53 protein-coding genes (1 of these 53 only partly in view) are annotated in these 55916 nt (G+C 53.1%); 27 read left to right on the top strand and 26 right to left on the bottom strand.

Features of this window, described 5'->3' with window-relative positions:
• Positions 1–185 precede the first annotated feature (185 nt).
• A complete protein-coding gene (locus CK500_RS15345) occupies positions 186–1538 on the bottom strand; it encodes an IS4 family transposase (RefSeq protein ID WP_095638070.1) in 1353 nt (450 codons plus the stop codon).
• 173 nt (positions 1539–1711) lie between these two features.
• Between CK500_RS15345 and tnpA the strand changes: the two genes are divergently transcribed.
• Positions 1712–2101: an IS200/IS605 family transposase gene (tnpA, locus tag CK500_RS15340; protein ID WP_094533748.1), complete on the top strand. Its 390-nt coding sequence runs from the start codon at positions 1712–1714 to the stop codon at positions 2099–2101.
• Positions 2098–3336 carry an RNA-guided endonuclease InsQ/TnpB family protein gene (locus CK500_RS15335; RefSeq protein ID WP_094533746.1) on the top strand — a complete coding sequence of 413 codons (1239 nt, stop codon included), beginning with the start codon at positions 2098–2100 and terminating at the stop codon, positions 3334–3336. Before tnpA ends, CK500_RS15335 begins: the two co-directional genes overlap by 4 nt.
• Before the next feature lie 87 nt (positions 3337–3423).
• Here the strand turns inward: CK500_RS15335 and CK500_RS15330 are convergent, their stop codons facing one another.
• From CK500_RS15330 to CK500_RS15315, 4 genes are all read right to left on the bottom strand, one after another.
• Complete coding sequence (locus CK500_RS15330; protein ID WP_095638069.1) at positions 3424–4335, bottom strand: ADP-ribosylglycohydrolase family protein; 912 nt, start codon at positions 4333–4335, stop codon at positions 3424–3426.
• 107 nt (positions 4336–4442) lie between these two features.
• Positions 4443–4799 carry a hypothetical protein gene (locus CK500_RS15325; RefSeq protein ID WP_095638068.1) on the bottom strand — a complete coding sequence of 119 codons (357 nt, stop codon included), beginning with the start codon at positions 4797–4799 and terminating at the stop codon, positions 4443–4445.
• A 160-nt stretch (positions 4800–4959) separates the two neighbouring features.
• Positions 4960–5757: an alpha/beta fold hydrolase gene (locus tag CK500_RS15320; RefSeq protein WP_095638067.1), complete on the bottom strand. Its 798-nt coding sequence runs from the start codon at positions 5755–5757 to the stop codon at positions 4960–4962.
• Between the two features lie 48 nt (positions 5758–5805).
• On the bottom strand, positions 5806–6231 hold the full coding sequence (locus CK500_RS15315) for a DUF6884 domain-containing protein (RefSeq protein ID WP_095638066.1): 426 nt from the start codon (positions 6229–6231) through the stop codon (positions 5806–5808).
• Positions 6232–6351: 120 nt separating this feature from the next.
• Here CK500_RS15315 and CK500_RS15310 point away from each other — a divergent pair, with 120 nt between their 5' ends.
• On the top strand, positions 6352–7590 hold the full coding sequence (locus CK500_RS15310) for a hypothetical protein (protein ID WP_050033738.1): 1239 nt from the start codon (positions 6352–6354) through the stop codon (positions 7588–7590).
• 126 nt (positions 7591–7716) lie between these two features.
• A complete protein-coding gene (locus CK500_RS15305; protein ID WP_050033737.1) occupies positions 7717–8184 on the top strand; it encodes a hypothetical protein in 468 nt (155 codons plus the stop codon).
• A 112-nt stretch (positions 8185–8296) separates the two neighbouring features.
• On the opposite strand, the gene CK500_RS15300 is transcribed toward CK500_RS15305, so the two are convergent.
• Positions 8297–8455: a hypothetical protein gene (locus CK500_RS15300; RefSeq protein ID WP_233139232.1), complete on the bottom strand. Its 159-nt coding sequence runs from the start codon at positions 8453–8455 to the stop codon at positions 8297–8299.
• Between the two features lie 136 nt (positions 8456–8591).
• Between CK500_RS15300 and CK500_RS15295 the strand changes: the two genes are divergently transcribed.
• The 3 genes from CK500_RS15295 (at position 8592) to CK500_RS15275 (ending at position 12534) form a co-directional block, all read left to right on the top strand.
• Positions 8592–8954 carry an HVO_A0114 family putative DNA-binding protein gene (locus CK500_RS15295; protein WP_050033736.1) on the top strand — a complete coding sequence of 121 codons (363 nt, stop codon included), beginning with the start codon at positions 8592–8594 and terminating at the stop codon, positions 8952–8954.
• 986 nt (positions 8955–9940) lie between these two features.
• On the top strand, positions 9941–11215 hold the full coding sequence (locus CK500_RS15285; protein ID WP_095638075.1) for a Cdc6/Cdc18 family protein: 1275 nt from the start codon (positions 9941–9943) through the stop codon (positions 11213–11215).
• Between the two features lie 548 nt (positions 11216–11763).
• Positions 11764–12534, top strand: a complete 771-nt coding sequence (locus tag CK500_RS15275; protein ID WP_095638065.1) for an MvaI/BcnI family restriction endonuclease — start codon at positions 11764–11766, stop codon at positions 12532–12534.
• On the opposite strand, the gene CK500_RS15270 is transcribed toward CK500_RS15275, so the two are convergent.
• The 3 genes from CK500_RS15270 to CK500_RS15255 all read right to left on the bottom strand — a co-directional run bounded on the left by CK500_RS15270 (position 12531) and on the right by CK500_RS15255 (position 16055).
• A complete protein-coding gene (locus tag CK500_RS15270) occupies positions 12531–13874 on the bottom strand; it encodes a DNA methyltransferase (protein WP_095638064.1) in 1344 nt (447 codons plus the stop codon). The genes CK500_RS15275 and CK500_RS15270 overlap by 4 nt on opposite strands.
• Positions 13875–14493: 619 nt before the next feature.
• Entirely contained in the window at positions 14494–15582 is a 1089-nt protein-coding gene (locus CK500_RS15260) for a hypothetical protein (protein WP_144049578.1), read from the bottom strand.
• Positions 15579–16055, bottom strand: a complete 477-nt coding sequence (locus CK500_RS15255; RefSeq protein ID WP_095638062.1) for a hypothetical protein — start codon at positions 16053–16055, stop codon at positions 15579–15581. The genes CK500_RS15260 and CK500_RS15255 overlap by 4 nt, the downstream gene beginning before the upstream one ends.
• A gap of 150 nt (positions 16056–16205) precedes the next feature.
• On the opposite strand from CK500_RS15255, the gene CK500_RS17640 reads away from it, so the two are divergent.
• Genes CK500_RS17640 through CK500_RS15245 form a run of 3 tightly spaced genes read left to right on the top strand, consistent with a single transcriptional unit; the run spans position 16206 to position 23774 of the window.
• The gene (locus tag CK500_RS17640; protein ID WP_233139230.1) at positions 16206–18539 is read left to right on the top strand and encodes a DrmE family protein; all 2334 of its coding nucleotides are present in this window, start codon (positions 16206–16208) and stop codon (positions 18537–18539) included.
• Positions 18529–21933 (top strand): DEAD/DEAH box helicase family protein, encoded by a 3405-nt coding sequence (locus CK500_RS15250; protein ID WP_233139223.1) that lies wholly within the window; start codon positions 18529–18531, stop codon positions 21931–21933. The genes CK500_RS17640 and CK500_RS15250 overlap by 11 nt, the downstream gene beginning before the upstream one ends.
• Positions 21933–23774 (top strand): hypothetical protein, encoded by a 1842-nt coding sequence (locus tag CK500_RS15245; protein ID WP_095638061.1) that lies wholly within the window; start codon positions 21933–21935, stop codon positions 23772–23774. Before CK500_RS15250 ends, CK500_RS15245 begins: the two co-directional genes overlap by 1 nt.
• 64 nt (positions 23775–23838) lie before the next feature.
• Here the strand turns inward: CK500_RS15245 and CK500_RS15240 are convergent, their stop codons facing one another.
• From CK500_RS15240 to CK500_RS15230, 3 genes are read right to left on the bottom strand one after another with little or no spacing between them, the layout of a single operon-like run.
• Positions 23839–27300, bottom strand: a complete 3462-nt coding sequence (locus tag CK500_RS15240) for an ATP-dependent helicase (RefSeq protein WP_095638060.1) — start codon at positions 27298–27300, stop codon at positions 23839–23841.
• Positions 27300–28199, bottom strand: a complete 900-nt coding sequence (locus CK500_RS15235; protein WP_095638059.1) for a PD-(D/E)XK nuclease family protein — start codon at positions 28197–28199, stop codon at positions 27300–27302. The genes CK500_RS15240 and CK500_RS15235 overlap by 1 nt, the downstream gene beginning before the upstream one ends.
• Positions 28196–30385 carry a PD-(D/E)XK nuclease family protein gene (locus CK500_RS15230; RefSeq protein ID WP_144049577.1) on the bottom strand — a complete coding sequence of 730 codons (2190 nt, stop codon included), beginning with the start codon at positions 30383–30385 and terminating at the stop codon, positions 28196–28198. The genes CK500_RS15235 and CK500_RS15230 overlap by 4 nt, the downstream gene beginning before the upstream one ends.
• Positions 30386–30487: 102 nt before the next feature.
• Here CK500_RS15230 and CK500_RS16985 point away from each other — a divergent pair, with 102 nt between their 5' ends.
• Positions 30488–30721 (top strand): hypothetical protein, encoded by a 234-nt coding sequence (locus CK500_RS16985; RefSeq protein WP_144049576.1) that lies wholly within the window; start codon positions 30488–30490, stop codon positions 30719–30721.
• A 131-nt stretch (positions 30722–30852) separates the two neighbouring features.
• Here the strand turns inward: CK500_RS16985 and CK500_RS15225 are convergent, their stop codons facing one another.
• Positions 30853–31833, bottom strand: coding sequence for a metallophosphoesterase family protein (locus CK500_RS15225; RefSeq protein ID WP_095638057.1), 981 nt, complete (start codon positions 31831–31833; stop codon positions 30853–30855).
• 316 nt (positions 31834–32149) lie between these two features.
• Between CK500_RS15225 and CK500_RS15220 the strand changes: the two genes are divergently transcribed.
• Entirely contained in the window at positions 32150–32971 is an 822-nt protein-coding gene (locus tag CK500_RS15220) for a recombinase family protein (RefSeq protein WP_198951591.1), read from the top strand.
• Between the two features lie 340 nt (positions 32972–33311).
• Here CK500_RS15220 and CK500_RS15210 read toward each other — a convergent pair whose 3' ends face one another.
• A complete protein-coding gene (locus tag CK500_RS15210; protein WP_095638056.1) occupies positions 33312–33614 on the bottom strand; it encodes a hypothetical protein in 303 nt (100 codons plus the stop codon).
• 108 nt (positions 33615–33722) lie between these two features.
• Between CK500_RS15210 and CK500_RS15205 the strand changes: the two genes are divergently transcribed.
• A complete protein-coding gene (locus CK500_RS15205; protein ID WP_050033692.1) occupies positions 33723–34067 on the top strand; it encodes a winged helix-turn-helix domain-containing protein in 345 nt (114 codons plus the stop codon).
• A gap of 331 nt (positions 34068–34398) precedes the next feature.
• Positions 34399–34845, top strand: coding sequence for a hypothetical protein (locus CK500_RS16980; RefSeq protein WP_144049575.1), 447 nt, complete (start codon positions 34399–34401; stop codon positions 34843–34845).
• Between the two features lie 236 nt (positions 34846–35081).
• Here CK500_RS16980 and CK500_RS16975 read toward each other — a convergent pair whose 3' ends face one another.
• On the bottom strand, positions 35082–36287 hold the full coding sequence (locus tag CK500_RS16975; RefSeq protein WP_144049574.1) for a hypothetical protein: 1206 nt from the start codon (positions 36285–36287) through the stop codon (positions 35082–35084).
• A 294-nt stretch (positions 36288–36581) separates the two neighbouring features.
• Here CK500_RS16975 and CK500_RS16970 point away from each other — a divergent pair, with 294 nt between their 5' ends.
• Positions 36582–37298 (top strand): hypothetical protein, encoded by a 717-nt coding sequence (locus CK500_RS16970; protein WP_144049573.1) that lies wholly within the window; start codon positions 36582–36584, stop codon positions 37296–37298.
• A gap of 72 nt (positions 37299–37370) precedes the next feature.
• On the opposite strand, the gene CK500_RS15200 is transcribed toward CK500_RS16970, so the two are convergent.
• The 5 genes from CK500_RS15200 to CK500_RS15180 all read right to left on the bottom strand — a co-directional run bounded on the left by CK500_RS15200 (position 37371) and on the right by CK500_RS15180 (position 41126).
• Entirely contained in the window at positions 37371–37622 is a 252-nt protein-coding gene (locus tag CK500_RS15200) for a hypothetical protein (RefSeq protein WP_095638055.1), read from the bottom strand.
• Positions 37615–38073 carry a hypothetical protein gene (locus CK500_RS15195; RefSeq protein WP_095638054.1) on the bottom strand — a complete coding sequence of 153 codons (459 nt, stop codon included), beginning with the start codon at positions 38071–38073 and terminating at the stop codon, positions 37615–37617. The genes CK500_RS15200 and CK500_RS15195 overlap by 8 nt, the downstream gene beginning before the upstream one ends.
• Before the next feature lie 130 nt (positions 38074–38203).
• Entirely contained in the window at positions 38204–38524 is a 321-nt protein-coding gene (locus CK500_RS15190) for a hypothetical protein (protein ID WP_095638053.1), read from the bottom strand.
• Positions 38525–38693: 169 nt separating this feature from the next.
• On the bottom strand, positions 38694–39176 hold the full coding sequence (locus CK500_RS15185; RefSeq protein ID WP_144049572.1) for a hypothetical protein: 483 nt from the start codon (positions 39174–39176) through the stop codon (positions 38694–38696).
• Positions 39177–39449: 273 nt separating this feature from the next.
• On the bottom strand, positions 39450–41126 hold the full coding sequence (locus tag CK500_RS15180; protein ID WP_095638051.1) for a transposase: 1677 nt from the start codon (positions 41124–41126) through the stop codon (positions 39450–39452).
• Positions 41127–41237: 111 nt separating this feature from the next.
• Here CK500_RS15180 and CK500_RS15175 point away from each other — a divergent pair, with 111 nt between their 5' ends.
• From CK500_RS15175 to CK500_RS15155, 5 genes are all read left to right on the top strand, one after another.
• Positions 41238–41720 carry a GNAT family N-acetyltransferase gene (locus CK500_RS15175; protein ID WP_094553536.1) on the top strand — a complete coding sequence of 161 codons (483 nt, stop codon included), beginning with the start codon at positions 41238–41240 and terminating at the stop codon, positions 41718–41720.
• A gap of 181 nt (positions 41721–41901) precedes the next feature.
• Positions 41902–43074 carry a Fic family protein gene (locus tag CK500_RS15170; RefSeq protein ID WP_095638050.1) on the top strand — a complete coding sequence of 391 codons (1173 nt, stop codon included), beginning with the start codon at positions 41902–41904 and terminating at the stop codon, positions 43072–43074.
• Positions 43075–43226: 152 nt separating this feature from the next.
• Positions 43227–43508: a helix-turn-helix transcriptional regulator gene (locus CK500_RS15165; protein WP_095638049.1), complete on the top strand. Its 282-nt coding sequence runs from the start codon at positions 43227–43229 to the stop codon at positions 43506–43508.
• Between the two features lie 114 nt (positions 43509–43622).
• Entirely contained in the window at positions 43623–44246 is a 624-nt protein-coding gene (locus CK500_RS15160; protein WP_233139220.1) for a helix-turn-helix domain-containing protein, read from the top strand.
• Between the two features lie 143 nt (positions 44247–44389).
• Entirely contained in the window at positions 44390–44698 is a 309-nt protein-coding gene (locus tag CK500_RS15155) for a hypothetical protein (RefSeq protein ID WP_095638047.1), read from the top strand.
• Positions 44699–44708: 10 nt separating this feature from the next.
• Here the strand turns inward: CK500_RS15155 and CK500_RS15150 are convergent, their stop codons facing one another.
• The 3 genes from CK500_RS15150 to CK500_RS15140 all read right to left on the bottom strand — a co-directional run bounded on the left by CK500_RS15150 (position 44709) and on the right by CK500_RS15140 (position 46610).
• A complete protein-coding gene (locus CK500_RS15150) occupies positions 44709–45230 on the bottom strand; it encodes an HNH endonuclease (RefSeq protein WP_095638046.1) in 522 nt (173 codons plus the stop codon).
• The gene (locus CK500_RS15145; protein ID WP_233139218.1) at positions 45223–46092 is read right to left on the bottom strand and encodes a ParA family protein; all 870 of its coding nucleotides are present in this window, start codon (positions 46090–46092) and stop codon (positions 45223–45225) included. Before CK500_RS15145 ends, CK500_RS15150 begins: the two co-directional genes overlap by 8 nt.
• A 266-nt stretch (positions 46093–46358) precedes the next feature.
• Positions 46359–46610: a winged-helix domain-containing protein gene (locus CK500_RS15140; protein WP_394338258.1), complete on the bottom strand. Its 252-nt coding sequence runs from the start codon at positions 46608–46610 to the stop codon at positions 46359–46361.
• Positions 46611–47129: 519 nt separating this feature from the next.
• Between CK500_RS15140 and CK500_RS15130 the strand changes: the two genes are divergently transcribed.
• Both CK500_RS15130 and CK500_RS15125 read left to right on the top strand, forming a co-directional pair.
• On the top strand, positions 47130–47375 hold the full coding sequence (locus CK500_RS15130; RefSeq protein WP_095638042.1) for a hypothetical protein: 246 nt from the start codon (positions 47130–47132) through the stop codon (positions 47373–47375).
• Positions 47368–48024 carry a hypothetical protein gene (locus CK500_RS15125; RefSeq protein ID WP_095638041.1) on the top strand — a complete coding sequence of 219 codons (657 nt, stop codon included), beginning with the start codon at positions 47368–47370 and terminating at the stop codon, positions 48022–48024. Before CK500_RS15130 ends, CK500_RS15125 begins: the two co-directional genes overlap by 8 nt.
• Before the next feature lie 199 nt (positions 48025–48223).
• Here the strand turns inward: CK500_RS15125 and CK500_RS15120 are convergent, their stop codons facing one another.
• The gene (locus CK500_RS15120; RefSeq protein WP_095638040.1) at positions 48224–48886 is read right to left on the bottom strand and encodes a hypothetical protein; all 663 of its coding nucleotides are present in this window, start codon (positions 48884–48886) and stop codon (positions 48224–48226) included.
• A gap of 389 nt (positions 48887–49275) precedes the next feature.
• Between CK500_RS15120 and CK500_RS15115 the strand changes: the two genes are divergently transcribed.
• A complete protein-coding gene (locus CK500_RS15115; protein ID WP_095638039.1) occupies positions 49276–49638 on the top strand; it encodes a hypothetical protein in 363 nt (120 codons plus the stop codon).
• Complete coding sequence (locus CK500_RS15110; protein WP_158224051.1) at positions 49631–50830, top strand: tyrosine-type recombinase/integrase; 1200 nt, start codon at positions 49631–49633, stop codon at positions 50828–50830. The genes CK500_RS15115 and CK500_RS15110 overlap by 8 nt, the downstream gene beginning before the upstream one ends.
• A gap of 306 nt (positions 50831–51136) precedes the next feature.
• On the opposite strand, the gene CK500_RS15105 is transcribed toward CK500_RS15110, so the two are convergent.
• The gene (locus tag CK500_RS15105; RefSeq protein WP_095638037.1) at positions 51137–53500 is read right to left on the bottom strand and encodes a DEAD/DEAH box helicase; all 2364 of its coding nucleotides are present in this window, start codon (positions 53498–53500) and stop codon (positions 51137–51139) included.
• A gap of 131 nt (positions 53501–53631) precedes the next feature.
• Between CK500_RS15105 and CK500_RS15100 the strand changes: the two genes are divergently transcribed.
• The 3 genes from CK500_RS15100 to CK500_RS17235 all read left to right on the top strand — a co-directional run bounded on the left by CK500_RS15100 (position 53632) and on the right by CK500_RS17235 (position 54697).
• A complete protein-coding gene (locus CK500_RS15100; RefSeq protein ID WP_198951590.1) occupies positions 53632–54075 on the top strand; it encodes a hypothetical protein in 444 nt (147 codons plus the stop codon).
• Positions 54076–54387, top strand: a complete 312-nt coding sequence (locus CK500_RS17490) for a hypothetical protein (protein ID WP_198951589.1) — start codon at positions 54076–54078, stop codon at positions 54385–54387.
• A gap of 148 nt (positions 54388–54535) precedes the next feature.
• On the top strand, positions 54536–54697 hold the full coding sequence (locus CK500_RS17235; RefSeq protein ID WP_158224050.1) for a hypothetical protein: 162 nt from the start codon (positions 54536–54538) through the stop codon (positions 54695–54697).
• Positions 54698–55290: 593 nt separating this feature from the next.
• Here CK500_RS17235 and CK500_RS15090 read toward each other — a convergent pair.
• Positions 55291–55916: the 3' end of a type B DNA-directed DNA polymerase gene (locus tag CK500_RS15090; protein ID WP_095638035.1), read on the bottom strand. It continues 1567 nt past the right edge of the window; 626 of the gene's 2193 nt are visible here — the last part of the coding sequence; its start codon lies off the right edge, out of view; it ends in the stop codon at positions 55291–55293.

Raw genomic sequence — 55916 nt, 5'->3', positions numbered from 1 at the left:
CTGTCTCTTACCCATAACTCAAGCTCACCGAGAAAAATTAACCAAATTAAGACTAGGATAATCGGATTAGTCAGGAAAACAGCACTTCTGAGGTAAGCTCACAGGATTCGAGTTGGGAGACAGGCTGGAAGACTTGAGGAAGGTCTGAATCCACGGTGAGTTTGGCTGAATGAGCGGCCCGGCGCTCATTCAGCACCGAGTTCGTAGCCTTCTGCCCACATGCGGAGCTTTTGAAGCCCTTTCCACATCGTCTCCCAGCCTGGAGGAGGATCCGAACCGCGGTCTAGATACCCGCCTAGCTTTGCCACATGTACCGCGTAGGCTTTCCCGCTTTGGCCGCGCAGTTCTGGAAATTTCGTTTCCAGAACTGCGCGCTCGGCCTCGCTTAACAACACCTCTGGACCAACCGAATCTTCTCCGCGGGCTAGCTCTCGTAACTCCAAAACCTTCCACGCAATCACTGAGTACACGCTCAGCAATACCTCCATCCGCTCCCACGTCTGGAGTTGTCGATCTTCGATCTCACAGCCACTCTTCAGTACTTTGTGCCACTCTTCGATCCGCCATCGAAGGCTGTAATACTCGATTACGGTCAGGATATCTTCAAACGTGTCGACCGATTCAGTGGTGAGTAACACCCACTGAATCGGCTCGTCAGCCTCGCTCACTTCATCCACTCTCACCACATTCACTTCGGTGGATCCTTGCTGATTCGGATTATTTCGCGGTGCGCGCAACTCACAACTTCCTGCGGTGATTGAGACTTCGGCTGTTCTAGCTTCTCGTCCACCTCCCTGTTGAATCTCGATGGAGTGGCGACCTCGCTCGGCGAGGTCGCTACTCCAGTCGAAGAGTTTCCCAGCCTCGCCGCTCTCTGTCAAGATGCGTCGATTCTGGTTGGCTCGAACGACGAAACCAGCGGTGGCGCTCTCTTTGCTTAGCTCCTCGTACAACGAGAATGCATCCCCACCTCGGTCATGGACAAAGATCGGATGCACGTCTTCAGGAAGCCATTCGGCGGCTTCCCTATCACCACGCAGCCACTTCTCGTGCTCATTCTCAAGCGGAATCGGGTCGTCTCTGCCGTTTGTGCTGTAGGTGGCACCTGCCTGTTGGTCCTCGACCAGCACCTGCTGGTCGATGACCCCCGTCATCTGCTGAGTGTCCGGACGGATACCAACTGAAGTGTGTAATTTGACGCCTTCTACGTCAATATCTGCGGAACTAATATCGCCAAGACCGTCCTTGGCTGGGTGGCGGGGAAAGGTGAGATACGTCGTGTCGGAGACGACCAACAGCTCGTCTCCGCCACTCACCCGTGATCGCTGTGCCTGCTTGTGAGCCTCGCAGGCTGCAGGGATGGACTCGGCAGGTGAACTGCCGAGTTCATCCCCAAGTTGAACCAGTCGATCAGTCAGACGCTTATCTCCAAACTCTGCTGAACGGAACTCTGAACGAATCCATCCCGAGACATCCATGTCACACAGCTGTCCATCCCCATCGAGATCTGGTCTCCAACTCCGTGAACAACCCCCCATCTTCCAGTCTCAGTTCGTTAACTCCGCCGTTAGAACTTGTGGGTAAGAGACAGGTCTTTAGGCGGGGGTTAAGCGGACAATAGCCTACACCACCATCGACGACGCCACGGCCGGATTTCCAACAGTTTCATGGGCAGTATTAACTCCCTGTTTGACTACAGTGTGTAACACGGATGAAGACCACACGGCACGCGAGCTACAACCTCAACTACCACATAGTGTGGTTGCCGAAGTACCGTCAATCGGTACTCGTCAACGAGGTCGCCAGCCGTGTGAAAACCATCCTCCACGAAATAGCCGACAGCAAAGGCGTCGAAATTCTTGACCTCATTGTTCAGCCCGATCACGTTCACCTGTTCGTCAGTAGTCCACCCAAGAACGAACCGGCGCTCCTCGCCAACTGGTTCAAGGGCATCTCCTCGCGCAAGTACAACCACCAATACGCCGACCACGACGGCGAGAAAATCGGATGGGTGCGAGGCTACTACGCAGCGACCGCCGGGCACGTTTCGAGCGAGACTGTCGAGAACTACGTCCAGCAACACCAGGAGGGCGGTTCGTGACCAAACTCACGAAGACGCTCGAACTCAAGCTTGTGGATCCGAACGCCCACAAGCGGCGGAAACTCCGAGAAACGCGAGATGCCTACCAGCACGCCCTCCAAGACGCCTTCGACGCCCGATGTACCACGCAGACCGAGGCGAACGATGTGGTGGTCAACTACGACCTGAGCGGGTACGCGAAGAACGCGCTCAAAAAGTACGTCCCACAACTCACGACGACGTACAACGCGGGCGAACTTCACGACGACCACCCTGTCCGCTTCACGAACGAGGGGCTCCGGCTCGACCACAAGCCCGAGAACGCAATCGAGTGGTACGTCAAAATCCCGCACCACGAGGACTACCACCTCTGGATGCCAGCCCAGCCGAACCCCGAACAGCGGGACTGGCTCGAAGCGTTGAATGCTGGCGACGCAAAGATGGGCGAGAGTCGGCTGTTCGAGCGGGGCGGGACGTGGTATCTCCACGTCACCGCCACTCGCGACGTAGAGGAACCTTCCGAGGTATCCGCCGAAGAACGGACGCCCATCGGAGTAGACATCGGGGAAGCGTCACTCGTCACGGTGTGTCACCGCGACGATCACGATTCTCCGACCGCGCCCGAACTGTGGGCCGACGAGGGCAAAACGGTCCGCCGGCTCCGTAAGACCTACTTCACCGCCAAGCGCCGACTCCAGACGCGCGGAAGCGAACGTATCGCGGAGTCGTTCGGTGACGACCTGTGGAACCAGATCGACGACGTGTTCCACCGGGTCACCCGCGAAGTCGTGGAGTACGCTGAGTCCGTCGAGAATCCTGTTCTCGTTCTCGAAGACCTGACTTACATCCGGGAGTCGATGGACTACGGCGAGTACATGAATCGGCGTCTCCACGGATGGGGATTCGCCAAACTCCACGCACAGATACGCTACAAGGCCGTCGAGAAGAGCATCCCCATCGAGACGGTGAACCCGCGTAACACGTCGAAGGAGTGTCACGTTTGCGGTGAGGTAGGATACCGCCCGCGACAGGCGACGTTCAAGTGTACGAACGACGCTTGCTGGATGGGCGAGTACCAAGCGGACGTGAACGGCGCGATAAACATTACAGACCGCTACCTCAGCGGAGAGAGCCATTCAAGAGAACACACGAATGGCGATGACTCGGCTGAGGATGGGGGGCGTTTGACCGCCCCACAAGACAGCCACGCCGATGCTGAGACCCAGCAAGAGACGCGTGGAACGTATGCGTCTTGAAACCTTAAGGCCGTGCTCGGCCTGAAATCCCATGGTGGGATTCCCGCGACTTTAGGCGCGGGAGGAGGTCAAGTCGGGTGGTTTAGTTTATTCCTCTGGTCCTTCGAGCTCCATCGCTAGTGCTTCGAGTTCGTCTACTTCATCAATCACTGCTAACCACTGGTCCGGGAGCTGAGACGCGCCAAATCGGGCACCTGCGATGGCACCTGTGATTGCGCCGATCGTATCGGTGTCTCCACCTCGGTTGACGGCTGTCACAATTGCTTCCTCGGCGTCTGTGGTATGTAGCCCATCGTGGAGTGCTGTCTGGAGTGAGTGGATCACGTAACCCGATGTCTCCAGCAGATCGGGTTGATCGCCACGTGCCAGTGGCCTAAGCGCGGCAGTCAGTTCATCCGGGGCGCTTGCGTCGACGTAATCAAGAGCGTTCCGTAACGGGTTGTCGACATCGTTAAGAAGGCCAGCAAGTGTGAGATTCAAAACGGCGCAACCGTAGGTACACCGTGGATCTGCGTGCGTGATCTGTGAAGATTGTCGACTCACTGTGACAAGTCGCTCCCAGTCGGTTGCGTATGGTATCGCGAGCGGTGGACACCGCATCACACTCCCATTGCCTGCGTTTTGGCCTTCAGGACTAGTCTCCCAGACGTGCTGGCCAGCCTCGTTCCAGTCATCGCCGTGTTTGAGTCGACTCAACGACTTCATGGTCATCCGGCCGATATCGAATGGGTCACTGTCGTACCAATCGACAAATCGAGACGCGATATCTTCTGGATCGAACGCTTGCTGCTCAACAAGACTGCGGGCAATACAGAGCGCCTGCTCAGTGTCGTCGGTGATTGTTCCCGCCGGCTGGTTCCACGTCCCATGGCCAATCATCTCGTCGAGTTGACCGTGCTCGGTCGCAATTGAGGATGCCGACGAGAACTCAACCGGTCGGCCAAGCGCATCCCCACACGCCAACCCCAAGAGGATCCCACGGGTTCGATCTGAATCCATGCGTAACTCAACTCTGGCTCTTATGGAAAAGTGTGGGTTGGTAGATCCGTTTCATAGCAGCCATTTTTAGGCTGCTTGGGGCACCTTGTGTGTCGCCACGTCCACGGTCAGGCGTCGACGAATTCGCCGAGTGAGTGGTTCGGGCTATTACTGTTCCATTTGCCGATTTGGATGAGCTTGAACGCCTCTAGCGAGGCGTCGATCGTGTCGGCGATTTGCGTCTGGATCGCGGGTGGAAGACTTTCGACGGGAATCGCAGTGAGCGCATGCTGAGTGAGGTGGTAACTGGACGCGAGGTTCGTCGGAGCGATGATAATCACGCTTGCCCCGTCGACGTCGGCAAGTGCGAGCTGAGCATCCCGATACTGGTGGACGGTCGCATCCAGTTCTTCAACGGGAAAGAGGTCGTCAGCAGCACCGTATTCAATACTTGTCCCTGCTGAATTGTAATGTCCTTTGAGCATAATCAAGTCTTAATATATGTTCTACAAACATTAGTTTTGTGGTCGATGAGGCGCTGTTCTCCTTCACTACGCGCCATGCTCTTCGCATGATCCCGAACTCTAGATTCGAAGTCGTCTGTGTCCGAGCGATGAGACGCTGACTCGTGTGCTGGACACAGTATTAGTAGCGTGCTGTAATGAACGACGAAAGGACGTGGTTGAACTGCTCAGGCTCTTCAAGGAACGGACAGTGACCACTATTGGCGAAGCGTTCAAGCTGAGCGTCAGGTGTATTGTCGGCAACGTATTCGACACCACCATTTTCTAGCATCGTTTCGTCTTCACCAAGACACACGAGGGTAGGAACATCCACATCGGGGACCGCCTCCCGATAGTCGCGTACTGATTGGTCGAAGAGAATTGCGCTCGTGATTGAGGGAGGAACTCGTGTGATCTCATCGAAGAGCATCTGTTCAACAGAATCTGGTTCATCCACGAGCATCTCGTCAATAAGGGACCACGCCAACTCGTGTGGGTTGGTTTGTGCGAGCTCCATGAGTCCACGAAGTTCGTCAAAGCCGAATACACCGTGCTCGTAATCTTCCTGTTCAAGGTCGAGTGGCTGTTGTTCGACGCTCACGAAGCCCCGGAACCGGTCTGTCCCAAACTGGCGGACGTACTCCCACGCCACAAGCGATCCCATTGACCACCCGACAAGGACAACGTCAGAAAGATCCTGTGCGTCAAGGAACGCTTCCAGGTCACGGGCATACTGTGGGAGTGTATGGCCCGTTTCGGTCTTTTCCGAGCGACCGTGTCCTCGAAAATCGAGCGTGATCAGCTGATGGTCATCGCTGAGCGACTGCTGTTCGCTGAAGAATCGGCTACTCATTAACACGCCGTGGAGGAAGACAACTGGTACTCCGTCTCCATCTGATTCGTAGTACAACTTCGCCCCGTTGACCGATTCCGTTGGCATATTGGCAGATATGTCTAATAGCTGTTAGCTGTTATGGGGGTGACGTATTCAGATACGATCGTTGTACCACGCGAGCGTTTCACCGAACTGTAACCCATCCGTCGGCACCGAGAATTCAACACTCGTCTCGGAGAGTAGCGGTGTGAGTTCTTCATGGTAATCTCGTCCGGCATGGAAGACGAGCCGATTCCCGTCGCCAAGCAGGCCTTCTTCGCGTAACTGTTCAAACACAGTTTCTGCCCACTCCCGTTTTGTATCCACAGACGCACCGCTCAGCGTCTCATCGTACGGCTCGATTGGCTCCCCGTCGGGATCGAGTAAATGGTGTTTCGCAGAGAGGATATACCACGCATCGTGATTCGCTTCAACGTACTGGCGAGCCTTTCTGAAAAACGCCGACTCGAGATACAGATCCCTCGGTTTCGCTGCCTCCTCGCGCTTACTCTTTGTACAGCTGACGAGCCCGACTTCCATACAGGGCTGTTGTGTTGTCGATCCTATAATCGTATTCGATGAGCTGCCTGCCAACACGCTCTACGTACCGAGTGTCCCGATCCCCCCAACTATATCATCTGACCGTCAGTAAACAGGATAATGGCAGTCACGCTCGCTGAGCCAACGGTGCTTGCTGCCGCGAAAGACACACTGTATCCCGATATTGACACGAGCCCGGATCAGTACGCGGTCACGGAGACGCAGTTCACTCAATCCACGTGGGGCGGCTGGACCATTCCTGATTCGCTTCGTAACCGGCTTGCGCCGTATAACACGATCCGGCTCGCTGCCGGCGAACCCGACTTACTCGGCGTCGGGATGCCAGCCACTGATGTTCTGAACGGTGATGCGGCGACGAAACCAGTCACGGTGATCGAAGCGAAAGGTCACAATGCTGACCCGGCCGCCGCAGACGTCGCTCGCGGTATTACCCAGGCACACGCTCACCTTCCTGAAGTTAACCTCGGCTACGTCGCGGCACCGGCCACCAGCATCACCGACGCAGCACGCGCACAAGCGCGGAATCTTAACGTCGGTGTTATCGCTGTCGACGATACGGAATCGGCCCGTGTCGTCGAGCCCGCTCGGGTTACTGGGGCCGGTGAGTTCTCAACCACGATCGACGCGGTGCGACTACAAGCATCCACGCACCAGCTCACCGAGGGGAGCTTTCCGGTAAACCACCCGAAAAACTATCTGGGGTACGCGCTCGCGCTTGCTGCCGACGGCGACACTGACGCTGTCTACGCTGAAAATGTCATCAACGCCATTTCTGGTGGGCGACGCGGAGCGATTCTGTTGAACCTCGTCGACGATCAACCCAACGGGGACTCACTCACACACCTTGGCGCAGAAGTTGTGCGATTCGCCCGCAATCAACACGGTAGTGTCACGGCTGCGCTGGCCGAGTTCGACACGTGGACTGGTAGTCGAACACGGTTCACTGAGCTCGCTCCGCGATGGGCACAGCTCGCACGCTCTGTCGCTATCCAGTACGAGCCGACGCGACTCATCATCACCGCACTCGAACGGCTTCACGAAAACGGGGTCTCTGAGCCGACGCTTGCCGATGTCGCTCTGGAAGCTACGCGTATTAATCAGCCACTCGCCGTTGAGGTGTTCTTCACACAACATCGTCGTGATGCTGTCCTCACCGCTGACGGAGAGATTGCTGAATCAGAGCTTGCTGACCCTACCGTGTATAAATCTGGCATCCACTTCCAATTCAAGTATCAGCTCTACCACCTTGGCATCCTCACTACTGGTGGCACAGACGACAAGCAAGCCGTATTGAACAATCCGTGGCGTTTGGAGCATGCTATCGGTCTCTCTCGGTAACTGCCACCCAGTAAGTGTCTTCAGGCGTTGATCTTGGCACCTTCGGCAACTGGACTCCAGCAACGCTGGGACGTTCTCACCCCGCTACGATAGCTATAAGATAGATTCGCGTCCTCTGGGATTCAGATGACATTCTGCGCCGATTGTGGTGTGTTACTCGCACCAGGTAATGCCGAGGAATGCTGTGATAACTGCGCTCCGGATGGTGCTCCAACCGTTTCTCGTGAGAAGGGAGATCTAGTATCGTCGCTTGAGGGGCTTCAGTCAACAAAAAGCGGTCATATACTCAAGAAAGATGCGGTGAAGTGGCTCAACTCTCTCGACAAGCCCAATCAAGTGGAACTGAAAAGATCAGTTCTTGCGAAGCCGGCGGGGTTCGAAGGCAGCACTCACGAGACCGATATCTCGAACATTCGAATCTCCGGCGATGCGAGATTCGTGGAAACGTTCGCGGGCCTATTGACGTGTCTCCTTGATTTTGAGGATGACGAGACGCGTGTCGAGCTTAACCTGAGCCGGACGAAAGTTCGAGATACCAAGCAGTATACCGGGAACTATGCTCTCTATCTGTCGGTTGCTGAGCGGGGGAGTTGACCAGTTAATACATTCGCCTCACGGCAGGCTGTTGTTGTAAAGAGAATCGTAGCTACGATTCGCCCCCTCGTCGTCGACGTGATAATTGGTGACTCTACTTAAGACAACAATATCACTTGTCAACGACAGTCGCTTCCTCGGGGGGAGCGATCCCAATCTCGGCGGCACCGCGCTCGATCTCCTCAGGGGTCCTCCCCTCGGCCTCGGCGAGCAGCGCGGTGAGCTCCTCGTCGGAAATGATGTCGGTGTCGGCAGGGGTTTCGCGGCTCATGTCTTCTTCTACTTATTGCGAAGGAATAAACCGGGGTGATGGTTCACCACCGTCCGACCGCGACGGCGGCCGTCTTGGTGACCCGAGCACGCTGATCGACGCATAATCGAAATCCCAGCCCCACACTACAACAATCATGACCCGAACACTCCACGTCGGGATCAAGTCCGCGGATCGTAGCGGCCTCGAGGAACGGCTCGAAGCAATTGATGCCGGCGACGATGTCGAACCCAGCGAGCCAACGCTGTCGATCGAAGACCTCGAGACGTTCGGCCGCGTCTTCCGGTCGACCAACCTCGAACTCCTCGAAGCAATTGTTGAGCACGATCCAGAGAGCATCCGAGAACTCGCTCGCCTTATCGACCGGAATCCACTGGAGGTCCTCGACAACGTGAATGAGTTGGCGGACTACGGGCTCCTGGAGTTCGAAGAGAACGGCAGCGCGAAGCGCCCCGTCGTGTGGTACGACGAGATCGACGCGGACCTCCCGCTCATATAGGCGTCGGGACGCGAGCGCAAGGCGAACGCCTGAGCGCTGAGATACCGATGACTGACGATGTCTATCCAGAGAATTCCCGACCTGACTGATACTACCATGTAGACCGAGATGCCGACTGGTTCTACGTCGACGCCGAACTGACGTCAACGATCTCCCTTGGGCCTGCCACCGACGGGGAGCCAAGTGATGTCTGGTGTGACTGGTTCGTGTGTAACAACTATGTGGACTATTATCGAGAGATATTAGTTGGGTTATACAGCGGATTAGTTCTGTGAAATGAAGAGAATATATAATGTGAAAACAAACGGCGTATCGACTATGAGCGGACAACGAGAGATAATATCGGTAGCTCTCACACCCCATATTCGATATGAAATCGAAGATTGACGTAGTAGTAAGATGACTCTCACACACCGTCTTCGATATGAAATTGGTTCTTCCACAGCGAAAATTGCTCTAAATCTAATTTGTACGGTCTAATACGGCAGTATTAGTGTTTTGTTCGAGCATTTCATCTCGAAGAACCTGCTACCATTCCTCACGATGAAATCTCGTGGACGGTTTCGGATACAGTGTTTTTGTATTTCATTTCGATGACGGGGTGTGTGGATGGGGCCGATTTCTGGGTTAGATGGCTTCATATCGGCGGAGGGGTGCTCACTTCGAAGAAGATCTACTGCGGACAGGGCTCTGAGGTGGGATTTCATTTCGAAGAAGGGGTGTCTGTCTTGCTGTCTGAGATTTCATATCGATGGCGGGGTCTTCACTTCGAAGTTGGTGTGTGATGATATGAAAGAGGCAGGAAATTCATTTCGACGGAGGGGTGTTCATATCGACAACACCTCCTTCATTTCGACTCTACCCCCTTCATTTCGACAAAGGTTATTAGCGGTTAGATCACAATGACCACTATGGAAGGCGACGAAACCGACTCGGGGCAGCCAGATACCGAGTCTGGTGGGTCACAAGAGTCCGGATCATCTGTCGTGGATAGCATCCTCGATGGCGACGTACAGACTGTTTTTGAAAACAAGGACCTCGTAGACTCGAGTACGATTGTCGATCAGGATCGGATCTACGGTCGGGACGAGCAACTCGCTGCCGAAGCTCGGGCGTTTCGGGACACTCTCGATGGTGAGCGACCGCCGGATCTGCTTTTGTATGGTCCCAGTGGAACAGGCAAGACCCTGACCGTGAAAGCCGTCGCGAACAAAGTCAAAGAACGAGCTCAGGAGAGCGGTATTGAGTTCGACTTTGTGGCAGTCAATTTCAAAACGATGGAGTCTCACACGCTCGACCGCGCTGTGTGGAAGCTAGGCCACCAGACGGCACGGAAAGCGGGCGTGGTTTGGGATGTCCCTCGGTCGGGTGTCTCGACCGATATGAAATACACTCGGCTCTACGAGATCGTCGACGATCACTTCGACTCACTCGTGTTCATCCTCGACGAGATCGACGCGCTGACCGGCAGTACGGGCGCAGACGAACCGGCGTACTCTCGACTACTCTATAGTTTGAGCCGAGTCATGTCTGAACAGCATGTTGATACGCAGCTGTCAACGGTGGTTGTCACTAACTACCCGAAGTTCCGCGAGAACCTGGACAGCCGGACTGACAGCTCCTACAATCCGAACGGGATTCACTTCTCGGATTACGACGCCAACGAACTCATCGAAATTCTCGAACGACGTCGAGATGCGTTTAAAGACGACGCCCTCGAAGACGGAGTAATCGAGATCGTGGCTGCGTACGGTGCTCAAAACGAAGGTGACGCGCGTCGCGCGATCGATCTGCTCCGGGATGCTGGAGAGATCGCGAACCGGGCGGGCGACCCGGTGGTGACGCAGGATCACGTCAGATCGGCAAACGACTCTGTGGTGAAGAACCGGGTCCTTGAGATCGTTGGTGGGATGTCTGTCCAAAAGAAACTATCTCTGTACGCTGCCGCACTTGTCGCGAAAGAGAATGAAGGAGCGGCTCCGAGCCCTGTGGTGTACGACATCTACAAAATTCTCTGTGAGGGAAGCGACATGGAAATCTACACACAAGAAACAGTCAACAGCCACATCAATAAAGCCGGAACGTACGGTGTTCTGGAAAGCGAACGGGTTAGTGGTGGATTCAAATCGGGTGTTCACTTGGTTTTCAAGTTCACCGAGCCCGTTGGGGCTGTTCTAGATACATTGAGCGCGGACGAGCGACTCCAAGAGATTCCTGCGAAAGAACTTGGGGAGGTTGTGAAGAGACGGTTGCGGGATTAGTAGTCCGGTCCGCACAGCCAGTTCGTACTCTTTATCAACCGGCTGTTTCAGATGTCGTCCGAAATAGTTCGAGGTCCTAGTTATTGAGATTGGACTCAATATCCTCAATTGGGTGCCCATCTCGGCTGAACTGTTTGTAGTCCTCAAACGCGTCGTCGCGACCAGCGGGGAGGATCACGATTCCGGTCATGCTTGAGTGGAAATCATTAGTGGGAAGCAATTAGCTGGCTACAACTTTCTCTATTGAAACCCTCAGGAAATGGTGTATTCTGCCCTGCTGAATCCGCAAAAGCAACGCTATCCCGCCGGTTTCTGCGGATTCAACAGAGCAGAGCGTTCCAACTCAGACGCGAACTCGACGCAAACCCGGACGAAAAGCGCTCAAACACGCCATCAAAGTGACTCTCTGAAATCAACAATGTGCTACACAAGAGCGACGGTACAATCTCTCTTGTGTATGTATGCTTATAACAGACACTATAAATTCATATTATAAATTTATATCATGTAGCATACATATATCGGTGAACCTTGTTTAGACGTTTTTAATGCCAGACTACGACGATTTTGAGGAGTTTGTAGAACGGCTTCAAGAAATTGAGTCGATGGGGTACATCAAAACCCATAGAGCAGGAAATACGGGAATCGGGAAGACACTTGAAGATCTTCTCAGGATTGAAGAGAACAATATCCCCGGTCCCGATGCAGCTGGTGTTGAGCTGAAATCAGCTCGTCGGAACTCGGGGAGTATGATGACGTTGTTCACTAAAGAGCCGCCCCGAGGCAGCCGAGAACTGTGGGCGTCATCACTGGTGGAGAAGTACGGCTATGAAGACGATGATGGACGACCGGCCCTGAAGATCACACTTCACGTGGATCAATTCAATAATCAAGGATTCCGTACCATCACTGATGAAGACGGCGTCCACATCGAACACGAAGACGACGGAATTGTCGCTACATATCCTCTCGACTACCTTCGAGATGCATACGAGGAGAAATTCCCGGAGATGGTTCTTGTGGAAGCAGACACACAAACCATCGATGGCGACGAGTATTTCTGGTATAACGAAGGGTACTATCTGGAAGGCTTCAACGGCGAGGAGTTCCTGAACCTAATTCGAGAGTCAATCATCAATATCGACCTGCGGATGCACCTACGGGACTCGGGTGGCGCACGCAATCACGGAACAGCATTCAGAATCAAGGACACAAGCAAACTCGATAGAGCATTTGAAACCCGTTCCCAGCTTATCGATGGGGTCAGTCGAGACCCAACTGTTACCGAGGATCCGCAAAAAGGACTCTCTGATTTCTAGGGCGCTCGAAGGATGACGATATTTTCGTTTGCCATCAGATTGCCCTTAGTCCCTTCCACATTCTCTGGCGCGTTTTCCCATGGAAGGGTCTTGGTCGGAATCTCTCTTGGGAGATTAACATCAAATTCGTATTCGAGAGATTCGCAGAGTTCTCTGGTAATGAGGTGCGTCGGAATGTTCACTCGACTCATCGTCCGATTAGCAACGACCCACGCCACAGGCTGGTCTGTCTTCGTGATCTTCGCTACTTGCTCCATCACCGCATAGTAATCTCGGAAGAAGTCTAAGGCGTCATCTGATCGCCCATCTTTCTCTCTGAGAGTATCAAGGGTTGTTTTGAGAGTAGGAGAGTATTCTTCTAAGTTCGAGACAGGTTCAAGAACATCATATCGTCCCCCAAGCCCCGTTTTGTCTACATCCTTCATCTCATCATAAGTGACCTTCCCCGTGAGAAGCGCAGGATCTTGAGAGAATTGACCGTAGGCGACTGTAGTTTGATGATCTCCGTACGGCGGCGACGTGATAACAATATCGGCCTGATTCTCTCCAACATCCTCCACGGCAGTTCGTGAATCAGAATAGTGGATAGTCGTATCGAGATCGTGATCTACTCGATTAGAGTAGTCCTGCATCTTCTTCATGTTCTGCTTCAGCTTTTTCGTGAAGATGGGTTCTACATCCGGGTTGTGTTCGACCCGATCTTCTTCAGACAGCCTGTACCGCTTATACTCTCCGTTCCTCTGGTAGGATACTTTACGGGTCGTATGCGAGAGAACGATGCGAAAGAAGCGTGCATACGCCTCTCCAAACGCATCTTCAACTGAATCGATACGGTCTCGGATCGCAGTCAGCTCGTGAATTTGTGGTTCAGGAAACCATCCATCTCGAACCTCAGGCATCTCTAGCCAATCAACTTCACCCAGCTGATCGTACTCCTCTCTAACATCCCGCAAGTCCTGAGATAGACCGTTAATCAAAGCATCTCTGGCTTCACTCAGACTCCCACGTTCTAGAGGAATCGCCTTCGCTTTAGAGAGCATCACTGCAAACGGATTGATATCGTTTCCTTCAGCGTTCAATCCGTGAAGTCGTCCCTCCACAGCAGTTGTTCCACTCCCACTAAATGGATCATATACGAGATCTCCCTCTTCGATCACACCCTGATTTTTGTAGTATCCAAGAAGTGTATCAGGGATTTCGGGAACCATCCGAGCAGGATAGTTGTGAAGCCCGTGGGTGAGATACTGGGTGTCAGTACCCTCGAACGTCCAGTTGATATCTTGTAGATCATCCACACCGTCAGATGTAGATAGGGTGGTCTGTCGGTGATCTCGCTTCATTACTTGTACCCTACTTCTGAACACGCATAGTTGATTCTGTTCATGTTTACTTTATAGTGTAAATCAATATCGTAAATGAAGAATATTAATACCCAGTGGAATCGCCTCAACTAATAGTGGTACGCTTCAACGAGTGTGACGAAGCGATTCTCTCTCATCTCCAAGAGGGTCGTGTAACATCAGCGTACCTCGAAACTGAAATCGAGTGGTCAAGATCCTATATCACTCAACGTCTTAAACGGCTTGAAGAACACAGGCTAGTTCAAAATCTGGGAGACACAGGGTTGTATGAATTAGATACTAATGAGTCTGACATAGGCTCATAGGAAGAGCCATCTCGTTTTACCTATTCCTGTAGTAGAACGTGTCATAGAATCAATCTCATGGCTTGAGCCTCTCGCGGGCAGGGTTGTTACCCCGCTCAAAGTTGGTGATGGCAACGACGAATCGGAGACACTTCACCGTTAATTAAACATGACCGAATTACAGGACGAACATATAATCCTCTGAGGATTTCGCTTATAGAGACGCTGCTACCCGGGTGAATCACGTCTAACGACAAAATTCTGCGCCTTGTGAGATATGGGACGATTCCACAGCTCGTTGATCCATATGGATCTCAGCTATCGACATTGCCAAAATTATCGCCTGACTGGACCGCGGCATCATATTGATCGGCAATCCGTCGATGGCGTGCCAGAATGGTCTGTATATTCGAGTTCGAGCCCCGGCAGTCAATGTTCACCTCCTCAGCCTGCCAATTATTATCCTGCTTGCCCTCCCACACACCATAGAGCGTTACTTTCGGCAGTTTGAGTACACCGAAGAGGATTGTAAGGTAGTATAGAGTTTCGACTAACTCAAACCAACTTACCGTGGTTCTGGGGGGAACCTCCTGCTTGAATGCCAGACGCTGCGCAAGAAGGGAGTGGTCGTGGGCTTCGTCAACGAAGCCGTGGTCGTTACTGAGGAGCAAGGGTTCCTTTCGACTCGACGCTGTATATTCAGCATACCCCTCAATGATGTTCGAGTCACCCGGTTCACTATCAATCAGGTCGACGTTTCGTGAACCAATTAGCTGTTGATAAACTTGAATTCCCAGCCGTCCCTCTCGCTTTGCGCCGGCAGGTTGATCAGCGAGTGTTTCGAACTCCGACCCAAAGGCGTCTACCAATTCGTCAGTGTCGAAGTGGGTGTACTGCCAATGAAGTTCGTCAACAACCCCATTCGACAGCACGTAGCCGTTAGTAGGCTGCCGGCCTGCACTATTTTTTGATCCAGTGACGTGGTCTAGTCCCATCTGGTGGGGAAACTCCCAGGGGAACAGATTGGTGTCAATCCCGACCATAATGGGGTCTTCACCGGCTTCGACAGCTGGGTAGCAATGTCGGTCGATGTACTGCTCAACTGTCTGCTGATTCGCAAACTCGAGGACTCCCGCGCTCGTGAGCGCGCGGATTACCGTTTGTGTGTCTGGAAGATCGTCCGCGGGGCGGTCCCCATACTGAATTTGTATTTCGGATTTTCGCTCGTTAAGCGCTTCGATGGTGTCAGTAAAGCTCACCGTCGCTACTGGGTTTTCCCGGTCGAGTTGAACACGAAACAGCGTGCCAACGTCGTCACCTGGGTGTTGAACAGCAAATGAATGCTCACCAAGATCATACAGCCCGTTGATTACCGTCATCAGATGCTGTCTTGAGATATTCATGAGTCCAGGAGCTCCGCAAAGTCGATGAGAGTCGTTGCAGTCCGAGGAATCACGGAGTATATCTTTCCGAAGTACTCGTCTGAATCGAGGTGATTATAGTAGACGTGATCAGCGCCATGGCTCATTCCGGTCTGGAACGCGATCGCAGACATAAACTTCCGACCAGGGGTAATATCGACGGCGACGGTGTCGTTCCTGCCGGCCTCCTCGATTGGATCGAGGAAGTGCGCCACAATTTCGGCAAATTCTAATTCACTGCTCAGTTGGCGAACAGCCACGTCGCCGTTGTGGTTGCCATAGGCAGTCATCACATCTTCCATTAGCGACGAAATCATGGATTCATACTCTGAAACACTCGGGTTGGACAACAACTCAACGGAATTTGGAACGAACCCGTCTTCACAGGCTCCGATTAACGGGTTGAGTACCGACTCAGGGTGGGTGCTCATTGACGTAATCCAGATATTGGTCATTGTCCAACTATTTTATCCACGGCGTAAATAGATAGCGTAAAGTTCATAATAATAACTCGACTGTAGAGGGTGAGCCGGCGCCCTGATTAGATATCAGATATCGTGAAATGATAAATGCTTATCAATGGTACGACTGTACGTAGCACGTTGATGCAGACATTGGCAGAGACTGCCACGCGATGCGAGGACCGGCCGGAACTCGCTCGCTGGTTCCAGGACGGTCTGCGAACAAAAGATGGTCCCCTCAACATGGGTGATGTCGAGCTAGCCGTTATTGAGGAAGCCCTTACTTCGATCAGCCGCGGCAAGAACGTCACGATTGTCAATCCACTACCGGGTAATGAGGTACTACTCGGTGTCTGCCTAGGATATCTTCGAGTACAAAATCCAAGCTTTCCAAGGAACGGGATCGTCGGGCAAGGGAAGTCTCTCTGTCTGCTACCATCCTTGTCGCGAGGGTATGTGACGTTATTTGACGAAGTCCGCCGCAATGGAATCGGCAAGACTCCACCACTCCTCGACCGCACGTCGATCGATAAAGTGAGCAGCGTTTCTGGCTCGGCAAGCCTGTTTACCGCGAAACACGGGATTGAATTGGATAACTGCCCGAGCGATCTTGGTGTCCTAGTCGTCGACCTTCGGAAAAAAGAGTGGCGTGACCCTCGTCGACGGCTTGAGGAACTCAAGTCGTATGTGAAGGGACTCTCTATTCCCGTGGTCTATTATGTGAATGAGACCCAACCAGCGTTTGAGTCGATACTCTCGAACACGTGGCACATCGAGTTAGACAACACTTTGCTCTCGACCGCACGTGTAAACGAGAATACGGACGCATCCGTCGCCTCGAAATACGCACAAATCCTCTCCTCGGGTGAGCGTCGTGTCGCTCTCCAGCGAGTCCACTACCCGAAAATGCGATCTGTCGTGACTGACTTAGCGAACATGAAACAAGATCTCCGTCACGTGCCCGGACTCGCAGTTGAGGTTGGCTGGCTGTTCAACCTCCTGACTGAGCTACCGGTACGCCCCCAACATTGGGAAGACGCGGTCAAAGACAACTACCACCACCAATCGGTGGGTGATCTCATTGCAAACCTCCGGGGGAAGGCTCAAAACCTGGATGGGATGACCGCTGATTTGCTTATCAACTACTGTCAAGCAGCTAGCTATCTTCAACAGCTACTCAATACGAAGCACCCGCTGCAAGAGGCATTGTTCGAACGAATTAGCGACGCAGAGGAGGCCGGCACTTTAGCGCGATTCGTTGTCCGGAACGAATATGAGACGAAAGCGATCATCAACGCCCTTGCGGCAGAGGGGGGAACGATGCCCGATACTACTGAGATTATGCCGATCGCAGATCTCGTCCCAGACCCTGACAAACCGACGGTGATAACACGCCCATTGGGGCAGTCATCTCACACCTATTCGTTCCCAGCTTCACGGTCGATGGAGTTTCTCCAGTTCGAGATGTGGGCTGATCATGTCGAACGTCGGCTTGAACGCGAACTCGCAGAGACCGATACAACGATTGAGGTAACAGATTATAACGAGCCCAAAGAACCGCCAGAGCAGAACACTGCGCGGGCAGGGGCAGGAAGCCCCACGCCCGGTAGCCCACAGGCAGCTCAGAGGAGTCCACAAGACGCCGACGAGGAACTACAGGAAGTCGTTGAGGAGGCTTCCCCAAGGGACGCATCAGCGGTTGCCAGTATCGGCGAAAAAAACTACGAAGCCCCCGATTACAAGAACGCAAACGAACTTCTGGATGAGGTACTTGAGGCGGAGTTCAGTGGGGAGAGTGCCAGCACTCAGTCGGGGACAACTGGGGAGGCATCAGGCGAAACTGGGCAAGTCCACACAGACAATACACTGAAGATAGTGTTTACCGATGGAACATCGAGGACCCAATCTTCGCTTAGCCGCGTCACGGTTACTTCTGAAGGGGGGATCGTTCGGGTTCCAGTCGCCGAGCTAGAGCCAGGTGACGAGGTGTTGCTGATGGACGACTCCAGTGGCGACCTCTATGACGTCTTTATTGAATCTGCCCATGATCGAGAGCGCGTCCGTGGGTGTGAATCAACCATTGACCGATGGCGGACTGTTCTCAAGGAGGGACTCGACGACGAGTACACCGTAGAAGGGCTCCTCCGCGAGATGCAGTCAAAAGGGTCGGATATCAGTACTCCAGACACGATTGCAAGCTGGCGATCCGGCCGGACACTTGGTCCCCGAGACCCTGAAAATGTTCGACTTGTACTGGAAATCTTGGATCCGAGCGCAACCTCGCTTGCTGACCCGACGATTTCAGCGCTTAGAGAAATCCGCACCCTCCATCGACAAATCGGGAAGGAAGCCAAGCGGTCTGTCGAAGCTGGAATTGCAACGGATAGTTCGTTACCAGATGAGGTTGCCGACAGTGATGCAGATATCGAAGCAGACACCATGGAAAAAATCGTAGAGGACGTAATCGATGTCGAGTAAAGCACAACAACTCGGACAATTCCTGCTGACGCAGACGCTCGACCGTGCGAGCGGACGAAATACTGCGTACTGTGTCGGCGAACGCCCTGAGGACAAGTTCTACGTCTCGAATATTGCCCCAGAATATGGACGAGACTCTGAGGAGGATTTCGAGGCAAAGACCAAGCCGGTCTCTCACGGATTAGATTGCAAACCAACACCCGGAACGACGGGGACACTCAGGATCACGTTCGACCTTTACTATCCAAGCTTCCCTACCTACGAGGAGTTCAAGTCGCTCCGTGAGCAGGGACTCAGAGCAGCAAAACTCGAAGTCGCTGAGCGCGAAGATGTCGAAATCGAGTCAGTAGACCGTGATGCTGTCTCGGCTGACTCGCTCTATTCAATCGCCGAGGAATTCTACCGGAAGTTCTCTGTATCATTCGAGTATACGGGTGAGTTGCTTTCCCTCCCCAGCGAGATTGAGGATGTTGAAGTACGCCTGCGTGATGCTGTTCGCGAGGCGTTCGCTGATCAGACACAATCCTACCTCGTAACTCCAACCCCGGAAGTTGGTGAGCAACTCGGTCTCTCCCCACCTGAACTTCTCGATATCGGGCCCGAGGAGTTCTCAGAGCTTACCGAGGATGTTCCGACCGTCGATACCGATCACTACCAATGGAACATTGGTCTCGTCTCGAGAGAATCCGATGGCCAGCTTACTGTCGAAATCATTAATCGGCCAATCGCAGGCAACGAAACGACCGACGATCCGTTCGTCTTTAATCCACAGATCGAGGTCGAAGGTGAACTCGAACCCTATACGTTCGATCTCGTTCCGGAAGACTACAGATACGATCAGCAGGTATGGGGCAAAGGACGGAACTGTTCGATCGAAACGGGTGTCGGATCACCACCGACAACAGTGTCGACAACGGCTGTGCCGACCGAGCCAGTCTACGAATTTGAATTCAACGACAGCTACGAGACGGACTTCGACGATCTAACGGGGAGTGCAGCGATCCCGACGCTCGAAGCAATTGCGGAGGGGATGGAGGCGTACTACGAGGACTGGACGACAACGAGACGGTCTGAGATTATTGATGATCTGGATCTGACACCTGAAGAAGCTGAGGAGCTTGATGCTGCGGCCGAGACATTCCATGCTGAAATTGATCGGTTTAAGCATGGGATCGAGATTCTCAGTCGGGATGAACGGTCTCTCAAGGCCTTCCAGGCGATGAATCAGGTGAATTCAAATCAGCATGAGTTCCCTGGTTGGCGGCTCTTCCAGCTCGTGTTCGTCACCTGCAATCTCTCAGGAGTCGTTCAACGTGAGCACGACTGGGCAGAGACAGAATATGACGAGATGGCAGATGTCTTGTGGTTCCCAACAGGTGGGGGAAAGACCGAAGCCTACCTCGGGCTCATCTTATTCAATCTGTTCTATGACCGGCTTCGTGGGAAAAACGAGGGTGTCACCGCCTGGATTCGATTCCCGCTCCGGCTGCTGAGCCGTCAACAGAAAGATCGCTTCATCGAAAGTCTGCTCTACGCTGAACAAATTCGCCGAGATCCGGCCTGGTTTGATGGGACCGGTGCTGAATTCTCGCTCGGATTCTATGTCGGTGGACAGGATACACCGAACGCCATCGGGACAGCCAGGGATACCCTCAGAGAAGCGTTCCAGCAGAGTCAGGAGAAACTCGAACGAGAATGCAAGGTACTCGATGAGTGCCCGCTCTGTGATAGCGAGATCACTGTCGAATATGATGTAGAGAAAAACAGTGTCTTCCACCACTGTTCCGGGGACGACTGTATCGGGCAAATCCCACTCTACGTCGTCGACCGAGACATCTACCGATACATTCCCTCGATACTGCTTGGGTCCCTAGACAAGATCTCCGTTATGGGAATGCAGCCCCGATTTGCAAATCTCCTCGGCAACACCACCACATATTGTCCCGTACACGGTTACGGCTATTCAGGAACCTGTTCGGAGAAGGATCTATTCGACTGTGAAGATCGGATTGAAGATACATCTACAGAGTTCTACGATCCAGTCCCGACACTACATCTGATCGACGAGGTACACTTGCTAAACGAGGAGCTGGGGACCTTCGCATCCCACTATGAAACGACGTATCTGTCTCTCTGTGAGCAGATCCATGGAAAGACACCGAAAATCGTGACATCGACAGCGACCATCTCCGAGTATGAACGCCAAATTCGCAATCTATTCCAACGGGATGCAGTTCGGTTTCCGAACGATGGGCCAGTGCAGGGAGAAACCTTCTATGGGCACCTGACAGAGACGGTCGAGCGGGAGTATCTCGGGCTCATGCCGTCGAACCGGTCGCATCTCTACGCCGTCCTCGATATCGTTGCAGACATGCATGAGGTGATTCGCGATCTTCGCGCTATGCCGCCAGCTGAGTTAACAGAGGCAATCGGCGTCACCACCCTCACTCCGACTGAGAAAGCAGACCTTCTGGATCTCTATGAAACATCGCTCGTCTACTTCAATAACAAAACCCGAAAAGACCGCTACCGGGAGAATATCGCGAAATACGTCAATCCAAAGCTCAAGCGAGACGGATATGAAGATCCCCTTATCGAGCGACAGTTGACTGCTGACACGGAAGATCCAGAATTCCTCGAACAGCTCGAGGACCCCGGTGACATTCCTTTCGAGGAGCGTATCGATACCGTGCCCTCGACGAGTTTTATCGGCCACGGTATTGACGTCGACCGATTCAACCTCATGCTATTCTTCGGGTATCCACGAAAGACGTTCCAGTACATCCAATCCAGTAGCCGTGTCGGCCGGCAAGCTGACACACCTGGATTCGTTTTGGACGTCTTCGACCCGATCAAGGAGCGAGACAAACACCGGTTCCGGTACTTCGAAAAGATGCACCAGTATCTGGATCGAACTGTCGAGCCAGTGCCGATCGATCGATGGGCGAAGTTCGGAATTGACCGGACATTTACTGGAATTTTCAGCAGCATTCTCTTACAGAGATACCGGCCAGAAATGTACCGCAAGTATGAGATCAGCGAGGATGGCGACACGGAGCGCGCCAACGTCCAGAAAGCATCACACCTCTACAAGCTTATGACAGAAGACCAGTATCCCGAGATCACCGAGGAAACATTCATCGCGGATCTCAAAGCAGCGTATGGGTTAGACCGCGGTGAGGACGTGAATCGGTATTTCGAGGACCAAGTTGAAGCTCGTGTTCGGGACGTCTGGCGATATTGGAAAAACAAACTCGGCGAAATGCACTACCCAGAATTCCCACAAGGGAACGAGCCAATGCAGAACCTCCGAGATATCGGTGAACAAGGCGAAATCACACCGCAGTACAACAATCAAGAGTTCATCCAGCGTCTCACGGAGGGTGAGCAATAATGACGATGGAGCGCAAGAAGTCGAAGTTCCTGTATGACTTTCTCCCAGGGGCGACGTTCAATCACTCTGAAACGAATCTCAGTGGGCTCATCGGATACGTCAATCAGGACTATGACGACCGCGGGCAGCCAATCACGCCCAATCTTCCCAGCCAGTATATCTTCCGCCGGGTCAAGCGCCACGCCAGCAAATGGGACAACTGGGAACAGATGGATTTCAACGAAACGGCGATTGACATCATTCAACCAGGGAGTGCGAACTTCGAGGTGTTCCCGAGAGTATTCGCCTGTGGAAACTGCGGAACTGCAAATCAGTTCCACTATAATGATGTTAAAGATTTTACTGGCACTGGAAATACGATCAACTGCGAGCGCTGTGGCGACGCCCTCCACGATCATCATCAAATGCGGTTCGCCGCCGTCTGTTCCTGTGGCCAGATTCAGGACATCCTTGTCCCGGATCACTGTGGTACAGGCATGGAATTCCGAGAGAGCGGCGTCAAGCTCTCGGATTCGTACTGGCGCTGCACGAATCCCGGGTGTGACTACACGAAGGATTTCCACGGCGGAAAATGCCTCAACGCTACCTGTGATCGGAACGATCTCCGGACACTCCCCCATTCAGCGTCGACGACCTTCTACCCTCAGACCCAAACGCTGGTGAACGTTCGGCAGGATCTCGACACACTCCATACTAACGACCGGTTTCAGGTTGAGATCGTGAGCGATTACCTGCTCGATGATTCTGAACTGGGTGAACCCGACCCCGACACAGTGATGGATCTTGCGATGGATCTGCTCCAACAAGGAGAAGCAGAATCAAACGAAGAAGCTCGTAAAATGGCAAAGGAGCGTCTTGAAGTCGATATCACCGAACATCGCGACGAGACAGCTGCCTTCTTACGGGACGTCTTCGACGAACAGGAACAGGTTAAACTGAGCGAGGAGCTCTTTGAGTACCTCTCGATCACGAATGATTCGTACGACGAAGCAGACTATATCTACTCCTACACGTTTGAGGAGCTCCAGTCAGGGGCTATCGACACGCACCTCGAAAGTGATCAGATTGATGAGTACATCACCGAACGTGATCGGCGCAATCTCTCGCAAGTCAGATTGGTGAAGAATTTCCCAATCACCACCGTGACGTATGGATATACGCGGTTATCGCCGGAGCCCACCGGCGGATTCGGCGGCGATGAAACGCCGGACGATGATGCGGTTCCGCCGGCCCTGAATCTGTTCCGTAGTGGTGAGTGGGCTGAGGGGCAGATCTTCGCTCGAACAAATGATGCCGAAGCCGTCGTGTTGTCACTCGATAAGACAGCAGTGCGTGAGTGGGTCAGCGAGAACTTCACCGGCGAGTTGGCGATTGATGATCTCGATAGATGGTTCCTCTCGCAAGTAACGGATCCTGGTCGGTTCGGCACCATCGATCCAGAAACTGATCCCGTATCACGTGCGGTGTACACGCTGTTGCATACCTACTCGCATGCAGTTATTGACGCGATTGGGGCACTCTCGGGATACGGACGTGAGAGTTTGGTCGAGCATCTGCTCCCAAGGACACTCTCGACAGTGATCTATAAACGAGCAGATACGGACTACAGTCTTGGATCTATTTTTACTCTGTTTGAAGAGCGATTTCTGGATGTCATGGCACAGATCGAAGAGGCGGAGTTCTGTACCTATGACACCATCTGCCGAACTGATCATAACTGTGCATGTGAGGACTGCCTCTTCCTCTCGAACATCACCTGTGCCAATTCAAACAACAATCTAAGCCGCTCCGTCTTGTTCGGCGGGCCGTTTGATAACGAAGAAATCAACGGATTCCTCTAACAGATGGTAGCGATACAATTTCGGTAGTCAAATAGCGATTTATGAGATTGTGTGTTGTGGGCTTCTACTGATTCGCTTCGGGCCGTCGGTCCCATCCTGGGTCGGCACACCCAAGCGAGTGATGCAGACACTCCGCACAAATGAGGCCACTGTCCGGGTCTCCATAGGAGCTGACATCTGCCGCACGAAGGTCAGCGTGGAGGTCATCACGGAACTCAAGCAGCTCCTCATAATCGTATAGGTCAACTTCCGGACCAGCCTCCCCGACGTACACATAGCCGGCCTGTGTGGCTTCCTCATCGGAAAGCCGCTCGTTGAGTGCCTCTAAGTAGAGCAACAACTGGTAGCTTTCTGTAACGTCTTTTCTTTCTTTGGTGTTCTTGTAATCTAGGACCACCAACTCACCAGCCGGATTCCGATAGATCCCGTCAATATACCCCTTCACAACACCGCCGATATCCTCGAGATACCCTTCAAGAACAAACGGCCACTCTGCTGCATGTTGTGTCCACCCGGGCACAGGAGTAGTGAAGAATCGGTTGACCCCGTCTTTGGCACGGGCCCGTTCGCGATCCGAGAGCCCCCGGCGGGTTCCGAGTCTGTCAACGGCGCTGATCCACTCATCTTTCGCGGTATAGTTGTGCCAATATGCCTCTTCAGCGACGTCGTGGAACAGTGTCCCAACCGCTGCATAATCGATCTGCGGATCCGATGACTCCGCGTCACCTGAAGTATCTACTAGCCCTGAATCATCGAACGCATACACAACATGGTCAAGATAATGGCGGCGAGGACAGGATTTGAACGTCTCGAGCGAGGAGTGGCTGTGCTCACGCGCGATTTTCTGCTCTATGTCGACACTGCCTGGGTTCGCTCGAAGGTCGAAGTCCGTCGGATCCACTGGATCAAGTTCGCCAGCACGGAGCTGCCCGGCAAAATCCAGCAGTTGGGATTCTGCTTCCCCGGGATCGACCACGTTCCCCCAGTACGTGATATTCTCTTTCGTCTCAATAGTGCGGTCGTTGACGACGTCTGTTAGGTCGATCGCGGACTGTGGGTGCTCATCTTTGAGTTGCTCGAAACTGCTCGTCAGCGCACTCCAGAGGTTCATTTTTGCGCCGCTAACGCTCCATTCAATCCCGTTTCCGAGGTACTGATCGATCTCACCAGCCGCCACTTGATTGTCATCGGGTTCACCACTGTTTCCGTAGAAGAACAGGTGTTCTTTCGCTCGGGTGATCGCAACGTGGAGCGTCCGCCATTCTTCATGGAGGTCCGCGAGATCTGTAGTCAGCCAGTCTTCATTATTGCCGTCCATCTTCTTTTGAAGGACATCGTAACAGAAGTTTATCTCAGCGTGATTCCCTGGAACGCTCGGCCACTCATCATCCGAGAGGTAAGGAATCAACACAACCTCGAAATCGAGCCCCTTGGCCCCGTGGACCGTCATCAGATTTACTTTGTCATCGACTTTTTCGGCTGATTCGATACGACCCTCAATCGTCTCACGAGAGATCGTCTCCTGTAGGTCGAGGTGGTCAACGAAGTCACTCGTCAGCATCGACTGAATCCCCTTGTCGTCGTAACCTTCGATTTTGTTCTCAAGTTGGGCTAGATCTTGCCGCTCATCTTCTGTGAGATACCACTGGATCTTGGTTCGGTCAAGGAACTTCTCATAAAACCCACTCAGCGAACTGGTTTTCCGAGCTTTCTGCAGATAGGTAATGTCTGAAATTGCCCGCTCTACCCGCTCTGATGCAGCAAAATCGCTCGGATCAGCATCAACCAGTGAGTCATAGAGCCCCTCGTCCTCCTGACTCAGCAGCCGGAGATCGGACTCTGGCAGGCCATAGAGATGTAGGAGCACTCGATAGAGATTCGTGTCGTCGTGGTGATCAACTAAGAGTCGGAAGTAGGAGAGGACAGTCTCCACACCAGGGGACTGCTCACCATCTGAATTTGTGGAGACCGAGAATGGGATACTCTCAGCGTCGAGCTGTTCGGCGACAGTCCGAGCATGGCTGTTCTTCCGGACAATGACTGCGATTTCATCTTTCTCGTACTGGTCGATCTCATCGAACCGGCCTTGTAATAGATGGGAGACGGTCGAGGCGACTTGTTCAGCTTGAGCCTCCCGATCAGGGTAGCCATCGACCTTCACAACTTCATTCTCACCTCGCCCACGATGGGCCGTCAGTTCATCAGTGTGACCGAGATTCGCTGTGAAGTCCAGAATACCCTGATACGAGCGGAAATTAAGATTCAGATCTATCGACGTGATGTCTGGGAAGATATCGGTTAGATCTTCCAGATTCCCCGGGCTCGTCCCTCGCCACTCATAGATCGCCTGATCAGTGTCTCCGATCACGAGCACATCCGAATCTTGCCCAAGGGCGTCAACAACGTCGAGCTCTGCATGGTGGGTGTCCTGAAACTCGTCACAGTAGACGTAGTCCCATTCGGCTCGGATCTCATCGCCGACGGTATCGTCGTTGAGGAGCTCTGCAGCGCTCTGGATCAGCCCATCATAATCGAGTGCGTTCCGCTCTTCGAGGGACTGTTCATAGATGCGGTAGGCTTCAGTGAAGTCGTGGGCCTTCCGGTACAGATCGACGTATTCCTGGAGTCGAATGAACGGGTTCTGATCGATTACCTGGAACCGATTCGAATTCGGATGACCAGTAAAAAGTGACGCAGCGAGCGTTGCGTTTGACCCAGACAGACCGTCTCGGCGGAGATGCTCCTGAACATACTCGACTGTCTCCTCGAACTCCCAGAGATAGTCTGCAATCTCAGTCAAAAATTCGGATTCTCCATCGAATTCATCTATAATCGCCCGTAGCTCTTTACGAAGATCGATCAACCATTGTTTCATCCGGGGGCCTGCACTACCACCATCGGCAAAGAGTGTATCCAGATCCCAGAGTGTCTCACTAGTGTGTTGGATCTCTTGGACAGCCCGGTGTGCTCGCATCACGTCAGACTGGGCTGGAAGCACCGATTCGACATCATCAGGAGAATGGCCCGAGCGTTTGATCTCGCCGATAAAATCGAGTGTATCTTCGAGGATGTTATCTCGAGTGCCGTCACTTCCTGGCGTCATCGGTTCGATAAGGTCGAAGTCGATCTTTTGTACTATCTCCTGTATGAGCGTCGCACTTGTGCTCTCAGTAATCAGCTCGAAATCCGGTGGGTGGTCTGTGTAGTATGCGTACTCGTTGAGAAGCTGATGACAAAACGAGTGATAGGTGTATGAAGAGATATTGTAGCCAAGCGTTGAGTCCAGCTCTTCAGCCACTCGTGTTTCGACGTTCGTTGCCGCCTTGTTCGCAAACGTCAGTGCGAGGATCCGTTCTGGGTTCGCCCCTTGCTCTTTGATCTGGCGTTCGATCTTCCAGACCATGGTGGAGGTTTTACCGGTCCCAGCCCCGGCATTTACGCGGATTTGGGATTCGTTCGACTCGATAACCGCTGGCTGATTCCCCTTTGGATCGATATCGTCTGTATCCGACTCTGGCTCCGACATTAGAACTCGACCCCCCAATTGAAGCGTGGTTTACACATGTCTTTGTATTCACAGTACCGACAGGTTGATTGGAGTAGGCCAGACCTCCATGACTCCGGGATCGTCGTATCCGCTTGGGTAATGTTACTCACAGTTGCTTCCAGTAATTCGTGATTCGACTCACTGTATTCAGAATGCCACTCTGTAAGATCTCGCAGTTCTGGCTCCACAGCGACGCCATCGATACCACTGCCGTCAGTCGTCGTCACTGACTCATGAAGCCCAACAACGACATAGCTCACATCATTAGTATCGACGTCTTGGTCCTCACTTACCCCCCTAATCGCCAACTCAGCCCGAAGTATCGATGAGATATATCCACCGCTATACTCCTCTTGCGTAAGGTATTGGTCTGCTTTGTTCTCTTGTGGGTGAGAGAACGTAATGCCACGAAGCGTTGGAACATAATCATAGACAACGAAGTGACCGTTATTCTGCCTACTAAGCAAGTCAACCCCCGTTTTTACTGTTCTCCCGGCCACCTGGATCCCAGTTGCTGTGCCATGTTCGACGGCCGATGACAGGTGATCGTCCCAATAGTTCTCAAGGTATGTCTGCAGAGCTCGCTTTGTGACTGACTTATCGAATTCTTCCTGCCGGTCAGACAGGTAGAGCCCGTCGTCGGTAAACCGATCCCACTGTCGGTCGACAAAGTTTATCGCCATCTGTGCTGCCGCCTCACTGCTTCCCTCAACCGAATTGAATGTGGTCAGTAACGCTATTCGCAGAAGCTTTCCACGCCGATTGAAACTTTGTGTATTCTCTTCGGGTCGGATTTCGAGCGCATGTGTATACTCCCACTTCTGTGGACACGCAAGGTATGTCTCAATCTGATCGAAATCCAGCATTTCAGCACTCATTGGTCACCAACCTCCCCACGAGCCATCTCTACCTGGCGATAAACCGCATCAGAAAACCGCGGGTCGATCTCAGCTGATTCGATAAGGCTCTGTATTGCGCCAAAGAGCTGCTCTGCATCTTCAAGCGCAACATCTTGATCACCAATTGATGCAGCAGCGCGGACAGCTTCGAGTTGCTCCCATGGCTGTTCGAGGATAATTCGCGACACGTTTCCAGTCGTGTAGACGTCACGTTCGTATTCACCCTCGCCAATCTGCGGGATCTGTAGGGTGTCAGTGATCTGCCGAAGATACCGAGACGGCTGGTATGTACGGTCAAGGGTATCGCTGTCCGCTTCATAGGTGCAGAAATAGAGGTGGTCCTGTGCAGATCGGGCCCCGATTGCAAGTTTCCGTCTGTCCAATTGCCGGTAGTATTCGTTGAGTGGCGACACTGCTTCCATCTCTGCTGGTCGGAACGTGTCTGTAACCGTCTCCGGAGAGACATCCGTCACATTCGGGAAGCCAGTCATCTTTCGCAGCCAGGCGGTCGGGAACAGTGGGGTCAGTGCGAGCCCTTCTGGGTATTCTCCTTCAACGACGTTGAGGAGGAAGACGGCCTTCCGCTGATCGTTTTTCAATACGTTGACTGTGTCCACCAACACGCCTCCCTCTTCGACATCAAGATCATCCGAGTGACTCGAGGTCTGGTAATCCGTCACCGTCCGTTCAAGAATCGAGTTGAACCGGGGCCAAGTCGCATCCAAATAATCAGCGTCATCGACGAACTCGGCCACCTCGAGTAACATCTCCACATGCGAAAACTGATTTTTCGCCTTCGCCTCTTCTTCGGTCTTCGCGATTCGGTCTTTGAGTTGGGTAAGCCGGATCCACGCTTCGAGTTGCCCGACTAAGCTCTGGTTTGAGCGGACGTCTTCGACAATAGCATCCAGTGTATCGGGTTCGATGTCGAGTCGAGTCGTCAGTAGCGTCTGTGCCGTGTCCGACTGCTCATGAATATATGTCGCAAGCCCGTGTAGCTCTCGAACGGAGGGGTCCTGATCAAGGCCAAGCACTGTCGCGGATGCAACAGGGATCCCAGAATGTTGTAGAGCATGGCGCGCTTCCGGTATCGGTCCATTTGCATCCTTTAGCAAGACGCCGATTTCGTCGTACCGGAGATCATGCTTATGCCGGAGATACTCGATTTCATTTGCGACCGTCTGGAGCTGTTCCTCGAACGTTAGCTCCTGAATCAAATACGTATCGTCGGCGAGAGACTCATCGTCGGTAGCTATCTCTTTTCCAGTGGCAAGGTGCTCAGCGATTTTTGAATGTGCCTGGTTTAGATCCCTCTCTGTTGTAAGGGGTTCTGTAGGACTCTCGAGACCGCTACTCTCAGCTGTGCTTTCACCGGGTTCGCTCCACACGCGCTCGATACTCGAATCCGATTCTGCGAGACACACGAGCTCTGCAGATTCAGCTAGGTAGCTCAAGTAGGTGCGTTCAATCGAATTGAATTCCTCGAATTCAGCTACAATGATGGCGTCATACTCGCGTTGCGCCTCTGCCAAGACATCTGGATCCTCAATCGTCTCCAACGCGTTCTGGAGCACTCTCGCCCGCTCGGTTTGCCCGCGCTCGTCGAGCCGATCATGGAAGCGTTCGTTGATAGACGCTAACTCGGTCAGGAAATCATCGTATTCCCCCGTTCCGTCAATGTCGAAACCACCTTGCCAGGTGGCATCCATTAGGATTTGCCCCACATCTCGACCGAAAGAATCCAACTCGGATGGTCCCTCGAAATACTCATGATCCCAGTCGTGCTGGTCAATGACCAGCGCGAGAAACTCGATACGCTCTTCATATGAAATAATGTCCAGCGATGTCTCGCGGGCGAGCAAGTTTCGAGCATGAAATGCGACCGACTGGACGTTTGGGACACCGATCAGATCCAACTCATCACCGAGTGACTGGGTGAGATCTGCGATACCAGTCGGAAGCCGTTTGAGGACGAGAATATCCTTCGTATCATAGTCCTCCTGCAATCGCTCATACAGGTCAACGAGATACGGCACAAGCGACCCGCCTTGAAACGGAATTTCATGAATCGTCCCAGACAGACTCCTCCTACTCATCGATGCCCCTTCTGCTACGGAGCCTGCTGTTAGTTTTCTCTCGCTTCTGACTTGTATATCCGGAATCATCTGAACTCATAAAACTATCTCTGTTGCGATCTACTCTTCCGAAGCGGAATAAGGGTATTCCAGTCAAGTGAACAAGCTATCTGTCTTGTTGAAGAGCGTGAGATGGAGACGTGCGAGGCTACGAAGAAATTGAACGCTTCCGACTGTCCCGACTCCGTGAAGCCTCACTCGTTCCGTCGCGGCGCTATTACCGCGTGGCTCAACAAGGGTCACTCGAAGGAACTGGTGTCCGACCGGATCGACGTATCTACCGATGTTATCGAAGAACACTACGACCAGCATACAGAGGGAGAGAAACGGCAATTGAGAAGAGGATTTTTTGAAATGGACGACTGAGTAGTGATCTATATCCGTAGAAAACTGATAGATATCGGACGCATAGGATAACAAGTAGATAGCACAAATCACTACAAGTGACTGTCGCAAGTAAGCCCGATCTGGTTATCAGCCCGATTTTATAATACGAATTAGTATAATTTGTTCCACTTACCGAGCCGGTGACGGACGATTCTACAGTGCCCATTTCCTCCTCTCATTCTCCATACAGAACCTGTATCATCTAGTTTACTTGGAAATCCAGTAAAAATTATTTTTAGATTTTTCTCATCAATTTCTCCTTCTTCGTGATGATGTCCAAGAAAAATAAACCATTCCTCATTAGTATCTTTTATTAGCTGATCAAATGTCGATAGCTCCATATCTATGCTCTTTGGGTGTGCGATGAGCACGTTCGGTCCTTTATACTTTTGTTCGAACTTTGTCCAATCAAAATCGGATATATTATTGAAGGAACTGGAATTCAGTCCTAGAATATTGAACCCACCCATAGACCCCCAGTTAGCAGTCTGATCAAGTCTGTTTATATTGGGAAGAGAAGAAATTGATGAAATTCTACTCTCTACTTTATTATCATGATTTCCAGTTACAAACAATACCTCAACATCCATATCACCAAGTTGATCAAATTTCTCTTTAACATTACTGTATCCGTATTTATCCACTCTGTGGTCGAACAAGTCTCCAGTGTGTAATATGCCATCAATATTCCACTTATCAGATAGTTCAACTAATAGATCTAAAACATTAAATTCATATCCATTTATATACCGAGAATCAACATTGGTTGTTCGATTTCTATATCCAAAATGGGTATCACCTACTACCAAGAAGTCAAAGGCATCGTTTGAGACTCTTCTAACCGATGTATTGTCAGTCTCAGCTAAAAAATGCCCTCCATCCGATCTAGACCGCAGCTCGACATCTTTTAATTCATATTCTTCACCGACTGCCCAACATATGTTCAGTGGTTCGTTATCTGATAACCGAAATTGATGAGTAGTACCATTTGACCGCCGCACTCTCAAACTTGCTACTTTCGGCTCATTTACGTCAATCCGGGTCAGGATGACGATTTCATTTTCAATATATTTTTCAAATTCACCAACCATGATAATTGGAAACTAATATTATTTAGATAAAAAGGCCGTGTGATTATAACAGCTGTGTTAAATGTAAGGTTTTATATATTATTCATGCGACATATATTTCCTCCTTCTGCTACTTCCTCCAACGACTGAACTCTTCATGGAAACCTCTTCTTGCTCTGCTATGTGAGAGTATTCCAATCATTCTGATTGTGATCGTGTTATTCAGACAAGTTGTTATGAGGTAACAACTCTACTGCCAATAGAGTCAAAAGGTAGTGGTATTCGTGGAACCGCAGAAACCCCCACTTGTTTAAATTAGTGGTGTGTCCTCGAAAACATGAGCGAGAACGGACCCACGACCGCGGCGATCTACGCCCGAGTCTCGACGTCGGACCAGGACGTGTCTCGACAGCTCGACGAGGCGCGCGAACACCTGGAGCGTCTCGGTGTGGAAGACGTCGAGGAGTACCCCGAGGTCGTCTCGGGCGCCGCCGACACCGACACCCGCGAGGTCTATAACCAGCTCCTCGACGACGTCGAAACCGAGCGGTTCGACCTCGTCGTCGTTCACGAGATCAGCCGACTCTCTCGCCTCGGACCGACTGAGATTCACGAATTCATTCAACACTGCTTGGAGCACGACACCGGCGTCGAGGCCCTCGACGTCGGCTTGAAGATTCACGTCGACGACGGCGATCTCCAGCAAACGATATACAGCATGGTCGCCCGGCTGATGGGAGACCTCGCACAGATAGAACACCAGCAAAAGCTCCAGCGAATCCGATCGGGCGTCCGTGCCGCACAGTCCGCCGGAAAGTGGACGGGGAGGCCGCCGGCAGGGTTCGTCGTCGAGGACGGCTACCTGCGCGTTGATCCCGCCGAGTTCCTACACGTCCGCGAGGCCGTCGCCCGTGTGGACCGCGGGGAAGCCTTCGCGAAGGTCGCCAACGACACCGGTCTCGCTGAGTCGACGCTCCGGAGCCTTCACCAAGACCGGCGCGACCTCTACCTCGGTGGCGAGGCGGACGACGAACGCGTCAACGAGGCACTCGGCGACGTCCGACCGCTGGAGGACGCACGGACCGAGGCCCCCGACCTCGAAGCGTTGCGAGAGCGAGTGGAGCGGCTGGAGGATGCTACCAACGTCGACGACCGCTAACCCCTCCCTCCCCCTTCGGCTCCGATCCGAATCGTTCGTGCGCGTAGAACAGCCATTCGGAAACTCAAGATTCTCACCGATCTCCCGACGGGGACGAGCCTCCACCAAGATCGGCGCGGCTTCTACCTTGGCGGCGAGGCCGAGACGAGCGCGTCGACGAAGCACTCACCGACGTCCGCCCCCTGGAAGACGCCCGAGCCGAGGATCCCGACCTCGAAAAGCTGCGTGAACGCGTCGAGAGATTAGAGGAGGCGGCCGGCGTCGACGAACGCTAACAAACCCTCCTCTTCATTCGATTTGGAGGCATGATCCGGCGACGATACCCCCACCCCTCGGCCCGTCAGTCTTCGATGTATTTCTGCTTCAACTTCCACGGTACGTCTCCGCTGTTCCTGTAGACGTATCGGGTAGCCTCCTCGATGTCGGCCAGTTGGACGTTCTCCCGAGCCCCGCCACCCACCTGCTGGATGGACCCCTCTGATTTCGGTAACATCTCGCCTTTTAACAGTCGGCGGGCCTGTCCCTGCTCACTATCCCGCACCGCGTAGTTGAGAAGGGTATCGATAGATACCTTGTTAGAGCCGGTCACTCGGTCGTTGAGAAGAGTCTCGACAATTCGGTTCTTGATATCCTGCTCGCTCATTCTATAGTATGTACTTATAGGCCTGCGCACTAAAAACTGTCGGTTATTATGATAGTAGTGTTCAACCTATTCCACAGATTTATACCCACAGATGGGATACAGTAGGATATGTCATCCGCGACGACGCGACTCGACCATGACCTAGCCGGGAGAGGATCGCTGCCGACCCTGTTCAAATCGCAGGAACGCGCACGCATCATCGAAGCCTTCGTCACCAACAAGAGCCGAGAACTCAACGTCAGCGACATCGCGCGCCTCAGCGACACGTCGCGAAGCACGGTGTACGAGCAGCTCGAACAGCTCACCGAATTGGGGATCGTCGAAGAGGTTGACCGCGGGGCCAGCAGCTTCTACACCCTGAACGAGGACGACGAGCTGGGAGAGATGCTCTACAAGCTCCAGGGGCTCACGCTCCACCGGCTCTACGAGATCGACGACGACGTCGAGCTGTAATCACCGACTCGGTTCCTTTTGACCCCGCAACCAGCTTCTCTTCATAGCGACGGGTATAGTGTCAACACTCAAATAAACTGTACTACCATCTGACTTTTCGGGGGATAAATCGCTAGACGACAGCGGGGACGCCGGCTATCGCTGGGATTACCGTCAGAAAATACAGGGGGCCGTCGGCACGTCGCCAGTTCCTACAGGCATCTGTGGCTCTGTTGAAATCCTCAGTAAGTGATATATTCTGCCCCGGTTGCGGTCCGTTCAAGGAACTCACAAATTACTCAGAACAATATTTGGAGAAAGCATATACCGTCTCATATTCACGGTTTTTTGTATGAACCGCAGACGGCTTCTGATATACTGCGGAGTTACCGCTGGTATCAGTGGATGTCTGGGACAAGAGACAGAGCCGGCCCGAAACGGTGACAATGATTCTACGGACGACAGTAGTGAAGCAGACGACTCGGTCGGAAACGATGAAAATGATACTACGGGAAACAATAGCGAAGCGGACGATGATTCCACGTCACACGTAATCTCCGTATCAGAACCGACAGACGATATCGACGAAAGCAGTGTTCGATGCCAGTTTGCGGATCTTCCCGCCGGAGCACAGGAGGAGGTAGAGAGTGCGATAGACGATCTGCGGTCCAACTCCGAAGAAATGGGACGGTACGCCACCTCTGAGCGACCGGAGCTGTTGGACACGGATTGCTATGCCGCGTATATCCACTACGAAAACCAGTATTACTACACCGGAATTGACGCACTCGGTGGGTAGTTAAAACGGTTGAGATTGGTGGTCTGGACTCTGTTGAAATACTCTGTAAGCACCTTTCAGCAACCGGCTGTTTCACGTGAGAAAATGTCTGAAGAATAGGATTTCAACAGAGCCGCATCTGTATAAGCTCTCCTAAAGGACTCTCTATAGGAAATCCTCTATAGAAATCTAGGGCTCCCTGTATTGGCCGTAATCGAAGTAGAATATATCACTTTCTAAGGATTTCAACAGAGCCGCTATGGATTAAACACTTCTACCTCACCAAACGCCGGTGGATCTTCAATCCATTCTATCCTATCATTGGTTGAGTAAACATGTATTCCAAATTTTACTTCGTGGGTTCCTTCTTCATGAATTTCTGCTGAAAAGTTGACCCTCTGCTTATCCCCCGGTACTATTTGTTCTTTCTTAGCTCTTCCCGAAGAAGTGTTTGGGCGAACATCATACACTTCTCCTCCAATAATCAAGACCACGTAGTATTCAACTTCTTCCAAGTTAGGCTCTTCCTCGGTGAAAGGTGGGGTGAGAAATTTCGGAGACTCATTGATTTTGAATTCCACTGTGTACTGTTTTTCTTCAGCACGCATCGCGGATCCTGGTATATTGAATTTGATGACCTCCACTAGACCCATGCCAGAATATGCTTCTGGAGGACCACCTCCCATCCACAGGTGATCTAGGTTTTCAATATATTCAATTGAATTGTATACTGGTGCCTTCTCGGGGTCAAACCCCCTGTTTTTGAACTCCTCATTATACTCCTCAAGACGCATACCCTCATTTTTGGCATATTGGTACTCGTCCACTAATTTCGCAGTCGGAAGATCTCCTATAGAGAGTCGAGGAGGTTCACGATAACACTCTGCTAGATATGACGTTATCTCTTCTAAATTCTGGGCGTATACTAATTTACAAAGACTAGAAATAGTATTCCAGACACGGTCTATTATGTCCGCTGGATGTCCTCTCTGTTCTATGTCGAATTGTGCTCGCATGTTGTGTACAAGATCATTCCGCAAACCACGAATTCGATTCAAATTATCTTCTAATTTTCCAGAATCAAGAACGCCCATTTGCTTCAGTCGTTTTTCCCTCTCATACTGGCCTAGATCGTCGATGATTTTCTCAAACACCTCCTTGTTCTCCTTAGCACCAATACTTTCCTGTATTAATTTGGCGGAGAGGTATTCTATGGTCGCGTGGGAAAATATGATATAATGAGTGAAATCCCGATAAGCATTCCTGAATTTACTCTTTCTATTGTGATATTTAAAGAACCAGCGACCTTCTGTCCAAGTAAGAACTGATTGCTTTGACCTTCTGTGTAAGAGTGAAAAGTCATAGATATATCTCACCTCATCAATTCCCCTGAAGTATTCTTCAAGACTAGATGATTTCTCTTCTATCGCTTTTCTTGCAGCAACGACTTCCTTGCTAGACATATAGGGTAATACACCGAACTCAAATGTAATCTATCATGTGGTTTTGGTCGTGAAAATATGAGTGGATAGAACGCACCTGGAAGATTGTATCGACATTAGTTACTATACTCGCAGTCTTCGGCGAACGATAACCGTTCATGAGAAATATTTGTCGCGGGACAAGAAAGTATAGAATCAAGAGTAGTGCCGTACACTAACACAGTGAATATGAGAACACCAAGTTGGCAAAAAACACCGACCAGCTCAATAGTATCACACGTCATTATTTTTAAATCTCTCTTTTAAATTAATATAATGAATATCAGTCAGTTCACGCTGTGGGATATTACAGTTAACGTCGTTCCGGGTGTTCTGTTGTTATTACTTGTATCAATCCTCACACCACAGAGATTAGTAGAGAGTCTGTTGGTATTCTATTCGGAAGGTGGGTTGCTTGCAGCATTAACCGTATTAGTACTGAGTTATACATTTGGTCGAGTTTTTCAAGAGGGTGTATCTCGCGAGTTGGACAATGTAATCGTTCAAATCTCATGGTCTGATAGACATCAATCAGCTAAGCAGCATTTTAGTGAAGAGATGAACAAGGCTCGGGAAGATAACAACCCAACAATAAGAAAAATGTTTTTAGAAGATTCTATCCCTCACTTTTTGAATGAAGACATCAATTCAATTGATAATGTAGACCAGAGGATAGATGATTCTGCATTGTTTAGACTCTGTCAAGAATATGTGATTGGGAATAAGATTGGTAGATTAAACCGATTTACTATTCTCTCTCGATTTCATCGGAGTCTGTATATATTGGGATTGTTAGCTATGCCGCTTCTTTTCACAGTCCAATTTGTATGGCCCGTTTTAGGATATACAGCAGTTCTTAATTGGGGTGATACGCTTATCATAATGATAATAATTGGGATTGTATCTGTATTCTCATTCAGAGAACGCTGGTACTTTGAACAGAAGATGACTGATGCATTAATAAATGGATATTATACCTCAAGAGCAGAATAGTGATCGTATGAATTTATTTTAGTGGATATTTATGACTGAGAAATACGGGACATCTGCTAAAGAAACAATCAGCTAATCATCTCGATCGCGCCACTCGCCCGTCATCGGGTGGTCATACTCGTCGGGGTGGAATCGCCCCGTCCGCATGACCCAGTAGTGCTCGTTCGCTTCGAGCGCGTCCTCGCGGGCGAGTGCGTTGTCGAGGCAGTCGTCGACGGAGGCAGCGTCGAGGCCATCGGCATCGTCGGCCAACTCGTGAAGCTCGTCTAGATCGGCGCCGGGGTGGGCGGCGATCAGGTCGAGGAGGCGGTCGTACTTATCCATCGGAACTACGACCTACCTCAGTATCGAGCGCCTGCGACCGCCGCGTCTCCAGTAGGTGCCGCGTCTCGACCGACGCATCGAGCGGTGCCATGACCAGGAGGCCGGGCGCAGCGTGACACGGGAGGCCCTCGCCGGCCTGAAAGCCCGTCCCGGTCGTCGGCACCTGCACGCGATACCCATTGCCCGAGTGCTGAATCCGGGTGTCGATCCCGCGGTGGATCGACTCGGTCTCCTTCGCTGCGAGCGCGACCAGCTCGGCGCGGTCGGCCATCGGGACGCGGTCATTGTCCCGGTCCAGCACGAGGATCAGGTCGTCGAACCCGTACGCGACGACCGCAGCGCGGTTCCGGGTGTCGCCGTCGGCATCCTCCTCGACGAGTCCGGCGCTCCGTGCCGGTTTGGTCACCTGGAGGGCGAGTCCGTCGCCAGTGGTCGTCAGTTGATTCGCCATCTACTCAGTCACCTCCAGAGTCGTTCGACTAAGTCGATACTTGTACTCTCGATCTGGACTTAGAACAGCGTCACTACTCGCCATTGTCCACCTCCTCGATCGTCGCGATTGTTCCGAGGGTTGGGTACTCTCATTGGACAAGTTCGCCGTCCTCGACGGACTGGACCCCAGCGCTAAGGATCGGCGTTCCCCAGCCGTCGGCCATCTCAACGATACTCGCCTCGGATTGCTCTGTAGCGAATCGATCCGGTCCAAGGTCAAACTCTGGAACGTCGGGAAACTCGACCGTGAATCGGAGGAACCCTTCACCATGCCCCTCCACGGGATCGTACTCGAAACCGTCACACGATACCTCGAACGTGCGCTCGTCATCAAGTGTGACACGAAACGTCGGGTACCCCGATCGATTCTTGAATAGCGTTTCGGCTACATCAGCCGTTGAATCATTCATTTGTGACCACCTGCGCGCCGCAAGCCACCCTGCTGCGCTTGCTTGTTACTATACTATAGTAATAATAAGCGCACCGGCGGTCCAAGCGTTGTCGACTAGGTTGCCCTGTCGAACTCATTAGATCGTGATACGCTCTCCTCTAACTCTGTCAGTACAGAATGTTTAGTAATCAAGCCGACCGTATGCGCGTCGCCATCCATCGGATGACGAAACCTACGACGTAGCCGGTCGTTCCGACAATGACCGCAAGCGCCAGCCCAAAATTAACACTTGTTTCGAGTCCTCCGAGTAATTCGGCGCGGGCAGACCCGTATGCGAACCCCAGCATTCTCGGCGAAGTGTACCGGCCTGCCCCCATCCACTCACCAGAGAGATAACCGACGAGTGGTGGAAAAGCGTACCCCCAGAGGCAAATCAGCCACAGTGTGCCGACGGTTGGGATTAAGCCCGCACCGAGAATCCCCGCAATGACGGCAGTTCCCGGAACAATCACGAGCCAACCCCAGAAGTCATAGAGGCGGACACCCATCCCGAGGAGAAACGCGACAGACGCGAAACCCAAGAGACCGACAACAGAACCGATAACGGCCCAACGAGAGAGACGGTCACCGAAGACACACCTCCAGACCCGACCACCGTCGAGATGTTCCATACCTGTTATTTTCTTACCGTATTGTTAGTTGTTCGGCCGAGTACGTAACTCTCATCGACCGGCTGTTTCTGGTTGGTATATGGTGAAGTTGAGACTACAGTGGGTATAGCGGGCCTGTGATGTATGGTTTTGGCCGAATCGGAGAGCGGAAATTGACTCAGATTGCTCTCCAAATGGCCCCATATTGTTGAAATCTCAACCATGTACGCGAATTTCGGCCACTTTCGACAGCGCAGCCACTCAGAGTCGGGCTACCACGGGGTGAGTACCGCTCTATCCGATTCCCGTTTCCTTCTTCACCAGCGTCAGCGTATTATCGGCTGTCACAATGGACGAGCGTTCGTATTCACCGGTTAATTCGACCTGCACAAGCAGGTCCACAGCCCGCCAGATCGAGTACAGAAGACACGCACATGCGAAGTAAAAAAACCGCAGGCCGAAGTTCTTCGAGGTCGTCGCGGCCATGAACCGCTTGATCGACTTGTACCCGCTCTCAATTTCCCATCGGTACCCGTACTCTGTGAGCAGGCCGTTGCCTCGGTTCGTCATGAAGACCGAGTACTGCCGATGATCGGTGTGTTCGGAGTTCTCTTTGCGTCGGTAGATCAGTGTCGTCGAGTGCCACTCATTATCGCCGAGATGTAACTTCCGATCGGTCTCGTAGCGGTCCTTTCCCTTCTTGAGGAGCCGATTCGCCTGCGCTCTTTCACTGGTCTGCATCCGCTTCGGGACGACGTAGGAGAGGCCGCGTTGGCTGATCATCTCCAGGATGTGCTGGCTGTCGAACTCTCGGTCCATCAGGACGTTATCAACATGAACAGCCGCCTCTGCCGAGTCCAAGAGGTCCTCGACGATCTCCTTCCGGGTGTCGCCTTTCCGAACTGGGCACGCATCGAGGACTATCGGAACAGCATTCCCGACCAGCTGGACCGTCGCCCACTGGTAGGCGTACTCGTCGTTCTTCTCCTTCGTGCCGATAATCTCGTCTTCGTGGTCCGTCCTATCGCCGGTGAACGGGTCGGACTCAGTAATGTCTATGGCGACGATGCCAGCCCGGAAGAACTCCTCTGTGTCTGCTACCCGGTCCAGCAGTCGACTCACCGCCTGGCGATACATCTTCCGTATCTGTTCGATTGAGAGATCGCGTACATGCTCGCGATGGGCGTGGCCAAGTGGTGTACGGTCTCGGTTCGACTCGTGAATAAAGCTCCGAGCGCCTTCGTTGACAGCCAAGTTCTCGCGAAGTCCGAGATAGGTCTGGAGGCCCCAGTAGGCGTTCTCGTGGATTTCACAGCACTCGCCACGGTCCAGTGAGAACGCTTGGAACGCAACATCACCGACCCGCTCAGTGACTGTCTCGGCTTGTTTCAATACGGTCTGGTCATCGGGGTCCGATTCCGGACCCTCGTCACAGTGTCTGCGACTCTGTCGGTTTGGCTCGCGCGGGACCGTGACGCCCGCGTTCTGTGCTTTGATGAGGATGGTTCGCGCTGCGGTCTCAACAGTATCTTGGAGTGTAGCTGTGAATCGGTGGTGCCAGCTGCGCCACAGCGTGGACTGATCGGGGACCGACTCCAAGCCAAGTTGATCACAGAGATCGGGGTGCTGAGTGAGGTATTCGATGAGGGCAGTTTCGTGGTCCCAGCCGTGGCATTCTTTCAGCAGGAACAGGCGAAATAGTGTCTCCATCTCGTAGCTCGTCGAGCCTGCGTATCGGTCATGGGCATCGAACTGAACGTATGCGAGCGGCACTGCGTGGATGAATGGATCAACGCCATCGTGATCGTCAAGCTGGAACCATGTTTCCGCAACGAGACGAACGTCCGACCCTAATCCGGAAAGCGACGTGCGATCGAACAGTGAACTCGACTTGTACGTGGGCCAGTCGATATAGGATAGCTGGGCGATCTGCCGGAAGACGGTACGGCGAGACTCACGGGTTGGAGCCACGACTAGAGGGTGACCACGACACGCTCAAGTATTCGTCTAACTGCTCGATATAAACGAGGATTGCTCAATCTGGGGGAAAGCTATTATTCTAGCTGTTTGCTTGTTCACATAATGGTCTCTCTTCGAGAGGCGTCTCCTGAAGACGCAGCAGCAATGGCGCGTATCCAATCGGAGTCGCTTCGAGAGAACGGAGAAGAGTACTACACGGACGAACAGCTTGCGCTTCTGGCACCCGCTGAGCCAGATGCTGAGGCAATTCCTGAAGATGAGTTTACCGACGATTCGTGTCGTCCAATTATTGCTGAATTAGATGGATTGATTGTTGGCTGGGGCAGCATCCACCTCGACGAGAACGTGCTGGCTGCAACATTTGTTGATCCCGACTACACAGGACAAGGAATCGGGCGCACAATTGTTGAGGAACTCGAAACAATCGCACGACAGGAAGGCGTAGAGGAGCTAATCGTTCCCGCGTCGCTAAACGCTGTTGGCTTCTACGAAACACTTGGCTTCGAAAAACAGCGCGAAATCGATGCAAGTGGACCCGGCACACCGGAGATTCCGAGTGTAGAACTGACGAAACAACTGTCCTAATCGCTCGAGTTGCAGACACACTGAGCAGGTGCTCCCCCGCAAAGCCAGCGAAAAGATATGTGCCTCCAAACCTGTCCCCAAAGATCCTGAGTAGTTGTAACAGCGCAATCAGCCAGACTGTTATTTTGATTTAGTACCAAAAATACCAATAGTGGTGGGAGTATTCGTAGGAATACCACTAATGGAGCGAGATGACTTCGACGAGGCAGCACCCGGTGAGATCGTTCCCACGACGACGTCGAAGGGGACGTATTCGGCGTTTCAACCTGACCCGCTTCCGCCCTCAATCAGTACTGAGGAACTCATTACACCGCTGGCGGAGGCGACACAGGCACTTGGCCGACTTCACGGCATCGGTCCACGTGTCGGCTCAAGGGAGATCCTGATCGAGCCGTTCATCCGAAAAGAAGCGCTGGAGTCCTCGCAAATCGAGGGCACACATGCTACTCTTTCAGACATCTACGCCTATGAGGCTGGACAGGAGGCTCTCATCGACGAAGACAGGCAGCAGGGCACCCAAGAAGTCGTGAACTATCTACACGCGCTGACGCACGGATTGGATGCGATCACAGCTGGCGATCCAATCACCGTCGAATTGCTATGCGAGATGCACGACCGGTTGCTTTCGGGTGTCCGTGGGGATGAGGCTGACCCAGGAGAACTCCGTACGACTCAGAACTTTATCGGCAGTACGCCATACATCCAAGACGCCAGGTACGTGCCGCCGCCCCCGAACGAGATCCCCGACCTTCTCGAAGACTTGCTCGAGTATGCGAACCAAGAGACAAATCTGCATCCACTTCTCCGAATCGGGCTGATCCACTACCAGTTCGAGACGATTCACCCGTTTCTCGATGGGAACGGACGACTCGGGCGGCTATTGATCAGTCTCCTTCTGCAACGTGATGGTCTCTTGCCCGAGCCGTATCTCTACCTGAGTTCGTATTTCAACGCACGACGGTCAGATTACGTTGATCATCTCTTGTCAGTCAGTCAGCACGGTGAATGGGAAGAGTGGCTCCTGTTTTTCCTGCGTGGCGTGCAGTCGCAAGCAGATGAGGCCCACCAGCGGGCCAACCTGCTAGTCGACCTCCGAGAAGACTATCAACAGCGCTATCAGAGCGAGCGGTCTGAGAATATCCTTGAACTGGTGATGCGGCTCTTCGAAGATCCGTACCTGGACGTGAACACAGCAGCCGACTGGTTGGATGTCGAATACAGCACGGCTAACCGACTGATCGGACAGCTCGAAGATGACGGAATACTCGAAGAACTCACCGGGAAAGATCGGAATCGGTTCTACCGGACGACCGAAGTCTTCCAGATCATCAACAAGCCGATCGATCAGCTCTGAACGACTGAGCAGAGAGGGCTTGAGGCATACGCATTGAGACAACCGGTCTCAACTTCTGGGTATATGTCCGAAGAATTGGGTTTTGACAGAGCCAGAATTCCAATGGAGCCAGATCAGTAGTATTTCAAAACACGGATACACAAACTTGTGATATGTATGACCTCACAGGGTTTCAGCGAGACCTATTATACGTAATTGCCGGTCTTGATGACCCTCACGGGCTTGCGATCAAAGACGAACTCGAGAACTACTACGAAAAGGAGATCCACCATGGTCGGCTCTATCCGAATCTCGACACGCTCGTTGAGAAGGGACTTGTCGAGAAAAGCCAGCGCGACCGGCGAACCAACGAGTACACCACCACTCGCCGAGGCACCAGAGAGATCGAGGCGCGGGCCGAATGGGAAGCCGAGTATATTGATCACGACGACTGACTGATCTGCCTCATACTGAGCCCCGCGGTATTCGGCTCAACAACCCGTGAACACTACAGCGCCCCATTTCAGTGGCAAACGTTCATAGCTTTTAGTTTTGTAACTATATACAAGATGAGCTACGATACAGAACACGTGCGAAACGCGGGGGACACACCGAGGACGATTACCGGAATCTCCACGTTCGCAGAATTACTCGAGAACCCGTCCCTGGCCAGGCTCTATACATCAATTCGGCGGTCTGCGACTTCCACGGGCCCTGAACTCGTTGAAACAACGACCGTCTCGAAGAAGACCGTGTACGACTATCTTCATAAGTTGGAACAGGCGGGCCTGATCAGCAAGGTCGACGACGATGGTGGGACCGCCGTATACACCGCTGAAGAGTTCGAACTGACACTGACGGTCCGCGAGACGGAAGTCTCGATCACGCCCGAACTTATCGAAGTGATCGCACAAAAGAACGAGTATCCAGCGATCGAGCGGGTTCTCGAAGACTACGGCATCGTCACGTACGCACTCACATACGATCTCGTGAAAGCACACAGTGAGAGAAATGTCACAATCCGGCAGATCGCGAGCCTCACAGGCCTTTCGCCTGGAGCCGCGTATGATCTCGTTGAAGCTCTCTATTCTATTCTTGAGCTCGGTGACGACGAGTCACCCCCGACGACGTACTCACCGGATGATTTCGATGAGGACGAAGGGGATCTCCTCAGAGAATTTGCCGATAAGTAGACCGAGTGAGAGCATGTACACTACGTACTTTGCGGAGACGGTGATGTTTCGGAACCTGAGGAAAGAACTCGTGAACGTTTCGTGTAGTTCGCAACTCAACGACCGGGCGGGGATTTTTGTTTCTGTGACAGAATCTAACACACATGGGATTTGAAATTGAAATGAGTGGTTTTGACGAACTCGAGGACTCGTTAGATTCTGTCAGTGGAGAAAACACCGTGACGTTCGATGAATTGTTCTCTGAGAGCTTTATGCGCCGGCATACTGACTTCAACGACATCGAGGAGTTCTTCGAGGAAAGCCCGTGGACAGTCGAGGACGAGGAAGACTTCGAAGAGATACTAGAAGATGAGTTCGACGCGTACGTCGACGACACGACGATGTTCGCTACTTGGGAGTCGATGCTTGGGAAGGCTGGAGAAAAATGGATGGCAGACCAGCTCGGTTTCTAGATTGTAACAGCTAGTCTTCGAGGCCGAGCTCTTCCTCAATCGACGTCCCGGAGAGCCCTGCCCGGATCACTGCTGGGTAGAACCGCTCGTTCTTCGGTAGCTGCTCGCCGTGTTCACGCTGCCACTCGACGTTGACCTCGGAGTAGCGGATGTCGAGCTCGTCGACGTCGTCGTCCGAGAGGTAGATCGTCCGCCCGTTCCAGTCCTCTCGCAGCACGAACCCCTCGTCGCCGGGGGCGAGCGTGTCAGGCGTGTCGCTCGTTTCAGACGTTTCGATCGTTTCACCCGTTTCAGTCATTGGCGTCGTGTCCGTCGTTTCAGTCATATCGGGAGACGCCGCGGAGTCGTCGTCGCTCACATCGATCGTTTCAGGCGTTTCAGGCGTTCCAGTCGTGTCGCCCGTTTCAGACGTTTCGGATGTTTCACTCGTGTCAGTCGTGTCGGTCGATGCGCCGAAACGATCGGCGATGCCGCCCATCTTCTCGCTGGTCTTCCCCAGCTCCTCGCTAGCGTCGTCCTCGTCGTCAGTCATTTGCTTGCCCCACGAGTTTGTCGTCGACGAGCGCCGCAATCTCGGCGATCACCTCGGCCATGTCACTGTCGAGCTCCTCGGCGGCGAAGATAGAGCGCTCCTGTGCGGCGATCGCTCGCTGGAGGTCGACCCGCTTGTACACGTCGAATACCGGGATGCCAAGCCCGTCCTCGAACTCGGCGTGGAGCTGCTCGAGCATCGCGTCGGCCTGCTTGTTGTGCTCGACGCGGTTTGCGACGATCCCGAGGATCCTGACTGCGCCAAAGTACTCCCGAACGCTGTCGATCTGCTTTTGGAGGCGGTCGAGCCCCTGTACAGAGAGCGCCTCGGCGTACGCCGGGATGAGGACGCCGTCGCTTGCCACCAGGGCGTTGTCCGTGAGGACGTTGATACTCGGCATGTTATCCACAAGGACGACGTCGTAGCCTGCGCCGAGCTCGTCGAGGGTCATCTTCAGTCGCTCTCGGGCTCGCGGTTCGCCATTCAATTCACCACCAGTTCGGTCGACCATGCGCTCGTTCGCTGGGAGCAGATCGAACTCCTCGCCCTTGAGCACGAGGTCCTCGACGTCGGCGGCGCGGCTCGGATCTAGGAGGAGCTCGTGGAGCGATACCTCACGGTCGAGGTCGCTGTAGGCTTCGTCGTAGCCAAGGATCGACGTGAGCGCCCCCTCCGGTGCGAGGTCGACCACGAGGACATCGAGTCCGCGATCGGCGAGCGCACCGGCGACGTGGATGGTGAGCGTTGTCTTCCCCACCCCACCCTTTTGATTGAGCATCGCCACAATCGCCGGCGACGTTTTGATCGTTTCTCCCGTTTCAGTCGTTTGTGTCATTCTGTGAAATGATCGAAACGCGGCCATATTAACTCTACGTCAGACACCAACATTCCAGGCAGGTCTGGAGGACAAGGATGATGAGATCCACATCACGAGAAACACGATGAAAAGCGATTCCCCGGATAGACGTAGCAGCACTGTACTGACGAACAAGCCTACTACTGACAGAATTACTTGAGCAGGTCAGCAATAATAGATCGTGATCAGACCCAAAGAGCGGCAGAACTACCAGATGATGAGGGTGGAGGCCACAAAAGCGACGACCGGTGCGCGATTATCGAAGTCGACTGTTACGCATCTTCCAACTCATCTGCGTCGATATCGCCTGTGAGGTACTCTCGACCGAGATCAGATAGCTGGTAGTATCCGTCACTGTCCTTCACTAAGAGCCCCTTCTCGGCTAATTCTGGCAACCGTCCCCGTACTGTAGAGTACCCAATGTCGTGGCCGTGTCGATTTAAATTCCGGTAGAGAGGCTTCGGGGCGAGTTCTAGGTTGTAGTCGTTGAGAAACTCCAAGATGACTAGGTCCGTCATTGTCATCCACCCCGGAGTAGGCCGCATTTTCGCTACATCCAATGGGAGCTTTGTTAGTTACACGGGTTGTGCCTCCTTTGTAGCCTATTTGAGCCAATACTTAGCCTATATGAGCTAATGTTTAATACTTCAGATACACATGCTATAATCACGGACCCCATCGGCCGTTGATGACGACGCGCTGTGCGCAAAAAGATGCTGGCCGATCTGTGCCAATAAATGGCCCATGCGGGGGGGTTCCGTGGACACGCACAAACCCATGTACACTGGTTCAACGCGGGGGATTGAGATTCTGGTCCAAGACACAGAATCAACTTTGACTGACGAGTACCCGCCAGCGCTCGCGAAGCTAGGATTGGCCCGCCATGTGAGTCACGACCTATCCTCCCACCAGAACGGCGCTCACCAACCAGACAAATCGCTCGCAATTAACACCCTAGAATCAACCATGACGACACCGCATCCACCGAAGGCCGCGTCGCCTCGCAACCTACCGAGTATGCTCCCGACAAACGGTACATCCCAATGAGCCGCCCAGCAATCGATCTTGAAACTGACGTCGTCCGTGACCGTCCGCTCACCCAAGAAGAGGCGAAGATTCAGGTGGCGCTCTGTGATGACGACCCATCACAACTCATGCTTAGTGTCGGCGGGAGCTGGGGCGTTACCTTTGCCGAACTCACCCCGACGGAAGCCCGTGCGATCGCAACAGCGCTTGAACATACGGCCGTCCGCGCTGCCGCTGCCACGGAGGCCTCAACCGATGAGTGATTTCTTCGATGACCTCAACGAGAAAATCGGCGCTCTCGGCGATCAGGAGGAACCAGTCGACGATCTTGAGCACGATCCGACAAATGGTCGGTGGCTCGAACGAGAGACAGCAGAAGCGTTCGAGCGGTGGGGGTACCAGACAACACGGAATGAGTTCCTGTTCGGGCTTGAGACGGACGTCGTCGCCCGGAGAGCGGACCTCCAGAACGACCCGGCCGATTACCTCGTCGCCGAGTGTAAAGACTGGCACACGACGCTCGTCGGCCGTGATGCGGTCGCCAACATCTCCCACCGGGCGCTGCTCGCGCGGGCGATGCCTGTGCTCGTCGTCGCGTGGGGCGTGACCAGCCAAGCGTGGTGGCTTGCTCAGGTGCTTGATGTGCGAATCCTCACCATTGATGACCTCTACAAGGACTCGCTGCCGCCGCTGACTGAACGTCGGCCGCCTCGGGAGACGTTTCGAACGAGGCGAGAACCGTACGTGAGCGAACTCAGGAGTAATATGCCGCAGTTACTGAAGCGACGGAGCAAACTTGATATCGAGACGCCGGTGTTCTTCGATGGCGGCTGTGGCCCTTGTTACGTGCCAGATCGACGTGGGAATGACAAGTATGTCAACGCCTCTAACACCGACTACAACTTTAGCTAAAGACAAACTCGCTCTTGTAGCGGTGATTGGTGGTAGTGAACTTCCGTAGCGGTCTGGGTCGGTCAAACCGTCGGTAGAAACGGCGGCATTCCTGTTTGACCTTGTCCATAAGGAGTGATAGCTATGTCGAAACCACCCGAATGCTCTCCATCAACAATCCTCTATCTAAGAGCGTCCACAGATGAGAGTAGAAAGAACTCTACTCTGGCGGGTTTTCGATGAGGCTGCGCACTACTTCTCTGCGATCAGGGAGTAAGTGGACAACCATGATCACGCCGAAGGTAAGAGCGATGGTCAGACTAATCCATTCAATTCGATCACCAGTCGCAAGCGCTTGAAGTGCACCGTTCTGACCCAACAGTACAGCACTGACCATCGCGATCAGTATTCCGGTACCAATGATTTTCATCGCAGTTGACCTACTTAGTGGGTATTCGATGTCTTGGTGTGCCCGGAGATAGACATCTTTTATTTGGCTCCATTCTGCCACCGTACGCGCGTAGAAGGCCCCAATGTCGATCGGTATGATACTGCTGCGAACTTCAGCCGTTGGCTCATCAACAATTTTCGCAATTTCAATATCGCCAATTTTGAGCATTGCTTTCCTACCGTTGATTCCCAAGACCTCTCGTACTTCCTCGTCGATCCTAACGATCCCGCGGTTGTTGATCCGAGAAATGGTTCGGCACGTTTCGTCTGGTAAATCCTCAACATTAACTTCATCGTCCTCAACTTTCACGACTTGAATTTCACATAACCTGACTAGTGCCTTTTTTTCTTTCAGACCTAGGACCTCTCGGATTTCGGAATCAATCGTAACACTTCCCCGTTCGTTCATATACCGAATCGTCTGTTCGCCCATACAACCAATCGACAGCAAAATAGTATAGTTCTATCGGCCACTTGACATAGTTCAATGGATTGGAAGGTTTAATATTGAGAATATTATCTTTCCGACTCACTCGGATACAAACTGACTTGTTCTAGATTTATCCGGTTCAACCAGTCGGATACACTCTATTCTTATTTTTGGCCACCGTTAAAACAAAAGAAGTTATGTAAACTCCAATCCTCTAACACGCTTCCTTCGTGCGATTTTGAAAATAGGACTGACAAATGAGAACTGGAGTATATCGATTTTCCCTGTTTACATCCTGTTCTCATTTGTTTATTCTTACCGGGAAAACAACTAAGTGTCTGGCTTCTACATAAAGGAATACAAGTTCAGTTGTAAAACTGGGCGTGAAAATCATGGCAAAGCCAGAATTCACGAAACGGTACGTATCGATGCCAACGGCGATGTGGAAACGTGCCTCCGACGCTGAGGGGTACAACAGCGCAGCAGAATACATTCGCATCATGATCTCTGCCGGTGAGAGTAACATCGTCGCGCTCGACCCGCGCACGTTGAACGATGAGATCAAGAGTACAGGTGAAGGTACTGATGACCCGGAGAAGCTCGTACTTGAGGCACTGGACGAGGACTACAAAGACCTCAACACCGTTCTCGAGGACGCTTTCAAAGAACTTGCTTCAGACTACCTCTTCCGATTAGCCAAAGACGATGACTCGCCCGTCGAAAAAGACGGGTTCGACTTCCGAATCAATGAGTAACCCAGACTACGGAACCGTACGGCACGGTAACGACCCCACCCGACCGCCGCTGGACTGGTTCGTCTATACGCGGCACAACCACTCGGCGGACTCCACCCAGCGGAATGTCAAATGGCATATAGGGTTGTTCAAGCGGTGGCTCAACGACGAGTTCGACTGGATCATCTACGAAGACGATGATAAACACACGATCGAAGAGAAGCATGACAAGTACGGCAGTGAGGTGCTGCGCCACGAGAGCGGGATTGACTGGAACACTGGTGGTGACAAACAGCCAGAAAACCTCTCGATCGACGACGCTCGGGATTATTTTCATTCGATGGCTGCGAATCCAAACTATGGGGGAGCCACTGAACGGGGGAACGTAAAGACAATCAAGCAGTTCTACGACTTCTGCCTGAAGCGCGGCCACTCCTTGTTCACCGAGTCAGGGAACCCGATTGAACTCGCTATCGACGAAGGTGCTGATAAGATCATCGGGAGCGGCTCATCACGGAACCCGAAGATAATCGCCGTCGACGAGATGGCCAACTACATCCAGGCTTTCCAGCACCCACTCTGGGAAGCGATCACGGCACTGATGGCGAAAACAACGATACGAAGAGGTGTCATCACTAATGCTGACCTCCAAGATATCTACTTGGATCACCCAGCCTGTAACTGGGAAGTTCACAAAGCCCTCCGGCACAAGGACCGTCCATTCCTCTACGTGCCAAGCACCCCCGAAGAGGGTGCACTCTGGGAGGAACGGGGGCGAGTCCCAACAGCGTCGAACAAAACAAGCGTCAACAGGACGATCCCGCTTGATGAGGAGATGGTCGACCTTCTCCTCCGATGGCTGGCAGTACACTCCGGCACACTCGAATCTGACACGCCACTGTTCACGACAGTCTCACACAATTGGGGACAGCGGATTCACCCACAGACGGTAGCCCAGAACATTCGCCGCCACTCGAAAGAGCTCGGATACTGGTATGAAGCCTATGACGACGACAACATCAATCCGCACTACTTCCGCCACTGGGCAACATCAACGATCGACGAACGCCTCGAGGCCGCCAGTACGGGAGAACACGCAACGACGACGAAACTGCTCCGCGGTGACGAGGAAAACACGATGGACAACTACACCCACTGGTCGGACGACCGCGTCGAACGGTTCCTTGACGTAAGCCCCCAGTTCTACGACTAAAAAGGGGTTTTCTCCTCGATCTCTTTTCACTCACCGAGAGTAGTAGAATGGGTTCTAATCTGTCAGCACAATCTGGCCGATACCCAGCGGACTCGAAAGTTAGCCGAACTCGCCGGGCAGTTTGTTGCCCGGTCGGATTTCAAGATGAAGAACCTACAGCCACCATCTCGATGAAGAATTCCCCTAGCAAGCGCATTGTGGGACTCATCTCCAGGGATTGACCCCGAGACACTGCTTGCTCATGTGGTAGGTGAGTGGGCGGATACTGATTCACGAGTCCCTCGTGAGTTCAGACAATGATACTCTTTACACGAAGTCATCAAGTGACGTTCCACGTGTCGTATCACGAGAGCTTGATTCCGTAGACTCACTCGCAGACTGCGGCATCTCGATCGTCCCGGACGAATTGCCGAAATTAAGGAAGTTACGACCAGATTCGGAAATCGGCGGTTGAGTCAGCTCTCCGGAGTCACCGGCTGTCCAGTCTTTCACCGCTTCGACAACAGTCGGTGCTGTCCCAGTCGAGATGTGGTCTGCGCTGAGAACGATATTTTCCTCGAAGCCTGACGGAGCCTGCTTCTGTTGGAAGGCCAGTTTTTCGATGGTTGTAGCGTGACCCGGTGGCATATCCTTGTCGAGGCCTGACCACGCGGTCTGTATCTGATCTTCGAGCGCCATCACCCGTCCCCGAGCGATTCCATCGTAGGACGTCAGATGGAGATCTTTCACCGTTACCCCATCCGCAAGCTGCTGAGTAAACGTCTCTACCCACACCGGTTCTTCATGTGGTGTTGCGTTGTACAGCTCACCGATCGCCCCAATCGCTTCAGAGAGATTGCTAGCAGTTGTAGAGAGATGCGCCACGTCGATATCTGCTCGATCTTCGATCAAGTCCGCATTGATACCCTGACACCAGAGCCACGTCATTACGGCTGCCGTCATCGACGAGTTGGACTGTTCGTAGCCGTGTCTCTCCAGTAACTCCCACAACGGATTATCCTCACTGTGAGACTCCCCAAGATCGCACGTGTATGAGACCGTCGCGAACTCTTTGATTAACCGTTCGGGCGAGATCGGGTGGTAGTTCTCGAGCATCCTGACAACACCCTTGAGCGCGTCAGGCGTTGGTTCAAGCCGGGTCGCATGGTCGTACTCGAAGACAGCCTCGCCAAGTTCAGTTGGTGTAATCTGATTGTCCGACTGGTAGTTGATGAAGCCCTTCTCGTCGAGTTCCTCTGTGAATCGAATGACCTTCTGGGCGACCTCATCATTACCGAGAGTCGGAGTCGCTGACATCGACGTGCCCTGATAGAACCCGTACAGCGTCATCGAAACGAACTCGATCAACTCGTCGAGTGTATTCCACCCACTGACGACAAGTTCAATCAGGAGCCAGCGGAGATTCGTGTCGGCGTTCTCTGCGTTCGAAATGTATTCATCACTCGGGAAGTCGTCGGGTACAGGGCCGAAGTGCGACCCAATTGATTCAAGCGATTTCTCTTCGACTGGCGTTCCGAACTCAAAGTACTCTTCGGCCTCTTCGTCTGTGTAGATGGGGTAAGCATACGCCTCCTCCATATCTCCACCCCGGCCAGCCCGACCGATCCATTGTATGTACTCATACTTTCCAATAAACTGCCCAAAGCGAGCGAGGTCAGCAACAATGACTGATTGAATGGGTGAGTCGAACCCGTACGCGAGCGTGGTCGTACAGGAGATACACTTGATGTCGCCGTTCTTGACCCCTTCCTCTACGAGCTCTTTGATAGAGTTCTCGAGCCCGGCATAGTGAAACGCAACTCCGTTCTCCAGACAGCTGATCAAATCATGGTGGGTACTTGTGAGAACAGTATCGACTGCGGCCTCAACCTTTGCCCGGTAGTCTGTATCGGGTCGCTCGAACCGACAGTTATCTTTGATCCGCAGCGCCCGAGTCTGAGCATTTGACGTCGAGAAATTGAATATCATGAACGGGCCCACCTCTCGGTTATCCATGATCAGATCGCCGATGAACTCGCCATAGGACTTCCGTGAATCACCTTTCTTCACCGGTCTTTCAACGATCGGAACGCCTCGCTTCGCAGGGCTGATGACAAGATCTGACTCTAACCAACGAGCAATTTCATCAGGATTCCCAACCGTCGCACTGTTCGCAAAGATCTCAGCCCCATTCTGCCGGGCGATAGTCAGGCATTTTTCGATGGTATCTCCGCGAAAGTCTGAGTATATCTCGTGGAAGTCATCGAAAATGAGCGTATCCACACCGAGGCCAACACCGCGAATCGCTGCTTCATAATACGAGTCGAAGGTCGCAACGATCACATCAGCATGCTGGTAGCCAGCTGTGTCACCCCACGTGGCATTGGCCAGCGTATATCCTCCGTCCAGCCATTCGCTGATGGACTCGTACTTCCCGTTCGTGAGAGAGACACTTGGGACGAGATACGCAACTGACTTCCCGTTTTCAAGCGCCCGTTGCACAACAGTTTCAGCACAGAATGTCTTCCCATTCCCAGTCTCTGCGCAGAGCAGGGTGTTTCCCTCATTCATTCCATCTGCCTTGAGGAAAGCCGCCTGGGTTTCATTCACCGAGTCAAACCCTTTCCGCTGAAGTAGTGATTCAACCCGCTCAACACTGGAGTGGGAGAGACCATCTGGAATATCAGCCATTAATGAATTGTGCTAAGAATGCGCGCCATCTGATAAAAATACTACCCCAATTGGCAAATCGAATTACCTTGTTCGTGCTTCGTCGATCGCCATTGGAGAGGAGTTACGGGCGGTAGAACCGGACAAGCATCATGTCGGCTCGGGACGTTCAGACTGAATTTGACTTTGACGACTTCGAGACCGAGGTCACCCGCGAGGACGAAGACGCGCTCATCGAGACGATCGCCGACTCGATTCGTCGGCTTCGCGATCAGATCGACGACGACATTCTCGACGGTGTGTTTATCTCTGACCCCGGCTCGTACATCCTCAAGTCGGAGTATTCTCAGGATCGCCTCGATCCCGAACCGATCACACGGGATCGAGTGATCGAGCCGTTGTTGAACAGGCTCGGGTACACCGATTACGGTTCTGAGGTCGGCGACTTTTCGACAACTCGGGGCGAGCAGGCGGACTACGCGGTTTCACTTCGCGATATCCCAAATATCGACTCCTCTCGGCTCTTGATCGAAGCCGAGTCGCTGAATAAGCCGCTCGAAAAACGCGGCCACGGTCTCGATCAGGTCAAATCGTGATTGAGTCAGCGCGAGTTTGAGTCTGACTACGGGTTCGCGACGGACAGCATCCGGTGGATCTTCATCCGGTACGACGCCAACTCGTACACCTATAACGTCATCTCCGAAGTCGACCTCCGACCGGTTTTTCTCACGATTTACGAAAACGCGACCACGGGCGGCGCCTCGCCGACGGACGCAGTCAGTGACGACGATCGCGATCAGGTTGCGTTCATCCTCGACGACTTTCACACTGTCCAGAACCCCCGCCGGATGACTGACGAGTACCTCGATATGGTCCTCGACAAGTACGACGACCTGGCCGACAGGTAGCGACCTGCAAGCTACTCGATATAGCCGTTTCCGTGCCGGTCCGATCGGGTGCCTTTTTAGGTGATACTGACATAGGGTTGTGCACGAGGAACGGGGCGTCTCCGCCTACAACCACCGTTCGTTCCTGTTCCTCGCATCAGCCCGCTTCATGAGTGGCAACGATGACAAGATCGAGTCGGCCGACGACGCCGACACCGACGACGAGTCAGATGGGGACGACAAGTCTCCGCACACCCTCGACGTGCTGCGGACGATCAAGATGACGGCCGAGATCGTCATGCTGGCCGCGCGGCTCATCGGGATGAGGTAGTGGAGCGCGCCAACTAGGGCGTCTCCACCTACAACCAATCCTGCCTATTCACGGAATGGTCTTAAAGAGTTAGGGTCCACGTCGACAACACGCTTAACACCGTACACGACGCCCTCTCCGTGTTGAAACACCCGGCCCGACCGCACGACTGCGACTGCCCGCCATGAACGATCCCATCCGCACAAGCGCCGGCAACAGCGTCGTCGGGGTTGCACCGCGACACTTTCTGCCGGGTACGAGGGGCTCGCTGTAGATCGTGGATCGCCACTCGCACCAGCGTTCCGGGCGCGTCGTCGGTGCCGTCGACGGCGAGTTTTCCCTCGACGTTGGTCCGGTCGCCTCGGTCGCGGGTCGGCGACGGTCGCGGTACCAAGCCGCGGCGTCTCGTCGCGACGACAAGATTTGCGAGACTACTGGGCGATTCGCTTTCGGTACTCCCCCGCGGTCGACGTAACCGCCGAGCGCACCGGACTACTGGCTGATTGTGGGTCGTGTTGGTCGTGCTGGCCTACTACAGGCGCGTTTATCCAGAGCCCATTCTCGTAGGTAAAAGGGGCTAGTGACAACTCTAGCCCATGTTCGCCGGAACGTCATCAATCCATGAACCTTGCCAACGTCTCGTCGCTCGTTCCACTGAGGTACTGCCGAATCTCTCCCTCGCGCCACCCGACCGCTGCGAGCACGCTCTCGATGGCGCGCACGGCGGCGTCCTCGTACCACCCAGTGTCGTACCGCCCGAGGTCCTCGTACTCCAATCGGACCCGTGACGCGCCGCGAGCGTCGGCGTCGACGACAACGTACCGGACGGTCTGTCCCGGCGCCAACCCGGCACCCTTGATCCGAGCGCGTTTCAGCGCGGCCACGGTGAGCGTCTCCATCGAGTACTCGTCCACGTCCTTCGAGACCCGGTTGTCGACGATCAGCCCGGTCGGATCGACTTCACCCTCCCGTAACGCTCGGAGCCGGCGCCGGAGCACGTCACACACCGCTTCCGGCGATCGCGTCTCGTCGAACACGCGGAGCGCCTCGCTCTGTACGTCCTCGACCCATGCCGATGTCGATCGCTGCCGTCCCTCGATGCCGCGGGTTTTGATCGCGTCGCCGAGTCCGGCCTCGGGATACTCCTCTCCACGTCGCTTCCCGAAGTAGCGAGTCAACGCCCCCGAGTCGGAGTTCCGCATCGGACAGAACGCCACCCAGTCGAACGCACACTCGTACT

Source organism: Halorubrum salipaludis, assembly GCF_002286985.1.
Lineage (GTDB): Archaea > Halobacteriota > Halobacteria > Halobacteriales > Haloferacaceae > Halorubrum > Halorubrum salipaludis.
Note: the sequence above shows the minus strand (reverse complement) of the source record. Positions and strands in the feature narration are given on the sequence as shown.

Excerpts from the sequence above, each read along its gene's own strand:
- CK500_RS15245 (WP_095638061.1), top strand. The coding sequence starts at position 21,933 with ATGACGATGGAGCGCAAGAAGTCGAAGTTCCTGTATGACTTTCTCCCA.
- CK500_RS16970 (WP_144049573.1), top strand. The coding sequence starts at position 36,582 with ATGAATATCAGTCAGTTCACGCTGTGGGATATTACAGTTAACGTCGTT.
- CK500_RS15105 (WP_095638037.1), bottom strand. The coding sequence starts at position 53,500 with ATGGCTGATATTCCAGATGGTCTCTCCCACTCCAGTGTTGAGCGGGTT.
- CK500_RS15225 (WP_095638057.1), bottom strand. The coding sequence starts at position 31,833 with ATGGTTGGTGAATTTGAAAAATATATTGAAAATGAAATCGTCATCCTG.
- CK500_RS15165 (WP_095638049.1), top strand. The coding sequence starts at position 43,227 with ATGTATGACCTCACAGGGTTTCAGCGAGACCTATTATACGTAATTGCC.
- CK500_RS15305 (WP_050033737.1), top strand. The coding sequence starts at position 7,717 with ATGACATTCTGCGCCGATTGTGGTGTGTTACTCGCACCAGGTAATGCC.
- CK500_RS15145 (WP_233139218.1), bottom strand. The coding sequence starts at position 46,092 with ATGGCCGCGTTTCGATCATTTCACAGAATGACACAAACGACTGAAACG.
- CK500_RS15320 (WP_095638067.1), bottom strand. The coding sequence starts at position 5,757 with ATGCCAACGGAATCGGTCAACGGGGCGAAGTTGTACTACGAATCAGAT.
- CK500_RS15210 (WP_095638056.1), bottom strand. The coding sequence starts at position 33,614 with ATGAGCGAGCAGGATATCAAGAACCGAATTGTCGAGACTCTTCTCAAC.
- CK500_RS15110 (WP_158224051.1), top strand. The coding sequence starts at position 49,631 with ATGAGTAACCCAGACTACGGAACCGTACGGCACGGTAACGACCCCACC.
- CK500_RS15190 (WP_095638053.1), bottom strand. The coding sequence starts at position 38,524 with ATGAATGATTCAACGGCTGATGTAGCCGAAACGCTATTCAAGAATCGA.
- CK500_RS16980 (WP_144049575.1), top strand. The coding sequence starts at position 34,399 with ATGAACCGCAGACGGCTTCTGATATACTGCGGAGTTACCGCTGGTATC.
- tnpA (WP_094533748.1), top strand. The coding sequence starts at position 1,712 with ATGAAGACCACACGGCACGCGAGCTACAACCTCAACTACCACATAGTG.
- CK500_RS15155 (WP_095638047.1), top strand. The coding sequence starts at position 44,390 with ATGGGATTTGAAATTGAAATGAGTGGTTTTGACGAACTCGAGGACTCG.
- CK500_RS15205 (WP_050033692.1), top strand. The coding sequence starts at position 33,723 with ATGTCATCCGCGACGACGCGACTCGACCATGACCTAGCCGGGAGAGGA.
- CK500_RS15125 (WP_095638041.1), top strand. The coding sequence starts at position 47,368 with ATGAGTGATTTCTTCGATGACCTCAACGAGAAAATCGGCGCTCTCGGC.
- CK500_RS15345 (WP_095638070.1), bottom strand. The coding sequence starts at position 1,538 with ATGGGGGGTTGTTCACGGAGTTGGAGACCAGATCTCGATGGGGATGGA.
- CK500_RS15310 (WP_050033738.1), top strand. The coding sequence starts at position 6,352 with ATGGCAGTCACGCTCGCTGAGCCAACGGTGCTTGCTGCCGCGAAAGAC.
- CK500_RS15175 (WP_094553536.1), top strand. The coding sequence starts at position 41,238 with ATGGTCTCTCTTCGAGAGGCGTCTCCTGAAGACGCAGCAGCAATGGCG.
- CK500_RS15250 (WP_233139223.1), top strand. The coding sequence starts at position 18,529 with ATGTCGAGTAAAGCACAACAACTCGGACAATTCCTGCTGACGCAGACG.
- CK500_RS15295 (WP_050033736.1), top strand. The coding sequence starts at position 8,592 with ATGACCCGAACACTCCACGTCGGGATCAAGTCCGCGGATCGTAGCGGC.
- CK500_RS15120 (WP_095638040.1), bottom strand. The coding sequence starts at position 48,886 with ATGGGCGAACAGACGATTCGGTATATGAACGAACGGGGAAGTGTTACG.
- CK500_RS15255 (WP_095638062.1), bottom strand. The coding sequence starts at position 16,055 with ATGACCAATATCTGGATTACGTCAATGAGCACCCACCCTGAGTCGGTA.
- CK500_RS15115 (WP_095638039.1), top strand. The coding sequence starts at position 49,276 with ATGGCAAAGCCAGAATTCACGAAACGGTACGTATCGATGCCAACGGCG.
- CK500_RS15270 (WP_095638064.1), bottom strand. The coding sequence starts at position 13,874 with ATGAAGCGAGATCACCGACAGACCACCCTATCTACATCTGACGGTGTG.
- CK500_RS15230 (WP_144049577.1), bottom strand. The coding sequence starts at position 30,385 with ATGATTCCGGATATACAAGTCAGAAGCGAGAGAAAACTAACAGCAGGC.
- CK500_RS16975 (WP_144049574.1), bottom strand. The coding sequence starts at position 36,287 with ATGTCTAGCAAGGAAGTCGTTGCTGCAAGAAAAGCGATAGAAGAGAAA.
- CK500_RS15325 (WP_095638068.1), bottom strand. The coding sequence starts at position 4,799 with ATGCTCAAAGGACATTACAATTCAGCAGGGACAAGTATTGAATACGGT.
- CK500_RS15160 (WP_233139220.1), top strand. The coding sequence starts at position 43,623 with ATGAGCTACGATACAGAACACGTGCGAAACGCGGGGGACACACCGAGG.
- CK500_RS15185 (WP_144049572.1), bottom strand. The coding sequence starts at position 39,176 with ATGGAACATCTCGACGGTGGTCGGGTCTGGAGGTGTGTCTTCGGTGAC.
- CK500_RS15170 (WP_095638050.1), top strand. The coding sequence starts at position 41,902 with ATGGAGCGAGATGACTTCGACGAGGCAGCACCCGGTGAGATCGTTCCC.
- CK500_RS15100 (WP_198951590.1), top strand. The coding sequence starts at position 53,632 with ATGTCGGCTCGGGACGTTCAGACTGAATTTGACTTTGACGACTTCGAG.
- CK500_RS15315 (WP_095638066.1), bottom strand. The coding sequence starts at position 6,231 with ATGGAAGTCGGGCTCGTCAGCTGTACAAAGAGTAAGCGCGAGGAGGCA.
- CK500_RS15260 (WP_144049578.1), bottom strand. The coding sequence starts at position 15,582 with ATGAATATCTCAAGACAGCATCTGATGACGGTAATCAACGGGCTGTAT.
- CK500_RS15300 (WP_233139232.1), bottom strand. The coding sequence starts at position 8,455 with ATGAGCCGCGAAACCCCTGCCGACACCGACATCATTTCCGACGAGGAG.
- CK500_RS15330 (WP_095638069.1), bottom strand. The coding sequence starts at position 4,335 with ATGGATTCAGATCGAACCCGTGGGATCCTCTTGGGGTTGGCGTGTGGG.
- CK500_RS15150 (WP_095638046.1), bottom strand. The coding sequence starts at position 45,230 with ATGACTGACGACGAGGACGACGCTAGCGAGGAGCTGGGGAAGACCAGC.
- CK500_RS15195 (WP_095638054.1), bottom strand. The coding sequence starts at position 38,073 with ATGGCGAATCAACTGACGACCACTGGCGACGGACTCGCCCTCCAGGTG.
- CK500_RS15220 (WP_198951591.1), top strand. The coding sequence starts at position 32,150 with ATGAGCGAGAACGGACCCACGACCGCGGCGATCTACGCCCGAGTCTCG.
- CK500_RS15200 (WP_095638055.1), bottom strand. The coding sequence starts at position 37,622 with ATGGATAAGTACGACCGCCTCCTCGACCTGATCGCCGCCCACCCCGGC.
- CK500_RS15275 (WP_095638065.1), top strand. The coding sequence starts at position 11,764 with ATGCCAGACTACGACGATTTTGAGGAGTTTGTAGAACGGCTTCAAGAA.
- CK500_RS17235 (WP_158224050.1), top strand. The coding sequence starts at position 54,536 with ATGAGTGGCAACGATGACAAGATCGAGTCGGCCGACGACGCCGACACC.
- CK500_RS17640 (WP_233139230.1), top strand. The coding sequence starts at position 16,206 with ATGCAGACATTGGCAGAGACTGCCACGCGATGCGAGGACCGGCCGGAA.
- CK500_RS15240 (WP_095638060.1), bottom strand. The coding sequence starts at position 27,300 with ATGTCGGAGCCAGAGTCGGATACAGACGATATCGATCCAAAGGGGAAT.
- CK500_RS16985 (WP_144049576.1), top strand. The coding sequence starts at position 30,488 with ATGGAGACGTGCGAGGCTACGAAGAAATTGAACGCTTCCGACTGTCCC.
- CK500_RS15130 (WP_095638042.1), top strand. The coding sequence starts at position 47,130 with ATGAGCCGCCCAGCAATCGATCTTGAAACTGACGTCGTCCGTGACCGT.
- CK500_RS15235 (WP_095638059.1), bottom strand. The coding sequence starts at position 28,199 with ATGAGTGCTGAAATGCTGGATTTCGATCAGATTGAGACATACCTTGCG.
- CK500_RS15140 (WP_394338258.1), bottom strand. The coding sequence starts at position 46,610 with ATGACAATGACGGACCTAGTCATCTTGGAGTTTCTCAACGACTACAAC.